Origin of the sequence: Microbispora hainanensis (assembly GCF_036186745.1) — a bacterium.
GTDB lineage: Bacteria > Actinomycetota > Actinomycetes > Streptosporangiales > Streptosporangiaceae > Microbispora.
In genome coordinates this window covers 3458725-3515612 of record NZ_CP108086.1, presented here as the reverse complement: position 1 = coordinate 3515612, position 56888 = coordinate 3458725, and the positions used below count along the sequence as shown (strand labels likewise).

At 70.4% G+C, this 56888-nt stretch carries 54 protein-coding genes and 1 pseudogene (1 of these 55 running past the window's edge); 25 read left to right on the top strand and 30 right to left on the bottom strand.

What is annotated here, in order from left to right:
* The 3 genes from OHB01_RS16680 to OHB01_RS16670 form a co-directional block, all read right to left on the bottom strand.
* A protein-coding gene (locus OHB01_RS16680; RefSeq protein WP_240971177.1) for a YihY/virulence factor BrkB family protein crosses the window boundary here: on the bottom strand, window positions 1-907 show its 5' portion. 62 nt of this gene lie to the left of the window's left edge; only the first 907 of its 969 coding nucleotides appear in the window; its start codon is at window positions 905-907; the stop codon falls past the left edge of the window.
* A gap of 214 nt (window positions 908-1121) precedes the next feature.
* Window positions 1122-2135, bottom strand: a complete 1014-nt coding sequence (trpS, locus tag OHB01_RS16675) for a tryptophan--tRNA ligase (RefSeq protein WP_147945084.1) — start codon at window positions 2133-2135, stop codon at window positions 1122-1124.
* A gap of 251 nt (window positions 2136-2386) precedes the next feature.
* The gene (locus OHB01_RS16670; RefSeq protein ID WP_328855615.1) at window positions 2387-3706 is read right to left on the bottom strand and encodes a hemolysin family protein; all 1320 of its coding nucleotides are present in this window, start codon (window positions 3704-3706) and stop codon (window positions 2387-2389) included.
* 158 nt (window positions 3707-3864) lie between these two features.
* Here OHB01_RS16670 and galE point away from each other — a divergent pair, with 158 nt between their 5' ends.
* Window positions 3865-4818: a UDP-glucose 4-epimerase GalE gene (gene galE, locus OHB01_RS16665; RefSeq protein WP_142646587.1), complete on the top strand. Its 954-nt coding sequence runs from the start codon at window positions 3865-3867 to the stop codon at window positions 4816-4818.
* Between the two features lie 28 nt (window positions 4819-4846).
* Here the strand turns inward: galE and OHB01_RS16660 are convergent, their stop codons facing one another.
* Complete coding sequence (locus tag OHB01_RS16660) at window positions 4847-5593, bottom strand: CARDB domain-containing protein (protein ID WP_142646589.1); 747 nt, start codon at window positions 5591-5593, stop codon at window positions 4847-4849.
* 222 nt (window positions 5594-5815) lie between these two features.
* Window positions 5816-7246 carry an MDR family MFS transporter gene (locus OHB01_RS16655; RefSeq protein WP_142646591.1) on the bottom strand — a complete coding sequence of 477 codons (1431 nt, stop codon included), beginning with the start codon at window positions 7244-7246 and terminating at the stop codon, window positions 5816-5818.
* Between the two features lie 55 nt (window positions 7247-7301).
* On the opposite strand from OHB01_RS16655, the gene OHB01_RS16650 reads away from it, so the two are divergent.
* The gene (locus OHB01_RS16650) at window positions 7302-7865 is read left to right on the top strand and encodes a PadR family transcriptional regulator (RefSeq protein WP_328855614.1); all 564 of its coding nucleotides are present in this window, start codon (window positions 7302-7304) and stop codon (window positions 7863-7865) included.
* 267 nt (window positions 7866-8132) lie between these two features.
* On the opposite strand, the gene OHB01_RS16645 is transcribed toward OHB01_RS16650, so the two are convergent.
* The 4 genes from OHB01_RS16645 to OHB01_RS16630 all read right to left on the bottom strand — a co-directional run bounded on the left by OHB01_RS16645 (window position 8133) and on the right by OHB01_RS16630 (window position 13819).
* Entirely contained in the window at window positions 8133-10688 is a 2556-nt protein-coding gene (locus OHB01_RS16645; RefSeq protein WP_328855613.1) for a protein kinase domain-containing protein, read from the bottom strand.
* Window positions 10689-11042: 354 nt separating this feature from the next.
* Complete coding sequence (locus tag OHB01_RS16640; RefSeq protein WP_142646597.1) at window positions 11043-12260, bottom strand: NADP-dependent isocitrate dehydrogenase; 1218 nt, start codon at window positions 12258-12260, stop codon at window positions 11043-11045.
* Window positions 12261-12367: 107 nt separating this feature from the next.
* Window positions 12368-12652 carry a DUF3017 domain-containing protein gene (locus OHB01_RS16635; RefSeq protein ID WP_142646599.1) on the bottom strand — a complete coding sequence of 95 codons (285 nt, stop codon included), beginning with the start codon at window positions 12650-12652 and terminating at the stop codon, window positions 12368-12370.
* A gap of 45 nt (window positions 12653-12697) precedes the next feature.
* Complete coding sequence (locus OHB01_RS16630) at window positions 12698-13819, bottom strand: citrate/2-methylcitrate synthase (protein WP_142646601.1); 1122 nt, start codon at window positions 13817-13819, stop codon at window positions 12698-12700.
* A gap of 181 nt (window positions 13820-14000) precedes the next feature.
* Here OHB01_RS16630 and OHB01_RS16625 point away from each other — a divergent pair, with 181 nt between their 5' ends.
* Window positions 14001-14657: an FHA domain-containing protein gene (locus OHB01_RS16625; protein ID WP_142616492.1), complete on the top strand. Its 657-nt coding sequence runs from the start codon at window positions 14001-14003 to the stop codon at window positions 14655-14657.
* An 86-nt stretch (window positions 14658-14743) separates the two neighbouring features.
* On the opposite strand, the gene OHB01_RS16620 is transcribed toward OHB01_RS16625, so the two are convergent.
* From OHB01_RS16620 to OHB01_RS16605, 4 genes are all read right to left on the bottom strand, one after another.
* Entirely contained in the window at window positions 14744-15205 is a 462-nt protein-coding gene (locus OHB01_RS16620; protein ID WP_142646603.1) for a hypothetical protein, read from the bottom strand.
* Window positions 15206-15345: 140 nt separating this feature from the next.
* On the bottom strand, window positions 15346-15915 hold the full coding sequence (locus OHB01_RS16615; protein WP_142646604.1) for a hypothetical protein: 570 nt from the start codon (window positions 15913-15915) through the stop codon (window positions 15346-15348).
* A gap of 146 nt (window positions 15916-16061) precedes the next feature.
* Entirely contained in the window at window positions 16062-16631 is a 570-nt protein-coding gene (locus OHB01_RS16610) for a hypothetical protein (RefSeq protein ID WP_142646606.1), read from the bottom strand.
* Window positions 16632-16637: 6 nt separating this feature from the next.
* Window positions 16638-17468 carry a hypothetical protein gene (locus tag OHB01_RS16605; RefSeq protein ID WP_328855612.1) on the bottom strand — a complete coding sequence of 277 codons (831 nt, stop codon included), beginning with the start codon at window positions 17466-17468 and terminating at the stop codon, window positions 16638-16640.
* A 155-nt stretch (window positions 17469-17623) separates the two neighbouring features.
* Here OHB01_RS16605 and OHB01_RS16600 point away from each other — a divergent pair, with 155 nt between their 5' ends.
* Window positions 17624-18406: a transposase family protein gene (locus OHB01_RS16600; RefSeq protein WP_142652781.1), complete on the top strand. Its 783-nt coding sequence runs from the start codon at window positions 17624-17626 to the stop codon at window positions 18404-18406.
* 10 nt (window positions 18407-18416) lie between these two features.
* On the opposite strand, the gene OHB01_RS16595 is transcribed toward OHB01_RS16600, so the two are convergent.
* Window positions 18417-19787, bottom strand: a complete 1371-nt coding sequence (locus OHB01_RS16595; RefSeq protein ID WP_328855611.1) for a hypothetical protein — start codon at window positions 19785-19787, stop codon at window positions 18417-18419.
* Window positions 19788-19842: 55 nt separating this feature from the next.
* On the opposite strand from OHB01_RS16595, the gene OHB01_RS16590 reads away from it, so the two are divergent.
* Window positions 19843-20097, top strand: a complete 255-nt coding sequence (locus OHB01_RS16590; protein WP_147945175.1) for a hypothetical protein — start codon at window positions 19843-19845, stop codon at window positions 20095-20097.
* A gap of 74 nt (window positions 20098-20171) precedes the next feature.
* The gene (locus OHB01_RS16585) at window positions 20172-20825 is read left to right on the top strand and encodes a hypothetical protein (RefSeq protein WP_328855610.1); all 654 of its coding nucleotides are present in this window, start codon (window positions 20172-20174) and stop codon (window positions 20823-20825) included.
* 40 nt (window positions 20826-20865) lie between these two features.
* Here the strand turns inward: OHB01_RS16585 and OHB01_RS16580 are convergent, their stop codons facing one another.
* From OHB01_RS16580 to purN, 5 genes are all read right to left on the bottom strand, one after another.
* Entirely contained in the window at window positions 20866-22674 is a 1809-nt protein-coding gene (locus OHB01_RS16580; protein ID WP_205830013.1) for a phosphatidylglycerol lysyltransferase domain-containing protein, read from the bottom strand.
* A gap of 279 nt (window positions 22675-22953) precedes the next feature.
* The gene (locus OHB01_RS16575; RefSeq protein ID WP_142646617.1) at window positions 22954-23799 is read right to left on the bottom strand and encodes a bifunctional methylenetetrahydrofolate dehydrogenase/methenyltetrahydrofolate cyclohydrolase; all 846 of its coding nucleotides are present in this window, start codon (window positions 23797-23799) and stop codon (window positions 22954-22956) included.
* 25 nt (window positions 23800-23824) lie between these two features.
* Window positions 23825-23992, bottom strand: coding sequence for a hypothetical protein (locus OHB01_RS16570; RefSeq protein WP_168065741.1), 168 nt, complete (start codon window positions 23990-23992; stop codon window positions 23825-23827).
* 127 nt (window positions 23993-24119) lie between these two features.
* Complete coding sequence (gene purH / locus OHB01_RS16565) at window positions 24120-25661, bottom strand: bifunctional phosphoribosylaminoimidazolecarboxamide formyltransferase/IMP cyclohydrolase (RefSeq protein ID WP_142646619.1); 1542 nt, start codon at window positions 25659-25661, stop codon at window positions 24120-24122.
* Window positions 25658-26314, bottom strand: a complete 657-nt coding sequence (gene purN, locus OHB01_RS16560; RefSeq protein WP_142646621.1) for a phosphoribosylglycinamide formyltransferase — start codon at window positions 26312-26314, stop codon at window positions 25658-25660. Before purN ends, purH begins: the two co-directional genes overlap by 4 nt.
* Window positions 26315-26481: 167 nt before the next feature.
* Here purN and OHB01_RS16555 point away from each other — a divergent pair, with 167 nt between their 5' ends.
* From OHB01_RS16555 to OHB01_RS16545, 3 genes are all read left to right on the top strand, one after another.
* Entirely contained in the window at window positions 26482-26886 is a 405-nt protein-coding gene (locus OHB01_RS16555) for a hypothetical protein (protein WP_142646623.1), read from the top strand.
* 236 nt (window positions 26887-27122) lie between these two features.
* The gene (locus tag OHB01_RS16550) at window positions 27123-28181 is read left to right on the top strand and encodes an NADP-dependent oxidoreductase (protein WP_328855609.1); all 1059 of its coding nucleotides are present in this window, start codon (window positions 27123-27125) and stop codon (window positions 28179-28181) included.
* Between the two features lie 18 nt (window positions 28182-28199).
* Window positions 28200-28655, top strand: a complete 456-nt coding sequence (locus OHB01_RS16545; RefSeq protein ID WP_328855608.1) for a MerR family transcriptional regulator — start codon at window positions 28200-28202, stop codon at window positions 28653-28655.
* On the opposite strand, the gene OHB01_RS16540 is transcribed toward OHB01_RS16545, so the two are convergent.
* The 4 genes from OHB01_RS16540 to OHB01_RS16525 all read right to left on the bottom strand — a co-directional run bounded on the left by OHB01_RS16540 (window position 28634) and on the right by OHB01_RS16525 (window position 33086).
* A complete protein-coding gene (locus tag OHB01_RS16540; protein ID WP_328708345.1) occupies window positions 28634-30295 on the bottom strand; it encodes a DUF6350 family protein in 1662 nt (553 codons plus the stop codon). The genes OHB01_RS16545 and OHB01_RS16540 overlap by 22 nt on opposite strands.
* Window positions 30296-30470: 175 nt before the next feature.
* Window positions 30471-31346: a succinate--CoA ligase subunit alpha gene (gene sucD / locus OHB01_RS16535; protein ID WP_142616477.1), complete on the bottom strand. Its 876-nt coding sequence runs from the start codon at window positions 31344-31346 to the stop codon at window positions 30471-30473.
* On the bottom strand, window positions 31346-32527 hold the full coding sequence (sucC, locus tag OHB01_RS16530) for an ADP-forming succinate--CoA ligase subunit beta (protein WP_328855607.1): 1182 nt from the start codon (window positions 32525-32527) through the stop codon (window positions 31346-31348). The genes sucD and sucC overlap by 1 nt, the downstream gene beginning before the upstream one ends.
* A 157-nt stretch (window positions 32528-32684) precedes the next feature.
* Window positions 32685-33086, bottom strand: coding sequence for a cobalamin B12-binding domain-containing protein (locus OHB01_RS16525; protein ID WP_142616475.1), 402 nt, complete (start codon window positions 33084-33086; stop codon window positions 32685-32687).
* Window positions 33087-33374: 288 nt separating this feature from the next.
* Between OHB01_RS16525 and OHB01_RS16520 the strand changes: the two genes are divergently transcribed.
* Entirely contained in the window at window positions 33375-34268 is an 894-nt protein-coding gene (locus tag OHB01_RS16520; protein WP_142646633.1) for a hypothetical protein, read from the top strand.
* 355 nt (window positions 34269-34623) lie between these two features.
* Here OHB01_RS16520 and pcrA read toward each other — a convergent pair whose 3' ends face one another.
* Window positions 34624-36933 carry a DNA helicase PcrA gene (pcrA, locus tag OHB01_RS16515; RefSeq protein WP_328855606.1) on the bottom strand — a complete coding sequence of 770 codons (2310 nt, stop codon included), beginning with the start codon at window positions 36931-36933 and terminating at the stop codon, window positions 34624-34626.
* A 65-nt stretch (window positions 36934-36998) separates the two neighbouring features.
* On the opposite strand from pcrA, the gene OHB01_RS16510 reads away from it, so the two are divergent.
* The 4 genes from OHB01_RS16510 to OHB01_RS16495 all read left to right on the top strand — a co-directional run bounded on the left by OHB01_RS16510 (window position 36999) and on the right by OHB01_RS16495 (window position 40514).
* Window positions 36999-37718, top strand: coding sequence for a PIG-L deacetylase family protein (locus OHB01_RS16510; protein ID WP_142646637.1), 720 nt, complete (start codon window positions 36999-37001; stop codon window positions 37716-37718).
* Window positions 37719-38073: 355 nt separating this feature from the next.
* Window positions 38074-38562 carry a hypothetical protein gene (locus OHB01_RS16505; protein WP_142646638.1) on the top strand — a complete coding sequence of 163 codons (489 nt, stop codon included), beginning with the start codon at window positions 38074-38076 and terminating at the stop codon, window positions 38560-38562.
* A 9-nt stretch (window positions 38563-38571) separates the two neighbouring features.
* Entirely contained in the window at window positions 38572-39732 is a 1161-nt protein-coding gene (locus OHB01_RS16500) for a sensor histidine kinase (protein ID WP_142646640.1), read from the top strand.
* Window positions 39729-40514: a response regulator transcription factor gene (locus tag OHB01_RS16495; protein WP_142646642.1), complete on the top strand. Its 786-nt coding sequence runs from the start codon at window positions 39729-39731 to the stop codon at window positions 40512-40514. Before OHB01_RS16500 ends, OHB01_RS16495 begins: the two co-directional genes overlap by 4 nt.
* Here the strand turns inward: OHB01_RS16495 and OHB01_RS16490 are convergent.
* Window positions 40478-41233: a CPBP family intramembrane glutamic endopeptidase gene (locus OHB01_RS16490; protein WP_142646644.1), complete on the bottom strand. Its 756-nt coding sequence runs from the start codon at window positions 41231-41233 to the stop codon at window positions 40478-40480. The two genes, OHB01_RS16495 and OHB01_RS16490, sit on opposite strands and share 37 nt — an antisense overlap.
* Window positions 41230-42123 carry a LysR family transcriptional regulator gene (locus OHB01_RS16485; protein ID WP_328855853.1) on the bottom strand — a complete coding sequence of 298 codons (894 nt, stop codon included), beginning with the start codon at window positions 42121-42123 and terminating at the stop codon, window positions 41230-41232. The genes OHB01_RS16490 and OHB01_RS16485 overlap by 4 nt, the downstream gene beginning before the upstream one ends.
* A gap of 80 nt (window positions 42124-42203) precedes the next feature.
* Here OHB01_RS16485 and OHB01_RS16480 point away from each other — a divergent pair, with 80 nt between their 5' ends.
* Window positions 42204-43130, top strand: a complete 927-nt coding sequence (locus OHB01_RS16480; protein ID WP_328855605.1) for an NAD-dependent epimerase/dehydratase family protein — start codon at window positions 42204-42206, stop codon at window positions 43128-43130.
* A pseudogene (locus OHB01_RS16475) lies at window positions 43115-43609 on the top strand (aldo/keto reductase); the annotation flags it as partial. The gene OHB01_RS16480 and the pseudogene OHB01_RS16475, both read left to right, overlap by 16 nt.
* A 66-nt stretch (window positions 43610-43675) precedes the next feature.
* On the opposite strand, the gene OHB01_RS16470 reads toward OHB01_RS16475, so the two are convergent.
* The 4 genes from OHB01_RS16470 to OHB01_RS16455 all read right to left on the bottom strand — a co-directional run bounded on the left by OHB01_RS16470 (window position 43676) and on the right by OHB01_RS16455 (window position 47793).
* Entirely contained in the window at window positions 43676-44350 is a 675-nt protein-coding gene (locus tag OHB01_RS16470; RefSeq protein ID WP_240971181.1) for a neutral zinc metallopeptidase, read from the bottom strand.
* Between the two features lie 73 nt (window positions 44351-44423).
* Complete coding sequence (locus OHB01_RS16465; RefSeq protein ID WP_142646653.1) at window positions 44424-45884, bottom strand: glutamate-cysteine ligase family protein; 1461 nt, start codon at window positions 45882-45884, stop codon at window positions 44424-44426.
* Between the two features lie 98 nt (window positions 45885-45982).
* Window positions 45983-46621, bottom strand: coding sequence for a response regulator (locus OHB01_RS16460; protein WP_142616464.1), 639 nt, complete (start codon window positions 46619-46621; stop codon window positions 45983-45985).
* Window positions 46618-47793 carry a PspC domain-containing protein gene (locus tag OHB01_RS16455; RefSeq protein WP_396689139.1) on the bottom strand — a complete coding sequence of 392 codons (1176 nt, stop codon included), beginning with the start codon at window positions 47791-47793 and terminating at the stop codon, window positions 46618-46620. Before OHB01_RS16455 ends, OHB01_RS16460 begins: the two co-directional genes overlap by 4 nt.
* A 260-nt stretch (window positions 47794-48053) precedes the next feature.
* On the opposite strand from OHB01_RS16455, the gene OHB01_RS16450 reads away from it, so the two are divergent.
* The 9 genes from OHB01_RS16450 (at window position 48054) to OHB01_RS16410 (ending at window position 56846) form a co-directional block, all read left to right on the top strand.
* Window positions 48054-49232, top strand: coding sequence for a DUF262 domain-containing protein (locus OHB01_RS16450; protein ID WP_142646657.1), 1179 nt, complete (start codon window positions 48054-48056; stop codon window positions 49230-49232).
* Window positions 49225-50340, top strand: a complete 1116-nt coding sequence (locus tag OHB01_RS16445; RefSeq protein WP_142646659.1) for a DUF3696 domain-containing protein — start codon at window positions 49225-49227, stop codon at window positions 50338-50340. Before OHB01_RS16450 ends, OHB01_RS16445 begins: the two co-directional genes overlap by 8 nt.
* A gap of 22 nt (window positions 50341-50362) precedes the next feature.
* Entirely contained in the window at window positions 50363-51286 is a 924-nt protein-coding gene (locus OHB01_RS16440) for a hypothetical protein (protein WP_142646660.1), read from the top strand.
* An 88-nt stretch (window positions 51287-51374) separates the two neighbouring features.
* The gene (locus OHB01_RS16435) at window positions 51375-53708 is read left to right on the top strand and encodes a PspC domain-containing protein (protein ID WP_328855604.1); all 2334 of its coding nucleotides are present in this window, start codon (window positions 51375-51377) and stop codon (window positions 53706-53708) included.
* A complete protein-coding gene (locus OHB01_RS16430; protein WP_142616461.1) occupies window positions 53698-53904 on the top strand; it encodes a hypothetical protein in 207 nt (68 codons plus the stop codon). Before OHB01_RS16435 ends, OHB01_RS16430 begins: the two co-directional genes overlap by 11 nt.
* Window positions 53905-53988: 84 nt before the next feature.
* Window positions 53989-54576, top strand: a complete 588-nt coding sequence (locus OHB01_RS16425; RefSeq protein ID WP_260617168.1) for a CGNR zinc finger domain-containing protein — start codon at window positions 53989-53991, stop codon at window positions 54574-54576.
* 342 nt (window positions 54577-54918) lie between these two features.
* Window positions 54919-55362: a VOC family protein gene (locus OHB01_RS16420; protein ID WP_142646662.1), complete on the top strand. Its 444-nt coding sequence runs from the start codon at window positions 54919-54921 to the stop codon at window positions 55360-55362.
* A 2-nt stretch (window positions 55363-55364) separates the two neighbouring features.
* Window positions 55365-56246 carry a pyridoxamine 5'-phosphate oxidase family protein gene (locus tag OHB01_RS16415; protein WP_142646663.1) on the top strand — a complete coding sequence of 294 codons (882 nt, stop codon included), beginning with the start codon at window positions 55365-55367 and terminating at the stop codon, window positions 56244-56246.
* Between the two features lie 63 nt (window positions 56247-56309).
* Window positions 56310-56846: a PadR family transcriptional regulator gene (locus OHB01_RS16410; RefSeq protein WP_147943722.1), complete on the top strand. Its 537-nt coding sequence runs from the start codon at window positions 56310-56312 to the stop codon at window positions 56844-56846.
* Window positions 56847-56888: the final 42 nt, after the last annotated feature.

The window sequence follows — 56888 nt, the reverse complement described above, 5'->3', positions numbered from 1 at the left end:
GCGGCGGGCCAAGAGTGGCCGTCGCCGTCCACGCGGCGGCGTAGAGGATCACCCGGGCCGACAGGTTGATCCACAGCAGCAGCCCCACGACCACGGCGAACGTGCCGTACACCGGGTTGCGCAGGGTGCCGGCCAGGATCAGCGCCGCGAGCTGCTTCAGCACGCCGAAGCCGACCGCCCCCAGCAGCGCGCCCTTGAGCACGACGAGGAACGGCTGCGGCGGCTTGGCCAGCCAGCCGAGGATGACCAGGAAGAGCAGCAGGTCGGCGACGAGGCTCGCGCCGATCCCGGCGAGCCAGATCCCGAAGCCGGCCAGTGGCGAGGAGCCCAGGCCGAGCCATCCCGCGACCGTGCTCGTGGCCCCGGTGGCGAACCCACTCGCGATCACCGAGACCAGCATGGCCAGGCCCATCAGCACGAGCGCGACGAGGTCGCGGAGCTTGCCGACGAAGTAGTTGAGCGGCGGCTCGCAGGTCATCCAGATGGTGCGCAGGGCCCCGCGCAGGGCGTCCATGGCGCCCAGCCCGGCGTACAGCAGACCGAGCAGACCGATGACCCCGGCCCGGGCGCGGGCCCCGGCCAGCTGGTCGATGTGGAGCTGGTCCGCGAGCCCGGGAAGCTGCTTGTTGATCGCCTCGGTGAGCGTGGCGAGCGCGTCCGGGCGGATCGTCACGATGTAGCCGAACAGGGCGAACGCCAACGCGATCAGCGGGAAGAACGACAGGAACGCGAAGTAGGTGATGGCGCCCGCAAGCCGGTCTCCCGACTGCACCTGGTAGCGCTGCACGGTCCGGATGAGGTGATCGAACCAGGGGAAGCGGATCCGGTCACGCTCGATCCGCATGCGGCCCCATGCCCTGACCTCATCGATCCGCCGCGTGACCCGGTCGACCAACGCCATTCCCATCGCCCTTGTGTACCCGGAGAAGGCGTCTCGATGCGTACGGCGACCGCGGCCCGGGGCGGGGCCGCGGTCTCAGACGCGGGTCGCTCGAAGGACGAAGCGAACGCGGCTCACTCGAAGAGCGGCCTGGGCGCGCTCACACGAAGTGCGGCGTGGGCACGGGCTCACTCGAAGCGCGGCGTGGGCGCGCCCACGAGAAGGGCGGAGCCGGCGCGGATCACTCGAAGGGCGGCGTGGGAAGCAGGCCGAGGCGCTCGCGGACCTGCTCCATCGTCTCGCGGGCCACCTTGCGGGCCCGGGCGGCGCCCGCGATCAGCAGCCGGTCGAGCTCGGCCTCGTCGGCCAGCAGCTTCTCCGTACGCTCCCGGATCGGCGAGAACGTCTCGACGACGGCCTCGGCGACCTCCTTCTTGAACGCGCCGTATCCCTGCCCGGCGAACCGCGTCTCCAGGTCGGGGATCGGCGTGCCGGTCAGCGCGGACAGGATGCGCAGCAGGTTGGTGACGCCCGGCTTGTTCTCCTCGTCGGCGACGACCTCGCTGCCGGTGTCGGTCACCGCGCGCATGACCTTCTTGCGCAGGACGTTCGGCTCCTCCAGCACGTCGAGGATGCCCTGCGGGCTCGACGACGACTTGGACATCTTGGCGGTCGGGTCCTGGAGGTCGGTGATCTTCTCGACCTCCTTGAGGATGTAGGGGCTCGGCACCTTGAACGTCTGGCCGTAGCGGCTGTTGAAGCGCTGCGCGAGGTCGCGGCTGAGCTCCAGGTGCTGCTTCTGGTCCACCCCGACCGGCACCTGGTCGGCCTGGTAGATCAGGATGTCGGCCGCCTGGAGGATCGGATAGGTGAACAGGCCCACGCTGGCCGAGCTCTCGCCATAGCGCGCGGACTTGTCCTTGAACTGCGTCATCCGGCCGGCCTCGCCCATGCCGGTCTGGCAGATCAGATACCAGGCGAGCTCACTGTGCTCACGCACGTGGCTCTGTGCGAAGACCGCGGCGCGCTCCGGGTCGAGCCCCGCGCCGAACAGCTGGGCGGCGGCGATCCTGGTGCGCCGGCGCAGCTCCTCGGGCTTGGGCGCGACGGTCAGCGCGTGCAGGTCGGCGATGAAGAAGAAGGCCTCATGAGTGTCCTGCAGCGCGACGTACTGACGGATGGCGCCGAGATAGTTGCCCAGGTGGAACGAGTCGGCGGTCGGCTGGATACCGGACAGGACGCGAGCAAGAGCCATACGGCAATTCTGTCAGCAGTCGCGGGCTGCCCGCGACAGACGCGGCCCGTGGCGGACGCTCCCGCCGCCGAGGTCCCTGAGCCGACAGGATCGCCACAGCTCGCGGTGGGGCCGCGCCTGTGGGGAGGACGCCTCCCTCGGGCGCCGGGCGTGGAACACTTCCCCGGCCCCGCGCCTGTGGGGAGGACGCCTCCCTCGGGCGCCGAGCGTGGAACACTTCCCCGGCCCCGCGCCGATGCCCCGCCCGCCGCTCAGCCGGTCGCCGCCGGCGCCGGGTCTTCCGGGGGCGTACGGGTGACGCGGACGCGGGAGACGCGGCGGCCGTCCATCTCCGTCACGGTCAGCTTCACGCCCGGCGCCTCGGCGACCTCGCCGCGCTGGGGCAGGTGGCCGAGGAAGCCCATGACGTAGCCGCCCAGGGTCTCGTACGGCCCGTGGGGCAACCGCACGCCCGTCTGCGTGTGGAACTCATCCAGGTTGACGAGCCCCTCGACCTCGACATCCCCGGCGATCACGCGTACGGCGTCGCCGCTCTCGTCGTACTCGTCGCGGATGTCGCCCACGAGCTCCTCGACCAGGTCCTCCAGCGTCACGATGCCGTCGGTGCCGCCGTACTCGTCCACCACGATGGCGAGGTGGTGGCCCTCGTCGCGCATCTCCGCGAGCGTGACGAGGACCCGCTTGCTCGCGGGCACGAACTTGACCGGGCGGATCGGCACCAGCTCGCTGATCGGCTCCAGCCGCCCGGTGCGCACCGGGTCGAGCAGGTCGCGCACGTGCACGAACCCGATCACGTCGTCGTAGGAGTCGCGATAGACGGGAAACCGCGAGTGCGGCATGGCCGCGGCGAGCACGGCCGCCTCGGCGAGCGGGGTGTCGGCCGCCATGAACTCGACCTCCGTGCGGGGCAGCATGACCTCCCTGAGCTGCCGTTTGCCCGCCGCGAACACCTCGGCGATCACGTCGCGCTCGTCCTGGGTGAGCTCCGTGTGGCCCACGACCATGTCGCGCAGTTCCTCGGTGGTCATGGCCGCCCTGTCGGCGGACGGGTTGCCCCCGAGCAGCCGTACGACGCCGTTGGTCGACTTGGACAGCAGCCAGATCACCGGCCTCGACAGCATGGCGATCCGGTCGAGCAGCGGGGCGGTGACGAGCGACAGGCTCTCCGCCCGCTGCCGGCCGAGCCGCTTGGGCGCCAGTTCGCCGAGCACCAGGGTGACGTACGAGATGGCCAGCGTGACGGCCACGAACGCGACGGGCGCGGCCACGCTCGGCCGCAGGCCCCACTGCTCCAGGACCGGGGCGAAGCGCGGGCCGAGCGCGTCGGCGCCGAGCGCGGCCGACAGCACGGTCGCCACGGTCACCCCGACCTGGATGGCGGACAGGAAGCGGTTGGGGTCGCGGGCGAGCTTCTGCACCCGCGCGCCGCGGCGTCCCTCCTCGCGGCTCAGGCGGCGGATCTGGCTCTCCCGCAGCGAGACCATCGCCATCTCGGCCGCGGCGAAGAACCCGCCGATCAGGATGAATATCAGGACCAGGGTGATGGTCACCGCGACGTTGCTCAACGTCATCAGTCCGTTCGGGTGTCAGGCAGGCCGGGCCGGTCGTCGCGATCCCCTGCGACTTGCTGGGATTGCGGTACTGGAGGCATTTAACCCGCTCCTCATGGGAACCGCGTAAGCTAGGCCCCGGACGTACATAATCCAACACTTCTGAACAGGAGCGAACAGTGAAGCTGCTGGTTACTGGTGGAGCCGGGTACATCGGCAGCGTCGTGGCGGCGCAACTCCTGGAGGAGGGGCACGAGGTCACGGTGCTCGACGACCTGTCGACGGGGCACGCCGACGCCGTTCCGGCGGGAGCCGCGTTCGTGCAGGCGTCGATCACCGAGGCGGGCGGCGTGCTGTCCGAAGGGTTCGACGCCGTGCTCCACTTCGCGGCCAAGTCCCTGGTGGGCGAGTCGGTGGAGAAGCCGGGGCTGTACTGGTCGAACAATCTCGGCGGCACGCTCGCGCTGCTCGACGCCATGCGGCAGGCCGGGGTGAACCGGATCGTGTTCTCCTCCACCGCCGCCACGTACGGCGAGCCCGAGCGCACGCCCATCCTGGAGACCGACCCGACCCGCCCTGGCAACCCCTACGGTGCGTCGAAGCTCGCCGTTGACACCGCGCTGACCGCCTTCGCCGGGATGTACGGCCTGGGCGCGGTCAGCCTGCGCTACTTCAACGTGGCCGGTGCGTACGGCGAGTTCCGCGAGCGGCACACGGTCGAGACCCACCTGATCCCCAACATCCTCAAGGTCGCCCTCGGCGAGCGCGAGTCGGTCAGCGTCTTCGGCACCGACTACCCCACTCCGGACGGCACCTGCATCCGCGACTACGTCCACGTCGCCGACCTCGCCCGCGCTCACCTGCTCGCCCTGGACGCCTGCACGCCCGGCGAGCACCGGATCTACAACCTCGGCAGCGGCACGGGCTTCTCGGTCAAGGAGGTCGTGGACGTCTGCCGCGAGGTGACCGGGCACCCCATCCCGACCACCGTCGCGGCGCGCCGTCCCGGCGATCCGGCCGTGCTGGTGGCGTCGTCGGAGAAGATCCAGCACGAGCTGGGCTGGAAGCCGGCCCACGCGTCGCTTCGCGACATGGTCACCGACGCCTGGACCGCCTCCACCAAGACCGCCTGAGCCCGGCGCCCGCATCGACGCCGCCGGGTCACGCTCGGCGCAGGGCCACCCGTACGCTCGCCTTGTTGTTGGCCGGGCGGCGGTCGCCGTACCGGCGCGAATAGACGGTGGCCATCGTCGCCACGGCGTGCGAGGCCCGGGACGGCACCCGGAACACGAGTTCGATCAGCCCCCGCGACCCCGACCTTATCGGCGGCAGCGAGCACCCCACGAACTGGCGGTTCCCCCGGCAGCGCCCGCCGCGCGCGGACAGCAGCCGGGCCCGGCGCGGCTGGAAGAACACGTAGGCGTCCCGCACGACGCGCGGCCCCCGGTTGCGCACCTCGGCCCGTACGGAGAACCAGTGACCCGGGCGGACGAACCTGGCCGAGGAGCGGAACCGCATCGACAGGTCGGCCCCCTCGTCGACCCGGGTCACCACCTCGGCCCTGTTGTCGGTCTCGTCCTTGTCGAGCACCTCGGAGGTCAGATCGGCCCGCGCCCGCAGCGGTCCGTGCGCGCCCGGCGCGATCACTCCGGTGATCGTCATGTCGCCCGAGCCGCCGGGCAGGACGTCGTCGGACGAATGGCAGACGACCCGGTTGCGCGCCTTGCCGGGCTCGCACTCGGCGACGCCCACGTTGACGATCTGGAAGTCCTTCGGCAGGGCGACCCGCAGCGTCGGCAGCACGGCGTCACCCGGGCCCTTGTTGTGCACGGTGACGTGATAGGTCAACGGCTGCCCCGGCTGCGCCACCTTCGGCGTGGCGGTGATGCCGACCGTGAGGTCGGCCATGCCCCACTGATCCTTCACCGGTGCCGGCCGGGGTGGCTCCCCGGTGACGGCGAGCGCCGGATGAGGCGCTCCGGCGGCGAACACACAGACCAAACCCGTGAAACCCGTGACGACCCTACGACCCACTGCCGCTCCCCCGAACGCTTGCGATCAATTCAACCGTGTCGGACGGGCCCCGCGCACCGTCCGACACGCCGCTCGAAGCGCCGCTGACGTGCCTTCTCACGCCGCGACGAGGTCCTCCTGCCGCGGCGCGCGCCTGTCGAGCGGCACGCCGCCCCGAGGCAGCAGGGCGAGCGCGAGGAGGGCGACGACCGCGCCCACGACCCCCAGCCAGGGGATGACGGTCGCGGTCGCGGCGGCGTGGGCCGCGGGCAGGCCGTGCATCGGCGCCTCCCGCGTCACCACGGACGTGTACGCCGTGCCCGCGACGGCCAGCGCCACCGAGCCGCCGATCTGCCGGAAGAACGTCAGGTTCGCGCTGGCCGTGCCGATGTAGCGGGCCGGCACGGAGGTCTGGATCGCCACGGTGAGGCCCGACAGCATGGGCCCCATGCCGAGCCCGATCAGCGCCATCCACACGACGAGCAGCGGAGTCGAGGTGCCGACTTCGAGGTTCGCGCACAGCGCCGTGCCCGCGACGAGGAAGACCGGCGCGATCACCAGCCAGGGCTTGTAGCGGCGGGTACGCGCGATCAGGGCGCCGGTGCCGGCGCTGCCCACGACCATCGCCAGCATCAGCGGATAGATGTGCAGCCCCGAGGAGGTCGCGCTCAGGCCGTGCGCCTCCTGGAAGTAGCGCGGCAGGAAGACCACCCCGGCGTACAGGCAGAACGCCGTGAAGAAAGACGCCACGTTGACCAGCGAGTATGTGCCGTTCGCGAACAGGTGGAGCGGCACGATCGGCTCCGCGACCCGCCGTTCGACGAGGACGAACACCACGAGCAGCGCGAGCGCCGCGCCGATCGGCCCGGCCACCGGCCCGCTCGTCCAGGTGTGGCCGTCGATCCCCTTCTCGGTAAGGCCGACGAGCAGGGCGCTGATCGCGGCGCTGAACACGGCGATGCCGAGATAGTCGGGCCGCGCCCCACCGTGCCCGGGACGGTGCGGCAGCCGCCACACGATGATGGCCACGAGGACGGCCCCGATCGGGACGTTGACGTAGAAGGCCCAGCGCCAGCTCGCGTGGTCGGTGAACAGGCCGCCGAGGAACGGCCCGGCGATGTAGCTCAGCGCCATGACGGCGCCCACGGCGCCCTGCACCCGCCCGCTGCGCTCCGGCGGGAACGAGTCCAGCGCCAGCGCCAGCGACAGCGGCAGGAGCGCGCCCGCGCCGAGCCCCTGCACGCCCCGGAAGGCGATGAGCTGCCCCATGGTCTGCGCCGCCCCGGACAGGATCGAGCCGAGCAGGAACAACACCACCCCGATCAGCAGGAGCGGCTTTCGCCCGTACGCGTCGGAGAGCCGGCCGTACAGCGGGACCGTGACGGTCGAGGTGAGAAGATAGGCGGTCACCACCCAGGTGTAGAGGTCGGTGCCGCCCAGCTCGGTGGTGATCCTCGGCAGCGCGGTGCCGACGATCGTCTGGTCGAGCATCGCCAGGAACATGCCGCCGAGCACGGCGAAAAGGAGGAGTCCGTTTCTGGATCGCATATGTCGAAGGTGACATGTAAGAGCTTACATGTCAATCCTTAGGTATAGTGGGGGCATGTCCCTGCGCATCGCCCTTCTCGGTCTGCTGACGGCGTACGGCTCGGCCAGCGGCTACGACCTGACCAAGGGGTTCGAGAGGTCGGTGGCCCACGTCTGGCAGGCGGGGCACAGCCAGATCTATCCCGAGCTGGCGAAGATGACCGCCGACGGGCTGGTCACGGTGGAGGCGGAGGGCGCACGGGGGCGGAAGATCTACTCGATTACGCCGGAAGGCCGCGCGGAGCTGCGCGCCTGGCTGATCGGGCACGACCCCACCGGTCCGACGCGCAGCGAGGTCGCGCTGCAGGCGTTCCTGCTCCCGCTACTCGAACCACGCGAGGCGCTCGACGTGCTGGAACGGCTGAAGAGCCACATGGAGCACAAGCTGGCCGAGCTGGAGGCCCTGCGGGCGTCCAAGCAGGCCGCCTCCACCCCGGAGAGGACGTCCGGGGTCAGGTTCGGCGACCTCGCCCTGGACCTCGGCCTCCGGCAGGTCCGCACCTCCCTGCAGTGGGCCGACGACGCCATCGCCCAAATCGGCCGCCAGACCTCCACGGAGGAGGGCGCGAACCCCTCCTGAGCCCGGACGCCTCCTGAGCCCCGACGGGCGACCGGGCCTCGGGCCTGGACCCCGCCCGCCCGGCCGGCCGGCCGGAGTACGGACATGAGGCGCCGCACACCCGGCGGACCGGAGTGCGGGCCCAGCGGAGCCAGGGCGCGGGCTCGGGCAGCCGTGGCGCGGGGCTCAGCCGATCAGAGTGCCGGCTCGGCGAGCCGGAGTGTGAGCGCTCGGCCGGCAGCGGCGCGCTCATGACGCACCACACGCCCGGCCGACCGGAGTGCGGGGTCAGCGGCAGGCGAGCTTGGGCGGGACGTCCTGCTCAGGAGCGAAGTCGACGTTGCCGAAGTGCTTGCGCAGCAGGTCACGCATCGTGCCGTCGCCGTACATGCCGCTGATCGCGTCCTCCACGGCGCGGCAGGTGCGCAGGTCCCTCTTCGGCAGGCCGACGGCGTAGCGCTGGTCGGTCAGCCGCACGCCGAGCACCGACAGCTTCAGGCTCGCCACGCGGTTGGCGAAACCGGCGATGATGAGGTCGTCCCCCGGGACGGCGTCGACCTCGCCTCGCGTCAGCAGGTTCATGCACTCGGCGTAGTCGTTCACCGGGACCTGCTCGACGCCCACCTTGTCGGCGACGAGCCGGGCGCTGACGCTGCCGACGGGCGCGCACATCCGACGCCCGGCCAGGTCCGCCAGCTTCTTGATGCGCGAGCCGGAGAGCACCAGCAGGTCGGTGTGGGCCGTGTAGTACGGCCCGGCGAACGTGACCGCGTCGTTGCGGTTGTCGTCGTAGGAGTAGGTCGCCACGACCATGTCCACCGTGCCGTCGGTCAGCGCGCGCACCCGGTCGCCGACGCCGAGCCTGCGGAAGGTGATCCCGTTCGCGGGGACGTTCAGGCGCCTGGCGATGGCCGTCGCGACGTCCACGTCGAACCCGCTGAACCCGCTCGCCTGCTCCAGACCGACCCCGGGCACGTCCCACCGCACACCGATCGTCAGCCGCTTGGTCTGCCGCGCCTTGTCATAAACCGAGCCGTACGCCGGCTTCGGCCGCGGCGTGACCACGGCGCCGGTGGCGCCGTCCTCGCTCGCGTCACCGAACGCGAAGCCGGTCTTGGCGGCCAAGATCGCGGTCCCGGCGGCCACGACGGCGAGCACGGCCGCGAGCGCGCCGAAGAGGCCCCTCCGGCGACGTCGTGCCCCACCACCCGGCCCTGTGCCGCTGGGCCCTGTGCCGCTGGGCCCCGTGTCGCCGGGCCCTGTGCCACCCGGTCCGGTCCCGCCCGGCTCCATCCCGTACGTCCCGGTCGCGTCCGGCACGCCGTATGCCCCGGCATCGCCCGGCCCCGTCTCAGCCGGCCCGGTGCCAGCAGATCCCGTTCCGCCTGGCAGGGGCCTGGCCGGTACGGGCCCCGCCGCGTCGAAAGCCGCCACAACAGGCCATACGGTGGCGTGACCACCGAGGCCCCCCGTGCCCTCGCGTGGGACAGCGCCGAACCTGGGGTTGGTGGGGCCGGACAACGAGGCGGACTGAGACGCCCCGGTCGACGCGTCGTTCCCGGCCTGACCGGCGTTCGCGGCGTGACCGCCCTGGCTGATGTTCCCCGTGTGACCGGTTTGGCCGACCTGACGGGCGTTCGCGGCGTGACCGCCCTGGCCGACGTTCCCGGCGTGACCGGCCTGACCGGCGTTTCCGCCGTGACCACCCTGGCTGACGCTCCCAGCATGACCCGCGTTCCGAGCCCGACCGGCGTTCGCGGCGTGACCGGCCTGACCGGCGTTCCCAGCATGACCGGCGTGGTCGCCTGTGCCGGTCCATACGCCGCTCCCGGCTCCTGGGCCGCTCCCGACCGCCGGGCCGCTCCCGGCCCCCGCACCGGTTCCGGTCCGTGCGCCACCCGTGGGCAGCCGACCGGCGCCGCCCGTCGCCGGGGCGCGGACCGGCCCCGTACGCGCGAGAGCGTCGGGGTCGGCGGCGTGCGCGGCGCCCTCGGACAGCACGACAGCCGACGCGTCGCCCGACACCGCGCGGCCCAGCAGGCGCAGCAGGATCTGGTCGGCCGCCGGGCGCTCGTCCGGCGACTTGCGCAGGCACGCGCGGACCACTCCGCCGAGCGGCTCGGGCAGCATCCCGGTGTCGATGTCGTGGTTGAGAATGCGGTTGAGCACGACCGCGATCGAGTTGCCTCCGAACACGACGTCGCCGGTCGCGGCGAACGCGATCGTGGAGGCCCAGGAGAACACGTCGGCAGGGGGCCCGACCGTGCCGCCGGAGATCTGCTCGGGCGCCATGTAGGCGGGCGTGCCGATCGCCCGGCTGGTGATCGTGGCGGTCGAGTCGAGGATGCGGGCGATGCCGAAGTCCACCACCCGCGGGCCGTCCACGGCCAGCAGCACGTTGTCGGGCTTGAAGTCGCGGTGGACGATGCCCGCCTGGTGGATCGCGGTGAGCGCGGTGGCCGTGCCGACCGCCAGCCGTTCCAGACTCGAACCGGTCAGCGGCCCGTCCTCCTCGACGGTCTCGCGCAGCGAACGCCCGTCGATGAACTCGCTCGCGATGTAGGGCGTGTCGCCCTCCAGGTCGGCCGCCAGGACCCGGGCGGTGCAGAAGCTCGCCACGCGCTGGGCGGCGCGCAGCTCCCGCGCGAAGCGGGACCTGGCCGTCGCGTCACCGGAGAACTTGACGTGCAGCAGCTTGACCGCGGCCCGCTCTCCGGCCTCGTCCTGGCCGAAGTAGACCACGCCCTGCCCGCCCTCGCCGAGACGGCCGGACAGCACGAAGGGACCGAGATTGGTCGGATCCCCCGGTTGCAACGGCGCGATCTGCGGCATTCCGTTCCCCACGATTCGGCAAACTACCGGCACCAGAACTTTACGGCCCCGGTGCGACGGTTCCGCGGCTCGATACCGCGCCGTGACGTCAGGAAACCGTGACAATGCGGCGAGCGGCCCCTACCTCCGAGTGACGGAAACGGGCCGCCCGGAAAGTTTCGGACGGCCCGGGGTGTGACCGCCCGGCCGTACGGCGCCCGCGCCGCCTTCCGCGCCGTCCAGGCGGCCGCTCGGCCGGCAGCCGGTCCGTAAAGCGAACGGGCCTCTGCCCGGCGGTGGAGAACCGCAGGCAGAGGCCCGTTTCCAGGCCCGTTACAGGGCACGTTTCAGGGCGTGTTCCGAGGCACGCCGCCAAGCGCGCACTCGTTACTGCGCCATCTTCTTCTTGAGGTTCTCGTCGAGAGCCGCGAGGAAGTCCTGCGTGGTCAGCCACTCGGCGTCGCCGCCGACCAGGAGCGCGAGGTCCTTGGTCATCTGGCCGCCCTCGACGGTCTCGATGCAGACCTGCTCCAGCTTCTCGGCGAAGTCGATGACCTCAGGCTGGTTGTCGAGCTTGCCGCGGTGCTGCAGGCCGCGGGTCCACGCGAAGATCGAGGCGATCGGGTTGGTGGAGGTCGGCTTGCCCTGCTGGTGCTGGCGGTAGTGACGGGTCACCGTGCCGTGCGCCGCCTCGGCCTCGACGGTGCGGCCGTCGGGGGTCATGAGCACGCTGGTCATGAGGCCGAGCGAGCCGAAGCCCTGCGCCACCGTGTCCGACTGGACGTCGCCGTCGTAGTTCTTGCAGGCCCAGACGTACCCGCCCTCCCACTTGAGGGAGGCGGCCACCATGTCGTCGATCAGGCGGTGCTCGTAGGTGATCCCGGCGGCCTCGAAGTCGGCCTTGAACTCGGTCTCGTAGACCTCGGCGAAGATGTCCTTGAACCGGCCGTCGTACGCCTTGAGGATGGTGTTCTTGGTCGACAGGTAGACCGGGTAGCCGCGGTCGAGGCCGTACCGCATGGAGGCGCGGGCGAAGTCGCGGATCGACTCGTCCAGGTTGTACATCGCCAGGGCGACGCCGGCGCCGGGGAAGTCGAAGACGTTGAGCTCGATCGGCTCGCTGCCGTCCTTGGGCGTGAACGTCAGCGTCAGCGTGCCCTCGCCGGGAATCTTCAGGTCGGTGGCGCGGTACTGGTCGCCGAAGGCGTGACGGCCGACGACGATCGGCTTGGTCCAGCCGGGGACGAGCCGCGGGATGTTCGACATGATGATCGGCTCGCGGAAGATGACACCGCCGAGGATGTTGCGGATCGTCCCGTTCGGGGACTTCCACATCTTCTTCAGGCCGAACTCCTCGACGCGGGCCTCGTCCGGCGTGATCGTCGCGCACTTCACGCCCACGCCGTACTGCTTGATGGCGTTGGCGGCGTCGATCGTGACCTGGTCGTCGGTGGCGTCGCGGTTCTCAATGCCGAGGTCGTAGTACTTCAGGTCGACGTCGAGGTAGGGAAGGATCAGCTGGTCCTTGATGAACTTCCAGATGATCCGGGTCATCTCGTCGCCGTCGAGCTCGACGACTGGACCCGCTACCTTGATCTTGGGCATGCGTGGGGTTCCCCTTCTGAATTAACTGGCCAGCACGTCCTTTTTGAGGCTCACTGGCCGTTGAGGCTATCGGACGGGTGTGGTAAGCCCGCGACGAGGTCGTGTTCCTACGAGTCGTGCAGCCGCAACAGCATGAGCAGCGAGCCGATGACGAGCGCCGCGCCGAACGCCGCCAACGTGAGCGCGTCCACCCGTTTGCCGCGGATCGCGAGCGCGCCCGCCCGCCGTTCGGAGACCGCCACCCGGACCAGGGATCCGGCGAGGAAGCCACATCCCATGATCGCACCACCCGTGGGCACCGGCGCACCCACGCCGATCGCGCACAGCCCGGCGGCCGCGCCCGTCGCCACCAGCAGGTACGGCCCCCAGGCCGTACGCTCGCTCGTTCTCACGTCTCTCCCATGCCTGCAACTGCGGTCCTCGGCGCTTCCTCGCTGTCACCGCTCGTCGATGGGCACCCACTTCTGGTCGCGCTCTCCGATGTACTCGCTGTCCGGCCGGATCAGCCGGTTGTCGGCGTGCTGCTCGATCACGTGGGCGGTCCACCCGGACATCCGGCTGACCGAGAACACGGGCGTGAACAGGTCCGTGGGGATGCCGAGGTAGTGGTAGACGGTCGCCGCGTAGAAGTCCACGTTCGGATAGAGGTGCTTCTCCGCGAAGACGACCTCTTCCATCTCCCGCGACATCCGATAGTAGGTGTCGTCGCCCGAGGCCTCGGCCAGCTCCTGCGACATCCGCCGCAGGTGCGTCGCCCGGGGGTCCTCGGTCTTGTAGACGCGGTGCCCGAAACCCATGATCTTCTCGCCCGCCGCCAGCTTGTCCCGTACGGCCTGCGCGACGCCGCGCGGGTCCAGCGCTTCCAGCGTACGCATGACCTGCTCGTTCGCCCCACCGTGGAGGGGGCCTTTGAGCGTGCCGATGGCGGCGACGATCGCCGAGTGCATGTCGGACAGGGTCGCGGCGCACACGCGGGCGGCGAACGTGGAGGCGTTCATCGTGTGGTCGGCGTGCAGCACCAGGCAGGTGTCGAAGATTTCGACCTCGCGCTGCCCGGGACGGCGGCCGGTGATCTGCAGGAGGAAGTTGGCGGCGGTGCTCAGCTCGGGATCGGGCGCCGGGATGTCGGCTCCCGTCCTGGCCGCGTGATAGCGGGCGACGAGGATCGGCTGCTGCGCCGTGAGCCTGGCGGCCTTGCGGAGGTTGGCGTCGGGGGCGTTGGAGTCCTTGTCCGGGTCGTCGGCCCCGGCCAGCGAGACGAGGGTGCGCAGCGCCTCCATGGGCGCCTGTTTCCCGGCGATTTCGGCGATGTTGCTCTCGACGAGCGAGCCCAGGGTGTGGCCCTCCGCCAGCTCCGCGCCGTAGTCCGCGAGCTGCTTGCGGGTCGGCAGCGTGCCGCGCTGGAGCAGGTGGGCCACCTCTTCGAAGGTGGCGTGGCCGGCCAGGTCGTGGATGTCGTAGCCACGGTAGAAGAGACGGCCGGCCGTGCCGTCGATGTCGCTGAGCGCTGTGGACGCGGCGACGACATCGGCGAGGCCTTTGGTGGGCTTGTCCGCCATAAGTGTTTCCTCCGCTTATCTCCGCCCGAAGTCTACCCGTGAGCAGGTAAAGCGCCCCTCAAAGGTCCAGACCAATTTCAGGATTGATTCTGCTCCTGGCAAAGGCGATTCCCCCTCGCCACGGGTGGGTAAGCCGCAGCTATAGGGAAAGTAACGGCGGGCTACCTGGGGAGGAACTGCCGTGGAGGGGCCGTTCATACGGATCGAGGACAGCGGCGAGGTGGTGCCGCTGCGCCCCGACGTCACCACGATCGGCCGCGGCCGAGGCGTGGACATCCGGCTGACGGATCCGAGCGTGTCACGGCTGCACGCCGAATTCGTCCGTCGCGGGCCCTACCTGTACGTCGTGGACCTGGGCCTGTCCCGCAACGGCACCCGGGTGAACGGCAGGCCGATCGCCAGGAGGGTGCTTGACGACGGCGACGTCGTCTCCTTCGGAGCCGCCCGGGCCCGGGTCGGCGGGATCCCGAGGGAGGACCTCGCCCCCGAGGTCGAGCTGCGCCGCGCCGCCGCGCCGGAGCTCACCCGCCGGGAGGTCGACGTCCTCACCTCGCTGTGCCGTCCGGCGCTGTCCGACGAGGCGTTCGTGGCGCCCGCCACGGCCCGGGAGATCGCCGACGACCTGGTGGTGACCGAGGCGGCGGTCAAGCAGCATCTGCTGCGGCTTTACCAGAAGTTCCGCATCCCGGAGGGCACCAACCGGCGCACCCGGCTCGCCAACGAGGTCGTCGCCCTCGGCCTGGTGCGGCCCACACCGGTCGTGCCGCCGCAGCGGGCCACCGGACCGGCCGAGCCGGAGCCGCAGCCCCGCCCCAGCGCGGGCCGCCGGGCGTCCTGAACCAGCCGCACACCGGCCGCCGGGAGCGGAAGCCATCCACCCCCGGCGGCCAATGGAGCGTTCCCACGGCCCACTAGCGCTCGCCGTCACGCCTTGGCGATCACCTGGGTCAGCGCGGCGAGAAACGCCTGCGGGTTCATCACCGCCACCACGTAGCGCTCGCCACCTCGCCCGCCGAGCTCGACGGCATGCATGCCCACCGGGACGTCGTACCCGCCGCCCAGCAGACGAGCTGCACGGCTCGTGGCCGGCGGGTGGAGCGTGATGTCGGCGACGGGAAGCGTGTGACGGCCCACGCGTAGCGTCCGGGGCGTCAGGGTGATGGCGTTGTAGCGGCGCTTGCTCAGCGAGACCAGCCCGGGGATCGAGGCGATGCCGAAGAACAGCGGAGTCAGGACGAGCATGGCATCGATCGGGAGCTCGTGATCCTGCACCCAGGCTTCCCCGAAGGACCAGATCAGCAGCACGGCGCACAGTGTCCAGGGCACTCCGAGCCACAACTTCGGCTTTCCGGGCCGCTCCTGGTAGACGATCTCGGTGTCGGACAAGTGACTCCCTTCAGATGATCAGCGACCGATTCGGCCGGCAGCCGGCAGGCGACCTCCAGCCGACGCGGGGCATGCCAGGCCCGGCGATGAGGTCGCGTATCCGCAGATGAGCAACGCACGATTCCCGCCGTACACGGGCGTCATATGTGACGACGCGAACCGTTCAGGAGCGACATGGCGCCGGAGAGGATCACTCCGCCGACGGTCAGCACATTCGTGTCGGCGCCTTGCATGACAAGGGCCAGCGCGAGATCGGTGGCATCGGCGTCCGGCAGGACCACCATGGTTCTTGCCGCGCCGGAACGAAGGGCCCCCCTGCACACCACTGGACCGCGTTCGCTGTCGCGCAGTTCCTCCCGCCCTGTTGGACCGCACAGGTAGGTGTAGTGGCGATCCCCCAGCACGACGCTGATGCCCCTGTCCTCCGCACGCAGAGCACGCCGATTCCGGGAGAGACGAGCGGTGATCCCGCCCACGGTCAACTGCGTGTGCTCATCGATGGTGATGTATCCAGAAGCGCCGAGCGGATTAGAGATCGTCGCATCCGGCAGCCCATCCCCGACCAGCGTGGCCTCTCGGGGGTAGTTGGGAATTTGGAGAGAGACCTCCCCGTATGGACCCGCCGTGCCGACCAGGTGCAGAAAGGTGACCTTCCGTTCACGACGGCGTTCAGGCACTCGCTCGACAAGATCAAAAGAGAAACCGGACACCGTACCTCACCGTCCAACAGAAGCGGGCAGTTGATCGAGGCCTGGGAGGAGCTCGGTGATCAGCTCCCAGACGCGCGGCGTCTCGACGGCCGGCAAGCGCTGGGGCTTTTCCGGCATCTGCTGAGAGCGCCATCTTCGCAGCGGCGCTAGATGTTGCCTTGCCCATTGTTGAAGACCGACATGATGCCGGACACGATCATCCCTGGCACGGTCAGCTGGGTGGTGTCGGCAGCCAGCAAAAGCAGGGCAAGGGCCAGGTCGGTGCCATCGGCTGGTGGCAGGACGACCATAACGGTCCTCGATCCGCGGAAGGGGCCGCGCCGCCGCGTGACCGCACCTCGTTCGCTGTCCCGTAGCTCCTCCTCTCCAGAGTCCAGGCGGAGGTAGGTGTATCGGCGATCACCCAGGCTGATGCCAAGACCACGTCCTTCCTTACGCAAGGCGCGCCGGTTTTGAGTGACAGTGGCGGTCACTCCGCCGACAGCCAGTCGCGTCCGGGCATCGACAGCGATGAGCCCTTCTGCGGGATTAGCAGGATGAGAGATGGAGCCGTCTGGCAGCCCCTCCGCAAGGAGCGTGGCTTCTTCGGGATAGGTGGTGATTTTCAAAGACACCTCCCCATACGGCCCCGCCGTGCCGGTCAGAAGCAGGAAGGTGGTCCTCCGCTCGGATCGAGAAGGCTTCTGCGGCACAAGCTCGAAGGTGAAATCCGACATCGCACATCACCGTCCCACCGGGGCAGCAAGTTGATCGAGGCTGGGGAGGAGCTCGGTGATCAGCTCCCAGACGCGCGGCGTCTGTGTGAAAACCAGCCTTAGCTCGCTGTCGGGCGTCACCGTCCCCGGCATGACCGGCTCGGCGGGACGTTCCCGTAGCCAGTAGCCCAGGGGACCGCAGTCGAGCACGGTGATCCCTCGGATGTCGGTGCCCCTGCCCTCGCGGTTGTTCCACGCTGCGGTCATCCGCCAGTTGCCGTTGAGCTGAAGCAGCAGGTGGGTGAAGACCGTCAGTTCGGGATCGGTGAGCCCGCCCTCGGCGGCGAGCGCCGCGCGCAACCGCGCGACGGTCTCCTCCACGTCGTCGGTGTCCGCTTCGGCGAGCGCCACGAAGCCGGCGTCCATGACACCGATCGTCGTGGTGATGATCGGGGCTGCCGGTGGCTTGGCGTCCCTCTCACGCAGACCCACCGCTCGCGCGAGTGACCATACGAGGGTGCTGAGTTCGGTGGGGACATACTCCGGCTCCGGCTCGCCGGGCCAGCCCTCGTACACGTAACAGGCCTCGTTGCCGACGACCGCGCCGTGGTTCGTCATGCCCTGGCCCCCGGTCATCTCGATCTGGACGAGCACGATCGGTTCGGCGAGGGCATCCGTCAGGTCAGCGAGCTCGGGGACGACGGCGTCATCGTCATTGATCAAACCGACGGCCCTCAACTCGTTCCGGGCAGTCACCAGGTCAGCCGTGACCGCCCTCCCCTCGTAAAGACAGCCCAGGACCCCCAAATGGGCCGGGCCAAGCCGGAACCGGCCACGTGCGCTGTCGAAGGACGGCATTACTCAATCTCCCTGCACTGAACGTTTTTCATCCGCCGGGCGGCTAAGCCGGTCACAGCATGATCGCGATGCTCGGGTTTTCCTCATGATGTGGCGAAGCTCCTGGTAGACGGGTTGATCACCACAACCATCACCGTCATCGCCAGGAGCTTCGGGTGCTGTTCTATCGTGCTGCCGTCGATTTGTCGCGTTCAACGCTGAACTACGTGGCCGGACTGATCCGCAGGCGGCGCAAGGCCATCGGATCGACGTGGCGGCGGCTCAACCCCGGGCAGCAGGCGCTCCTGGTGCTGGTCTATCTGCGCAAGGGCGAGACATTCGCCGAGGTCGGAGCGGGTTTCGGAGTGTCGGCGGCCACCGCGTGGCGGTATGTGGAGGAAACCGTCGCCCTGCTGTCGGCTCGATCACCGAAACTGGCGACGGCGCTGCGGAAGGCCACGAAGGACGGCCTGCACTACCTGGTCTTGGACGGCACGCTCATCCGCACCGACCGAGTGAAGGCCGACCGGCCCTACTACTCGGGCAAGCATCGCGTGCATGGGATGAACGTGCAGGTCATCGCGGGACCGGACGGGACCATCGTGTGGACCTCCGGTGCGCTGCCAGGCAAGACCCACGACCTGACCGCCGCCCGGATCTGGGGCATCCTGCGCGCGCTCGACCAAGCCGGGATCATCACCCTGGCCGACAAGGCCTATCAGGGCGCCGGGGCCGAGGTGCTGATCACGCCGTACAAGGGCAGGAACAAGCCCGAGTCTCAAAAGCAGGCCAACCGGTCACACGCCAAGCTCCGCGGGCCTGGTGAGCGCGCGAACGCCCAGCTCAAGAGTTGGCGCATCCTGCGCAAGCTGCGATGTAGCCCGAGCAAGACCGGCCACCTGGTCAAAGCCATCGCGGTCCTTCAGAACCATCGGGTAGCACACGCCTCCCGAGGATGAAATTGGCTCACTAGTCGAACGGGTTGAGGCTGCTGAAGACCTTTCTCGCCCCCTCGCCGATCGCCTCGCCCACCTTCTTCGCACCGGCCTCGATGTCATCCCAGTGTTCGATGACCTTCGCGCCGACGTAAACGGCACCCGTAATGACGGTAGCTCCGAGGGCGACGGGACTGGGGCAGATCATCGCGGCGGTTAGGGAGGCGTTGAAAGTAACCTCGGCGATATCCGCGACATATCCGGCGCCATTGCGCTTGAACGCGTCGATCGGGTTGCCCTGTGAGATAACGTTCGCCGCACTGTAGCCGGTGTTGGCGACCGCGCCCACAATGCCTAGCGACCGGAAGGCCCCAGCCGTACGGGCCACCACTCCTAGCCGGGTAAGGGCGGTGGGCTCGACCTTTAGGATCGCGGCGGCAGCCTCCATCTTTTTCGGGTCCGCGGTGGCCGACCAGACCTTGAGCAGGTTCGCCTCTCCGGCAGCTCGCACATCTACCCCGGCATGTGTCTTGCCACCCAGCAGCTCGGCGAGCCGGTTGTCGCCGAAGACGCGATTGAGAAAGTTGTTCACCCGGGCCCCAGCGAGCGCTCTGCCCGTTGTAACCGCCTTGGCGGCGCCGTCCATCTCCAGCTGATGAGGCAGCAGGGACACGTAGTCGCGGTAGAGCTTGCTCTTCATGAAAAGCTGCCGAGTGAGACCGGCGAGACCGGTGCCTGGAGCAGCGACAGATCTGGTGCGCGGTATCAGCTTTTTCGCCAGGGCGTTCGCCTTACCCTGCACGGCTGTGTCGATCAGTTTTGTGAGCGCCGGCTTCAGGATCTGATTGTTGAACAGCACGCGGCTGAGGGATACGGCCTGGGTGGTGACGATCGGGGCGGTGGCGGTGACCCCTTTGACATCGCTCACGATCTTGAGGATGTTGGCGACCGTCGCCTCGTGCGGTTCGAGGGCCGGGATGGCGTGCGCGACGGCGGCGGCCCTCAACCGCGTGAGGTAGTCGTCCAGCGACTCGCCGGGCTTGCGATGGAAATCCGTATTTCCCATCTTGTTCGCCCAGTCCGCGACCGAGTTGACGGAGATGAGAGTCGCCGGGTCGATCTTGTCGCCATTCGCGACGATTTCCAGCGGCGGAAAACCCGCCCACACGAGCCCGGCGAACGGGTCGCCGGTCTGCAGCCGGCCGATTGCGGCCCGCTGCCTCAGGTCCTTGGCCGTGTCGCTTCCCCAGGCAGGCAATTCCCGCAGTGGTGCGACGATTTGGGATGCCTGTAATGGCCAGGCGCGTTTAAAAACCTCATCCGCTGACCTGTTCAGGTCGTCCATAAGGCCGGCCAAGCGTTCGAGGTCTTCAGGCCTGAAGCTCCGCGTCACGCCTTCCCCCATGCGGCGGGAGCCTACCTGTAACTTATCCTCGAATAAAGCGCTGAGAGGAGAAAACGTGCCATCTCCACCCGAAGTGCAGGAACTCGAGAACAGGGCCGCCGAACTTCGGGAATTAGCCAACGACGTGGAGAAGCTGGTCGATGGAGTGAACGGCATGGCGGCCACCATGGAGTGGTCGGGCCCGTTGACCGACCGGATACGCGGCCAGATCGGCACCTGGAGGACGCGCTGCCGCACCGTGGCGGCCCAGCTTCTCGACGAGGCCGATCGACTGCAGCGCGAGGCCCGCGACCTGGTGAACAGGAACTGACGGAGACGTGCTGAACAAAAGCGGCGAGTGTTCCGTCGAAACGGGATGTCCGCCGATCGGCAAGGGAGCGTGCGATGCGCAGGGTTATGACGGCAGCCATGGTGACCGTGACGGCTACGGCGCTGGGCACGGGTCAGGCCGCGACGGCACAGGCGGCGCAGGTGACGGCCGGGGTGGCGAGCGCGGTTCAGGCCACGGCGAAGCTGCCCAGGGGATTCCTGCTGAACGAGGCCAAGTTGAACGGCCCGCGCAGGCCGTGGGAGCACTTGAAGCTCAGCAACAGCCTGAAGAAGCCCCTTGAGGTGAACCCGTGCGGCCGCAGGACCGCCCGCGACGGCCGCAGCGCGAGCCGTACGTTCACCTATCTGGCGGAGACCGTCTATCGCAGCGAGCAGGTCGTGCTCTACCCGTCCGCGCGGGCCGCGAAGGCGGCGATGCGGTCCGTACGCGCCGACCTGGCCGAATGCGGCTCGGGGGGCCGCGGCCACGAACGCTACTCATACCGCTGGAAGAGCACCGGGGTCGGCGACGAGGCCCTCCGGATCGGCGGCTTCTTCTTCGAGAACCGTTCCCGCTCGGTCGTCGTCCGCCAAGGCAGCGCGATCGCGGTCTACGTCAGGACCGGCCTGGTCACCAAGAGCCTTCCGATCTCCCAGTTCCGCCCGCTGATCAAGGACGCGCGCACGATGGCCGCCAAGCTCTGCGGCCTCCCCGGCGTCTGCGGGTAGACCCGGCTGCCGTACACCGACCGGCTTCCCGTGCGGACGGTCAGGCCGTTCTGCGGGTCTCCGGGCCGCTGTCGCCGCCGACGACGGCACCGGGGAGGAGACGGGGAACGGGAGCCGGTCGCCGGCGGCGGAGCAGGCCCCAGCGGAGACGCAGGGGCGTGAGGAACGCCTCTGCCCGCAGCGCGGCGATGCCGATACGTGGCAGATCGCGGGCGGCGGGATAGAGCAGGAACCGCGGCTCCCACGAGGGCCGGAACTTGGCGTTGAAGCGATACAGCGACTCGATCTGGAACCAGCGGGACAGGAAGACGAGGACACCGCGCCAGGCCCGCAGCACCGGCCCCGCCCCCAGCCGCTCACCCCGGGCCAGCGCGGAGCGGAACATCGCGAAGTTCAGCGAGACCCTGGTCACGCCGAAGTCCGGCGTGGCCTGCAGGGCCCACACGATCAGCAGCTCGTTGAGCCCGGGGTCGGCCTCGCGGTCGCGCCGCATGAGGTCGAGAGAGATGCCGTCGGCCCCCCAGGGCACGAAGTGCAGGACGGCCTGGATGTCCCCGCCCGGTGCCTCCTCGCCCTCGGACGTGGCCCGGTGGGCCGTGACCACCAGGCAGCCGGCGTCGGCCGGGTCGCCGAACCGGCCGAGCGCCATCGAGAAGCCCCGCTCGGTCTCGGTGCCGCGCCACCGGTCGGCCAGGTCGGCGATGCGCCGGCGCTCCGCCTCGCTCAGGTCTCCCGTACGCCGCACCCGGCAGGTGTAGCCGAGGCGCTCCACCCGCCTGACCATCTGACGTACGTTGCGCAGGGCCCGGCCTTCCAGGGTGAAGCCGGCCACGTCGACGACGGCCTCGTCGCCGATCTCCAGTGCGTCGAGGCCGCCCTCCCTGGCCCACACCTCGCCGCTGGTCTCGCCGCAGCCGATGACGGCCGGGACCCACGCGTGCCGCCTGGCCTCCTCAAGGAACCGCCTGATCGCCCCGGGCCACGCCTCCGGGTCGCCGATGGGGTCGCCGCTGGCCAGCATCACCCCTGCGACGACGCGGTAGGCCACGGCGGCCTTGCCGCTGGGCGAGAAGATCACGCTCTTGTCCCGGCGGAGCGCGAAGTATCCGAGCGAGTCCTGCCGGCCATAACGGTCGAGCAGGGCCCGCAGCCGCCGCTCGTCGTCCTCGTCCAGCGCCGCGACCGGCCGTTCCGGCCGGAGGGCGAGGTAGATCGTGGTGACGGCGGTGAGCGCGCCGAGCCCGGCGAGCGAGAAGTAGACCAGGTCGCCGGTGCGCTCGGACGTGAACACGACCGGCCCCTCCAGGCCCACCAGGCCGAGCACGACGTGCCACACCTGGTCGCCGAAGCCGGGGTCACCCGCGACCGTACGGTGATGTGCGGCGACGAGGATCCACCCGATCACGATGTCGAACGCGCCGAGCACCAGCAGGTTCCACAGCGCCCGCCAGCGCGAACGTGGGTCCGACAGGGCGTAGAACTCCCCTCTACCGGCCAGCAGCACCACCCACAGGAGCAGCGAGACCGACGCGGCGACCGGATGCCGGTGCAGACCTTCGAGCACGGCGTCCACCGGGAGCAGCACCACGACCGCGCGCCAAGCCCGCGCCTTACGCCGTCTGAGGGCGTGGGCGAGCATGATCAGCAGGATGCCGACCAGGAGCGACGCCGTCTCGGCGAGCGTCGTGACGGCACCCGGCAGGACGCTCGCGATCTCGCCGATCCGGCTCGCGCGCAGGCTCGGCACCAGGCCCCTGACGATGTCCAGGATGCCGATCAGCAGCGCGGCCCCGGCCGCCAGCCCCGGGACCCGAGACCGCAGGTCATACGCTAGCGTCCGACTGCTCACACACAGTGACGATAAGTCATGATTTGTCGGGTCGGCGGCCTCGAGCCCGATTCTTGGACCGGGCTTGACAAGGACCAACGGCCACCGCCCCCGCAGGTACGCCAAGAGGGCGAGCGGCCGCGGAAGGATCGGGGCCGGGCGAACACAGTGAAGCACGCGCGCCGGAAATATCCGGTGACGTCACGCACCGCCCGAGAAAACCGGCAGACCAATCCGGCGCACCAGCCCGGCGGAGCAGCCCGGTGAAGGCGCACCAGCCCGGCGGAGCAGCCCGGTTGATCAGGCGCGCTCGGCGGCTTCGACGACGTTGGCCAGCAGCATGGCCCGGGTCATCGGCCCCACCCCGCCGGGGTTGGGGGCGACGAAGCCCGCGACCTCGCGTACGTCGGGAGCCACGTCACCGGTGAGCTTGCCGTCGACCCGGGAGACGCCCACGTCGAGCACAGCAGCGCCGGGCTTGACCATGTCGGCGGTGATGAGGTGGGGCACTCCGGCCGCGGCGACCACGATGTCCGCCCTGCGCACGTGGGACGCCAGGTCCTGGGTGCCGGTGTGGCAGAGCGTGACGGTGGCGTTCTCCGCGCGGCGGGTGAGCAGCAGGCCCAGCGGACGGCCCACGGTGATGCCCCGGCCGACCACGACGACCTCGGCGCCCTTGAGCGGCACGCCGTACTCCTGGAGGAGGACCACGATGCCGCGCGGCGTGCACGGCAGCGGGGCGTCGACCATGTGGACGAGCCTGCCCAGGTTGACCGGGTGGAGGCCGTCGGCGTCCTTGGCCGGGTCCATGCGCTCGATGAGCGCCTGGGTGTCCAGGTGGCGCGGCAGCGGCAGCTGGATGATGTAGCCCGTGCAGGCCGGGTCGGCGTTCAAATCGTCGACCGCCGCCTCCACGTCGGCCTGGGTGGCGCTTTCCGGCAGGTCCTTGCGGATGGAGGTGATGCCGACCTCGGCGCAGTCGCGGTGCTTGCCCGCGACGTAGATCTGGCTGCCCGGATCGTCTCCGACGAGGATCGTGCCCAGGCCGGGGGTGACGCCCCGGTTCGCCAGGGCCTTCACCCGTTCCGCCAGCTCACCCTTGATCTTGGCGGCGGTCGCCTTGCCGTCCAGAAGCCGCGCGGTCATGGCACTTCCCGTCCTTCCAGGTGTGTTACCTTCCCCCCTCGCGCCGCTCGATGATCCGGCGGGTGAAGGGGATGAACTCCACGATCCGCCAGCCGAAGTAGGCGGCCATCGCGGCGACGGGCAGCAGCGCGATCGGGCTGTTCCACACGCCGCTCAACGTCGCGAAGGAGCTCATGATCGTATCAAGGGGCATGGAGAGACTCCGTGGAGAGGATGGGGTAGGCGCTTCAGATTAACCGCCCAAATGGGGTGATCATGCCGCTTTCACCCCATCCGCCCCAACAATCACCTCTCCATGCCGATAGGTCCGGCCTTCTCGATCAGTGGAAGAAGTGCCGCGTCCCGGTGAAGTAGAGCGTGATGCCCGCCTCCTTGGCCGCCTCGATGACCAGCTCGTCGCGGATCGAGCCGCCCGGCTCGACGATCGCCTTCACCCCGGCCTCCGCCAGCACCTGCAGGCCGTCGGGGAAGGGGAAGTACGCGTCGGAGGCCCCGACCGACCCGGCCGCGCGCTCGCCGGCCCGGGAGACCGCCAGCCGGGCCGAGTCGACCCGGTTGACCTGGCCCATGCCGACGCCGACGGTCGCACCGCCGGACGCGAGCAGGATCGCGTTGGACTTCACCGAACGGCAGGCCCGCCAGGCGAAGGCGAGATCGGCCAGCACCTCGGGCGAGGCCGCCTCTCCGGTCTTCAGCTCCCACGTGGACGGGTCGTCGCCGGGCGCGTCCACCCGGTCGACCGTCTGCACGAGCAGGCCGCCGTCGATGCGGCGGAACTCCGCGGCGTTCGACGGGCCCTCGGGGCAGGCGAGCAGGCGGATGTTCTTCTTCTCCCTGAGCACGTCGAGCGCGTCCGCCGCGAACGACGGCGCGACCACGACCTCGGTGAAGATCGGCGCGATCTGCTCGGCCAGCTCGCGGGTCACCTCGCGGTTGACCGCGATCACCCCGCCGTACGCGGAGACCGGGTCGCACTCGTGCGCCTTGCGGTGCGCCTCGACGACGTCGGCGCCCACCGCGATGCCGCAGGGGTTGGCGTGCTTGATGATGGCCACGCACGGCTCGGCGAAGTCCCAGGCGGCCCGCCAGGCGGCGTCGGCGTCCACGTAGTTGTTGTAGGACATCTCCTTGCCGTGGAGCTGCTCGGCGTTGGCCAGGCCGCCCTTCTCGCCGGTGTAGAGGGCCGCTGCCTGGTGCGGGTTCTCGCCGTACCGCAGGGCGGTCTTGCGCTTCCACGCCGCGCCCATGAACGACGGCCAGTCGCCCTCGGGCGCGTACACGTTGGCGAACCAGGACGCGACCGCGACGTCGTAGGCGGCGGTGTGCGCGTACGCCGTGGCGGCCAGCCTCTTGCGCTCGGTCAGCGTGAAGCCGCCCTCGGCGACCGCGGCCAGCACCTGGCCGTACACCGCGGGGTCGACGACCACGGCCACCGTGCCGTGGTTCTTGGCGGCGGCGCGGATCATCGCGGGGCCGCCGATGTCGATCTGCTCGACGCACTCGGCGTCGGACGCGCCGGAGGCGACCGTGGCGGCGAACGGATAGAGGTTCACCACCGCGAGCTGGAACGGCTCGATCTCCAGCTCCTCCAGCTGCTTGACGTGGGAGGGGTTGGCGCCGTCGGCGAGCAGCCCGGCGTGCACCCGCGGGTGGAGGGTCTTGACCCGCCCGTCCAGGCACTCGGGGAATCCGGTGAGCGACTCCACCTTGGTGACCGGCACGCCGTAGGAGGCGATCGCGGCGGCGGTGCCGCCGGTCGACACGATCTCCACGCCCGCGGCCTCAAGCCCCCGCGCCAGGTCCTCGAGACCCGTCTTGTCGTAAACGGTGATCAGCGCACGGCGGATGGCAATGCGGGTCACTTCGTGATCCTTCCTGGTGTCGGGCCGTCTGCGGCCTGTCCTGCGACTCGTCCCGTCCCGAGGCGCACGGTCCGCTCGGTCAGGGTCCAGCCTTCGCGGGCCATGCGGCCCACGGTCTCGACGAGAAGACGCCGCTCGACGGTCTTGATGCGCTCGTGCAGCGACTCCTCGTCGTCCCCCTCCCGTACGGGCACCGCCTCCTGGGCGATCACCGGGCCCGTGTCCACGCCCGCGTCCACGAGGTGGACGGTGCAGCCGGTGACGCGGACGCCGTACGCGAGGGCGTCGCGCACGGCATGCGCGCCGGGAAAGGCGGGCAGCAACGCCGGATGGGTGTTGACCACGGGAAACGCGCCCAGCACACGAGGACCGAGGATCTTCATGAAACCGGCGGAGACCACCAGGTCGGGCTTGTGCTCGGCGATGCGCCCGGCAAGCCCCTCGTCCCATTCATCCCGGGTCGGGTGGTCGCCCACCCTCTCGACGAACGTGGGGACGCCGGCGCGCTCGGCCCGGGCCAGGCCCTCGATACCGGTACGGTCGGCCCCAACGGCGACGACCGCCGCGCCGAACGCGTCGTCGGCCGCCGCGTCCAGCAGCGCTTGCAGGTTGGTCCCCGAACCCGAGACGAGGACGACAAGCCGGACGGACAGAGCGGAACTCCTTCGTGAGCTGCCTTCGTTTTGCAGGTGGTTGCCGGGAGATGGTTCCTTAGAGAGTGGTCGAGCGTGGAGGACCGTCCCTCGACGCAGCTAAAGCGTATCGGGCGCCGGCCATCACGACTGACGACGGGTTATGCGGAACGCGAGGCGAGGAGACCGTGACAACACCCCTGCAGACGCCGACCCCTGCGACCGGAGGTCGCCGGGCGCTCGCGCTCGCCATCATGGCCCTGGTCTTCACGCTGATGCTGCCTGCGGCCGGGCTGGCGCTGTCGATATTCGCGATCGTCATCGCGATCCGTGACCTCCGCCTGCTCAGCCGCGAACGACGCGGGATCGGACTCGCGACCGGGGCCGTCGTGCTGTCGTCGCTCGCGTTCGTCCTGGGGATCGTGACCACGGGATTCCAGCTCTACTTCTCCGACGAGCTCAACGCCTACAACGAGTGCCGCAAGGGCGCGGGCACGGTGGCGGCCCAGCAGGACTGCTCCGAGCAGCTGATGCGGTCGTTCGAACGGAAGATGGGCATGGCCTGGCCCTCCGGGGTCCCGGCTCCCGCCTGACGGCCACGGGCAAGCCGTACACGCCGTAGCCCCGGCCCTCGCCTGACGGCCACGGGCAAGCCGTACACGCCGTAGTCCCCTCCCCCCGCCTGACGACACGACGGCGGGTGAGCCGCGCGGCGTCGCGTACGGCTCGCCGGGCTTGCCCTTGACGCGCGGGTCAGGGGTTAGCGTCGCGGGGCTTGTGCGGCCGTGGCCGTACGAGCGGTCCCTTTCCCGACACCGTGGGAGTCGCCATGCCCCCGACCCTGCCCCGCGCCACGACTTTGGCCACCACCGCGAGCCTGCCCCGCACCGCGCGGGAGATCCGCCTCGCCGAGGTTCCGTCCGGTGGTCTTCCCGGCCCCGAGCATCTGACCATCGCCGAGGTCCCGCTGCCCGTGCCGGGGCACGGTGAGGTGCTGGTGCGCAACCGCTGGTTCCAGGTCTTCCCCTCGCTGCGCACGCTGATCGCCGGAGGGGTGCCCGGCACGCCCTTCCCCGCGCTCCACCCCGGAGACACGCTGTTCGGCCCGGCCGTCGGCGAGGTCGTCGCGGCCCCGGCGGACGGCGACCTGCGGCCGGGCGACCTGATCGCGCATTTCCAGGGCTGGCGTGAGTTCGCCGCGGTGCCCGCCACCGCGCCGCTGGGCGACTCCCTGCCCGACCCCGCCGCGCATCTCGCGTCCGGCGGCGCGACCGCGTACGCGGCCCTGGCCCGGATCGCCCGGCTGCGCGCGGGCGAGACGGTGCTCGTCACCGGGGGCGCCGGAGGCGTCGGGTCGCTCGCCGGGCAGATCGCCCGGCAACTGGGCGCAGGGCACGTGATCGGCACCACCGGCTCCCCGGCCAAGGCCGGGCGCATGACCGCCGAGCTCGGCTACGACGCGGTGGTGCTCCGCGACGGCGGCCCGATCGGCGGACGGCTGGCCGAGGCCGCGCCCGACGGGGTCGACGTGGTCGTCGACACCGTGGGCGGCGAACAGCTTCAGGCCGCGGTGGCCGCGGCGCGGCCCGGCGCCCGCCTCGTCGTGGTCGGCACCCTGGCCACCCAGCTCTCGCCCGCGTCCGGCGGCACGACGGCCCCGGTGGAGCTGGACGCCTTCCAGCTCATCGCCAGGAACATCACCATCCGCGGCCTCGTCGGCGTCGACGGCGAGGTCCACGCGGAGTGGACGGAGCGCTTCGGCGCCTGGCTGCGATCGGGCGCCGTCACCTTCCCGCACACGCGGATCGCGGGCATCGAACGCGCGCCGCTGGCGTTGCGTGAGTTGTTCGAAGGACGACACGTGGGGACGGTCGTCATCGAGATGTGACCACAGCCGGGAGGTCTCATGCGGATCGGCGACGCCGCGGCGGCGGCCGGGACCACGCCACGCGCCCTACGCCTGTACGAGCAGCGCGGGTTGCTCCCGCCGCCCGCGCGGACCTCGTCCGGCCAGCGGGAGTACGGCCCGAGGGACATCGCCCGCATCCGCCTGGTGCGGCAGTTGCTCGCCCTCGGCCTGACCATCGAGGACGTCGCCCGCTGCGCCGACCGCCTGCACCTGCTGGAGGGCGACACGCTTCCGCCGTACGGCAGCCCCGGCTGCTCCGGCAACGGCGACGGCAACGGCGACGGGAGTGGCGGCGGCAGGAGGGTCGTGCAGCGCCGGATCGCCGCCCTGGACGCCGAGATCGCCCGCCTGACGGACCTGCGGAACCGGCTCGCCTCGGCCATCGCCGGGCCGGAGCGCACAGACCACACAGACCGTACGGAACGGGCGGATCAGTCGCGGTCCCAGGCGTAGGGATCGACGTAGATGACGTGACCCCCACGGTCGTCGGTCTCGTCCACGATGTCCTTGCGCGGCGCCGGCGGGGGGCTCGGGTCACGGCGCTTCGGCGCCGGTTTGCGCGGCTTCCCGGGGGTCTGGGATGCGGACCCGGCCCGCCGTGCGTCCATGGCGTCGAAGGTCTCCGCCGCCGCCGCGGCGTGCTCGTCGGTCCAGTCGTCCCTGATGACCGGGATCGGCTGGGTGTCGGCCTCGGTGGCGTCCAGCCAGTGGCCCGGCAGGTGGGCGCCGCGTGTGGGCCGCACCCGCCCGGCCGCCTTGGCGATCACGGCTCCGGCCTTCCGCACCGGCTCGGGCGGGGTGGCAGGACGCCGGGAGATCAGCCACCAGTTGGCGATGCCGGCCGAGATCCCGGCGGCCACGCCGACCTCCAGTGTGACCGACAGCGCCACCTCCCAGGGGGACGGCCCCACGGCGGCCAGGCCCGCCCCGCCGAGCGGGCCGCCCGACAGCGCGGCGAGCGTTCCCGCGACGAGCCCGGAGGTGATCCCGCAGACGAACCCCCACAGCGGCGCGGCCTCGATCGAAGGGGTCGGCGCGACGCGGGCCGTCACCACGCCGGCGACCGCACCGGCCGCGAACGGCACCGCGATCACACTCATGACCCACGGGGGCGCGGCTCCGGACGACGGCAGGGCGCCCAGCAGCGGCAGCATGGGCACCGCGCTCAGCTTGACCCCGGTGGGCGCGACCAGCGTCCCGGCGCCCACCGCGAACCCCGGCCCGGAGATGTAGGCCATGCCCCAGATGACGGCGTTGAAGAAGTAGAGGACCTCCAGGAGCAGGAGCAGCAGGCCGCCGACCACTCCGGGGCTGAGCACCTCCGACATCTGCTGGATCCGGGCGAAGTTGACCACCACGGCCGCGAGGACCAGCACGGCCCCGGCCACGAGCATCAGCGCGGTCGCGACGGCCGTGCCCGCCACGAGCGAGCGCGGCCGCTCGGGCAGCAGGCGCAGCATCGAGCGCCACGGCCCGATCGTGCGGGCGGTGGCCACCGATCCGGTGACGAACGCCAGCAGCAGGTGGCTGACCAGCGCCTCTCCGAGGAACGGCTCCATGATCTCGTTGCCGGAGACGAGGGCGATCACCCCGGCGAGCAGCGCGTACGGCGCGGCCAGCGAGATGCCGGCCTGGGCGATGAGGGCGAGCTGAGCGCGGCGCCGGGCGTTCTCGACGTCGCGCGGCGTGCCCTTGGGCAGCCGGGCGGGCATCCGCACCCGCAGGTCGGCGTCGCGCGCCATCCACAGGCCCGCCCGATAGAGCAGCACCCCCGGCAGGATCATCAGGCCGATGGGCAGCAGGCCCACCCGGCCGCCGGGGATCGCGAAACCGGCGTGGTGGGCGGCGAGCCAGAGCTGGCAGGCCGTACGGAAGACGCCGGGCAGGCCCTCGCCGAACGGCCCGCGGGGCGCGGCCATCCAGCCGATGAGGGTGAGCGTGGTGAGCACGGCCAGGCCGACGCCGAGCGTCCCGACCGCGGCCAGCATGCCCGAGACGGGGAGCGGCCGGCGGGTCTCCTCGTCGTCCCCGGCTCCCATGCGGCCGAGCACGGCGCGGGGAGCGGTCCTGAACTGGTCGAGAAGGCCCGTCACGTTACCGCATCATCCCAGCCCGGCGGCGTTGCTCCACGTCGCCACGCCGGGGAGTACGCAATCCGGACGCATCGGCACGCGCACCGGCCGGGCCCCGGAAACGACCGCGACCTTGCGCTCACACCACCACGGCGGTGGGAGCACAAGGTCGCGGACGACAGCCGGATGTATGAGATCAGCGGCTGGACATGATCTCGCGCATCAGGCGGGCGGTCTCGCTGGGCGTACGGCCGACGCGGACGCCGACCTTCTCCAGGGCCTCCTTCTTGGCCTGGGCGGTGCCGGCGGAGCCGGACACGATCGCGCCCGCGTGGCCCATGGTCTTGCCCTCGGGCGCGGTGAACCCGGCGACGTAGGCGACGACCGGCTTGGTCACGTGCTCGTTGATGTAGGCAGCCGCGCGCTCCTCGGCGTCGCCGCCGATCTCGCCGATCATCACGATCGCGTCGGTCTCCGGGTCGTCCTGGAACGCCTGGAGGGCGTCGATGTGCGTCGTGCCGATGACCGGGTCGCCGCCGATGCCGACGCAGGTGGAGAAGCCGATGTCACGCAGCTCGTACATGAGCTGGTAGGTCAGCGTGCCGGACTTCGACACCAGGCCGACGCGGCCCTTGGTGGTGATGTCGGCCGGGATGATGCCGGCGTTCGACGCGCCGGGCGAGGCGATGCCGGGGCAGTTCGGGCCGATGATGCGGGTCTTGTTGCCCTTGGAGACGGCGTACGCCCAGAACTCGGTGGTGTCGTGGACCGGCACGCCCTCGGTGATGACCACGCACAGCGGGATCTCGGCGTCGATGGCCTCGCGGACGGCGGCCTTGGTGTGGGCCGGGGGCACAAAGACGACCGACACGTCGGCGCCCGTCTGCTCCATGGCCTCCTTGACCGTGCCGAAGACCGGCAGGCCCTCGTGCGTGACGCCGGCCTTGCGGGCGTTCACGCCGCCCACGACCTTGACGCCGGCGGCGAGCATGCGGCGGGTGTGCTTGGTGCCCTCACCACCGGTCATGCCCTGAACGATGATCTTGCTGTTCTCGGTGAGCCAGATAGCCATTACGCACCTACCGCGGCGAGCTCGGCGGCGCGCTTGGCCGCTTCGTCCATCGTGTCGACCAGCTCGACGCGCGGAAGCGCGGCGTCGGCCAGGATCTGCCGCCCCAGGGCGGCGTTGTTGCCGTCCAGGCGGACGACCAGCGGGTGGGTCACTTCCTCGCCCCGGCTCCGCAGGAGCTGGAAGGCCGAGACGATGCCGTTGGCGACGGCGTCGCAGGCGGTGATGCCGCCGAAGACGTTCACGAAGACCGACTTCACCGACGGGTCGGACAGGATGATCTCCAGGCCGTTCGCCATGACCTCGGCCGAGGCGCCGCCGCCGATGTCGAGGAAGTTGGCCGGCTTGGGCTGGCCGGGGAGCTCCTCACCCGCGTACGCCACGACGTCGAGCGTGGACATGACCAGGCCCGCGCCGTTGCCGATGATGCCGACGTTGCCGTCGAGCTTGACGTAGTTGAGGTGCTTCTCCTTGGCCCGGGCCTCCAGCGGGTCCTCCGCGGCCTTGTCGACGTACGCCGCGTGCTCCGGCTGGCGGAAGTTCGCGTTGTCGTCGAGGGTGACCTTGCCGTCGAGGGCCTTCACCTGGCCGTCGGCCGACAGGATCATCGGGTTGACCTCGACGAGCGTGGCGTCCTCGTCGACGAAGACCGCCCAGAGCTTCTCGATCAGCTCGGCGGCGCCGTCCAGCGCCTGCTGCGGCAGGCCGCCCGCCACCGCGATCTCGCGGGCCTTGGCGCGGTCGACGCCCGTCAGCGGGCTGACCGGCACCTTCGCCACCTTCTCCGGCGCGGTGTGCGCGACCTCCTCGATGTCCATGCCGCCCGAGGCGGAGCAGATGGCGAGGAAGGTGCGGTTGGCGCGGTCGAGCAGGAAGGAGAAGTAGTACTCCTCCGCGATCTGGCTGGCCTCCTCGATCAGGACCTTGTGGACCGTGTGGCCCTTGATGTCCATGCCGAGGATCTGCGTCGCCTTCGCGTGGGCGTCGGCGGCGTCGTCGGCCACCTTCACGCCGCCGGCCTTGCCGCGCCCGCCGGTCTTGACCTGGGCCTTGACGACAACGCGTCCGGTGAGCTGCTCTGCAGCCGCCCGCGCCTCCTCCGGCGTGTGCGCGACGATTCCGCGCGGCACCGGGATGCCGTACTCCGCGAAGAGCTCCTTCGCCTGATGTTCGAACAGGTCCACGAGGGTCCGTCCCTTTTGATGTCCGAGGCCGGGCGCCGTCGTCCCGCCCGGCGTTTCCGCGCATGAAGCCTAGTCCCCGTACGAGCGTGGCCGCGTCGTCGGGTCCCGCCGGAGCCTTGCCAACAACCCTGGAGTACGGCAAGGTTGGGCAAAATGCCTAAACGGTGGCTGGAACCGCCGAACGGACCCATTCCACGATCTCCTGGGTCGTGGAGCCGGGCGTGAAAATCCGGGCGACTCCCATCTTCGTGAGTTCGGGGATGTCCGCTTCGGGGATGATGCCGCCGCCGAACACCACGATGTCCTCGGCGCCCTCCTCCCGCAGGACCTCGAAGAGCCGGGCGAACAGCGTCATGTGGGCACCGGACAGGATCGACAGCCCGATCGCCGCCGCGTCCTCCTGGATCGCCGTACGGACGATCTGCTCCGGCGTCTGGTGCAGCCCTGTGTAGATGACTTCCATGCCCGCGTCGCGCAGCGCCCGCGCCACCACTTTGACGCCGCGATCGTGCCCGTCGAGCCCCGGCTTCGCGATGACGACCCGAATCCTGCCTGCCATGAAGACCTCCCGCAGATGGTGCTCGCTGCCCGAAGCGTAACCGCCGCCCGAGGCATGGCCCCGGAACGCCCCCGCAGGTCGGCCGTTCCCTCTCCATGGGGTGATCCGTCCGCCCGCTCGGCGGCAACGCGCCCGGCCTTTTCGCAGTGGAATGCAACCTTCCGAATTCGGATCACAAATTGAAAACTCACAGGAAATGCTGATTTTCGTGACGCTCTCGTGATCATGAGCCGCAATGATTTCCCAGCTGCCCTCCTGATCTTGAGGGCACCTACGGGAGGAATCACTTTGAAGCGAGCATTCATGGCGCTGGCGTGCGCCGCGACGGCCGCGCTCGTGGCGCCCGCCGTCGCCGCCCCCGCGCAGGCTCACACCTCGACTCAGGCGCAGGCGCCCGCCGCCGACCCGGTGTCGGCGCTGCGCAAGCAGTTCGTCTCCGGCCACGGCGTACGCTTCGTCTCCACGGGCAAGCTGAGCCTCGCAGGCGTCACGGCCATCAAATACACCTCGAACGGCGGCTACGCTTTCGGCCGGTCCGGCGTCGTCGCCTCGGACAGCACGCAGAAGTCCAAATACAGCGAGCTGCTGAAGGACGAGGATGAGGACCTGAAGGACGCGGAGAAGCCTCTCCGCATGATCGTCATCGGCTCGACCGCCTACTTCTCCGGCGGGGTCTACACGAGCCTGCTCCCCGAGGGCAAGACCTGGCTGCGGCTCCCCGGGGTGCGGCCGAACGCCTCGGCGAGCCCGCTGAACCCCCTCGACTGGCACAACCTCAAGGCGGTCCTCGCGACCACCAAGGCCAAGGGTCCCGGCGGCAGGGTCAACGGCGCGAAGACCACGCTCTATCGCGGCACCATCACGCTGGGCCAGCTCATGAAGGCCAACCCGGATGTCAAGAACAGCCTCGCCGCCATTGGGTCCAACCCCGCCAAGAACGTGGTGTCCTGGAAGCTGTGGATCGGCCCCGACCAGCTCGTCCGCCGCGCCTCGGCCAGCGTCGACCTGAAGATGAAGTCCGAGGGCGAGACCTTCACCTTCAACCTGTCCACCGACAGCACGTACGCCGGCTGGGGCAGGAAGGTCACGGTCAAGGCGCCGCCGAAGAGCAAGGTCGCCAAGCTGTCCGACCTCGACGGTGACGTGCCGGAGACGTCTGGCACCGTAATCCTGCCCGACTGAACCGCGCGGCCGATCAGGCACTGAACCGCGCGGCCGAGCCCCCCCGCACGGCGCTCGACGAAGGCGGCCGGTCTCCGGGTGATCGTCACCCGGGGCCGGCCGCTTCGTTCGTTCCAGCCGGGCGCGCACCGCTCCGGCCGGCCGCTCCGTTCGTGCCGGCCTCCCGCACATGGCGCGGAGACCCGCACATGGCGCGGAGACCTGCAAGGCTCAGAGGGCCACGCACCGCTCCGGCTGGGCTCGCATGGCCCACCGCCCGGGACATCCGGCGCAGACCATCCGACTCCCGACACCCGCGCTCGGCGCGCTCGTCCGCACAACACACCCGGGCCCGAGCTCCGGCTCCGGGCTCAGGTCAGAGCTTGTCGATGGGGGCGTAGGCGAGCAGCAGGGTCTTCTCGCCCTCGCTGCCGAAGTCGATCTTCACTCTCGTCTTCTCGGCCTGGCCGTCCACCGCCACCACGGTGCCGAGCCCGAACGTGTCGTGGGTGACCCGGTCGCCGGGCGACAGGCTCGGGATCTGCCGGCCGCCGGTCTTCGGCGCGGGAGCCGTACGGGCGGCCGGGCGCGAGGTCGCGGCCGACCAGGCGGTCTTGCCCGGGTCGCCGCGCCACTCGATCAGGTCGCCCGGCACCTCGGACAGGAAGCGCGAGGCGGGGTTGAACGACGGCGCGCCCCACGCCGAGCGGACCGCCGCCCGGGACAGGTAGAGCCGTTCCTTGGCCCGGGTGATGCCGACGTACGCCAGCCTGCGCTCCTCCTCCAGCTCCTTCGGGTCGCTCAGCGAGCGCATGTGGGGGAAGACGCCGTCTTCCATGCCGGTGAGGAACACCACGGGGAACTCCAGGCCCTTCGCGGTGTGCAGGGTCATCAGCGTGACCACCCCGCCGTGGTCGTCGGGGGCGCGCTCCCCCGGGGGTACGACCCCTCCGGGCCCTCCCGGGATCTGGTCGGCGTCGGCGACCAGCGAGACCTGCTCCAGGAAGTCGACGAGCGTGCCATCCGAGTTGGCCTCCTCGAACTCGGCGGCCACCGCGATCAGCTCGTTGAGGTTCTCCAGCCGGCTCTCGTCCTGCGGGTCGCCCGAGGTCTCCAGCTCCGTCCGGTAGCCGGTGACGCGCAGCACCTCCTCCGCCAGGTCGGACAGCGGAAGCTCCTTGCCGCGCAGCTCGTCGAGCATCGCGACGAAGTCGCGGATCGCGTTCAGCGAGCGGGTGGCCACGCCCGGCGCCTCGTCGGCCCGGCGCAGCGCCTCCCAGAAGCCGATGCGCTCCCGGTTGGCGAACGCCTCGACCATCGCCTCGGCACGGTCGCCGATGCCGCGCTTGGGCACGTTGAGGATGCGCCGCAGCGACACCATGTCGTCGGGGTTGGCCAGGACCCGCAGGTAGGCGAGCAGGTCCTTGACCTCCTTGCGCTCGTAGAACCGCACCCCGCCCACGACCTTGTACGGCAGGCCGGTGCGGATGAAGATCTCCTCGAACACACGGGAGGCGGCGTTCGTGCGGTAGAAGATCGCCACGTCGCCGGGGGAGACACCGTGGTCGTCGCAGAGCCGGTCGACCTCCTGCGCGACGAACATGGCCTCGTCGTGCTCGTTGTCGGCCGCATAACCGATGATCTTGGGGCCCGCCCCCTGGTCGGACCACAGGTTCTTCGGCTTGCGGCCCTCGTTGCGGGAGATGACCGCGTTGGCGGCGTTGAGGATCGTCTGCGTGGAGCGGTAGTTCTGCTCCAGCAGGATCGTCCGCGCGTCCGGATAGTCGCGCTCGAACTCCAGGATGTTGCGGATCGTCGCGCCGCGGAAGGCGTAGATCGACTGGTCGGCGTCGCCGACCACCACGAGCTCGGAGGGCTCGACACCCTCCCGCACCACGTCGCCGTCGGCGGTGCGCACCTCGGGCCGCCCGACCAGCTCGCGGATCAGCATGTATTGCGCGTGGTTGGTGTCCTGATACTCGTCGACCATCACGTGCCGGAACCGCCGCCGGTAGTGCTCGGCCACGTCGGGGAAGAGCTGGAGCAGCGTGACCGTCAGCATGATCAGGTCGTCGAAGTCCATCGCGCCGGCCTCGGTGAGCCGCCGCTGGTAGGTGCGGTAGGCCTCGGCGAGCGTCCGCTCCAGATGGGTCGATGCCCGGTCGGCCGCCGTCTCGTAGTCGATCAGCTCGTTCTTGAAGTTGCTGACCTGGGCGGAGAAGGACCGCGGCGGATAACGCTTGGGGTCGAGGTCGAGCTCGCGGCACACCATCGCCATGAGCCGCTGCGCATCGGCCTGGTCGTAGATCGAGAAGCTGGACGAGAAGCCCAGCCGCTTCGCCTCGCGCCGCAGGATCCGTACGCAGGCGCTGTGGAACGTCATGACCCACATGGCCCTCGACCGCGGCCCGATGAGCTTGTCGACCCGCTCCTTCATCTCGCGGGCGGCCTTGTTGGTGAAGGTGATCGCGAGGATCTCCCCCGGCTGGACGTCACGCTCCGCCAGCAGATAGGCGATGCGGTGCGTCAGCACCCTGGTCTTTCCGGAGCCGGCCCCGGCGACGATCAGCAGCGGACTGCCCTGGTGGGTGACGGCGTCCCGCTGCTGCGGGTTGAGGCCGTCGAGCAATGGATGAGTGGCGGCTCGGGTGGACACTCTCCTTAGGTTATGACCGCGCACCGACATCCGGGGCCCACTCGCCCGGCATGTCACGTTTAAGGTGATGTGCCGGACCTTGAGGAGGACTGCTCGTGCTGGACGAGGCGGATATCAAGAAAGTGCTGATGGTCGTCGCTCACCCCGACGACATCGACTTCGGCGCGGCGGGCACGGTCGCCCGGTTCACCGAGGCGGGGGCCGAGGTGACGTACTGCCTGGTCACGGATGGCGACGCGGGCGGTTTCGACCGTGCGGTGGACAACGGCGGCATGGCGGCGCTGCGCCGTGCCGAGCAGACCGCCGCGGCCAAGTGCGTGGGTGTGAGCGACCTGCGCTTCCTCGGCTATCGGGACGGCGCGGTCGAGCAGACGCTCGGCCTGCGGCGGGACATCGCCCGGGTGATCCGCCAGGTGCGGCCCGACCTGGTCATCACCTCGACCCCCGAACGCAACTACGCGCGGATCAGCCCGAGCCACCCTGACCACCGCGCGGTCGGCGGTGCCACCCTCGACGCCGTCTATCCCGACGCCCGCAACCCCTATGCCTTTCCCGAGCTGCTCGCCGACGAGGGCCTCGACGCCTGGACCGTACGCGAAGTGTGGCTCACCGGCGGCATGACCCCCAACCACTACATCGACGTCACCCTGACCGTGGATCGCAAGATCGCCGCGCTGCGCGCGCACGAGAGCCAGACCTCGCACATCCCCGACCTGGACGGCATGGTCAAGGGCATGCTCTCCAGCCACGCCGCCGCCGCGGGCCTCCCCGAGGGCTCGTACGTCGAGGCGTTCCAGCGGGTGGTCACCGCCTGAGATCATCCTGCGCGAGGCCGAACCGGGCCGGGCGGAGCCGGGCGCGCCGGACCAAGCCGGCGGGCTGGCTGGCCGGACTGGGCTGAGCAGGCCGAACCGGGCCGGACTGAGCGAGCTGAGCCGAGGTGGGCGGTACAGGCCGGGCTGAGGGGGGCTGAGCCGAGGTGCGCGGCACAGGCCGGGCTGAGGGGGCTGAGCGCGCCGGGCCCAGCAGGCCGGACCGGGCCGGGGTGAGCCGGGCGGACGGGTTCTCCACCCCCGGGTGGAGAACGGCCGGGCTCCGCCCGGTTTTCCACCCCAGCTTTCCACCCGCGCGCCGATCCGGTGCGCGCCCGGCATCCCTACTTTCGTGGGCATGGAAACCACGCAGATCGTCCTCATCGCCCTCGTCGTCGTCGCCATCATGATCTACCGGCAGATGAGGCCGAGGCCCGTCGCCAGGCCGCAGGGGGTGATCATCCCCGTCGTGCTGGTCCTGATCGGTGTCAGCGGCGGCGGGCTCGTCGACGCTCATCACATGTCGCTGAGCGTCGCCGTGCTCGTCGTGGAACTCCTCGTGGCCGCCGGTCTCGGCGTGCTGCGGGCCATGACGACGCGCGTGTGGCGCGACCGGCAGGGCGTGGCGTGGTCGCAGGGCGGCGTCCCGACCCTCATCGCCTGGGTGGGCTCCATCGCCGTCCGGGTCGCGATGATGGTCCTGACCTCCTTCCTGGGCATCGCCTCGTCGCAGAACTCCATCCTCCTGTTCGTCGGAGTGACCCTCGGTGTCCAGTTCCTCGTCGTCGCCCGGCGGGCGAACGCCCTCCCCGGCGCGGCCGTACCCGGCGCTCAGACGGCCCGCTAACGTCGGGACGTGCCCACTCGTGACGGATATGTCCAGGCCGCCTGGGAGTCCAGCCGCGGGAACGCGATCGCCGGCGCGTTCCTGCGGCTGGCCGTGATCGCCCTGCTCGTCGGCGGGCAGGCGACCAGCCCGCCGGGATTCGGCCTGACGGGCGACCGGCTCGCCATCACCACGCTGACCGCCGCGATCGCCGTCACGCTGACGCTCATGGTCGTCATCCGGCTGCGGCCGATCCTGCCGATGCGCTGGAACGCCGGTCCGGCGGAAGCCGTCCTCATCGGGCTCACCCTCGCGGCGAGCATCGCCCTCGACAGGGTCTCCGACAGCAGCCCGGCCGTCGCCGTGCTCATGTTCTGCGTCGGGGCCGCCGCCGTACGGCACCCGCTGAAGTGGTCGCTGCCCATCCTGCTGCTGGCCCTGGCGGGCCTGGGATCGAGCGTCCTGGGGCTGCTGCCGCCACCGATCGCCCCGCAGGGGCAGGACCGCGACCTCGGCCTGTGCGTCTCGGTCTTCGTGGTCTTCGCGGTCGCCTACGCCATCAAACAGCGCAGGGCCGCGACCGCCGCGCAGGCGGGCGAGGCCGTGCTGGCCGAACGCGCCCGGATCGCCAGGGAGATCCACGACATCCTCGCGCACTCCCTGTCGGCGCAGATCGTGCATCTGGAGGGCGCCCGGCTGCTGCTGCGCGCCGACCGGTCGCAGGAGGCCCTCGACCGGGTGGAACGCGCTCGTGAGCTGGCCAAGAAGGGCCTCGAAGAGGCGCGAAGCGCCGTGGCCGCGCTCCGCGACGACGCCCAGCCGCTGCCCGCCGCGCTGGAGACGCTCGCCGAGGAGTTCCGCGACGCGACCGGCAGGCCGTGTGACGTCGTCGTCCATGGGCACGAACGCCGCCTGCCGCCCGAGACCGAGCTCGCGATGATCCGCACCGCCCAGGAGGCCGTCACCAACGTGCGGCGGCACGCCCCGGGCTCCCCCGCCACCGTACGGCTGAGCTTCGGCGACCGTACGTGCGAGCTGGAGGTGGTCAACCCCCCGAGCGAGAAACCGGGGACACCCGGAGGAGGATACGGACTCGTGGGTATGCGCGAACGCGCCGAGCTCCTGGGCGGCACCCTGGAGGCCGGCGAGACCGAGGACGGTTTCCGGGTCAGGCTGCGGGTGCCGGCGTGACCGCCCGCGTGCTCGTGGTCGACGACCAGGCCGTGGTGCGCGACGGGCTCGTCCTGCTGCTCGGTCTGCTGCCGGACATCGAGGTCGTGGGGTCGGCGTCCGACGGCGAGGCCGCGCTCCGCCTGGTCGCGGACGAACGGCCCGACGTGGTGCTGATGGACCTGCGCATGCCCCGCATGGACGGGGTCGAGGCGACCCGGAGGATCCGCACCGGCTTCCCGGAGACGCAGGTCGTCGTGCTCACGACCTACACCGACGACGAGTCGGTCTTCGCCGCGCTGCGCGCCGGGGCGCGCGGCTTCCTCACCAAGAGCGCCGACGCCGAGGAGATCGCCCGCGCCGTGACCACGGTGATGAACGGCGACGCGCAGCTCGACCCCGGCGTGCAGCGCCGCCTATTGAACACCGTCACCGGCGGCGGCACCGGCACCGCGCCGACCACCGAGGGACCCGTCGAGACGACCGGCCCCGCCGCCGCACCGCCGCACCGGTCGCGGTTCGCATCGCGCCACACGCGCGAGGCCCGGCACGCGGACCGGACGCCCGGCACACCCACGGATGCCGGCACACCGCCCGACGGGCTGACTCCGCGCGAGGCGGAGGTCCTGCGGCTCATCGCGCGCGGCCTGTCGAACGCCGAGATCGCCGCCACCCTGTTCATCGGCGAGACCACGGTCAAGACGCACATCAACAACCTCTTCGCCAAGGTCCGGGTGCGCGACCGGGCCCAGGCGGTCGCGTACGCCTACCGGACCGGCCTGGCCGATCCCCGCGAGGGCTGATCGAGGCGGCGGGCCACCCGGGCGGCGGCGTACCCGAGGGAGTTCGTCGCCACGTGGAGCAGCGCGGGCGCGAGCAGCCCGGCGCGGTGCCGCAGGCCGTGGAACACGAGCCCGGCGACCGCGGTGGAGGCCACCGTCCCCGCCACCAGCCGTCCCGTCTCCGCGAGCCGTCCCGCCTTGGTCTGGGGAGCGGCCTCGTCCGGGGTCTCCCCGGCGGCCGGCCTGCCGAGGGCGGGGTTGGCCGCGGCCATGTCGACGGCGGGCAACACGTGCCACAGCCCGAACAGCGCGGCCGAGACGGCGACGGCCGCACCGGGCGGCAGCGAACGGCCGAGCAGGGCGGGCAGCGCGCCGCGGAAGCCCACCTCCTCCAGCAGCACGGTCCCAAGGGGCACCTGCACCAGGGCCTCCTCCAGCACCCGGCGGCGCGACAGCGCGAGCGCGCGCTCGTCGCGGAAGAGCGCGCGGGTGCGGGGGCAGGCGACGCCCGCCGCGTAGACGGCCGCGACGCCGGCCGCGAGCGCGCCCCCGGTCACCGCCCCGGCACGGGCGTGGCGGAAGCCCAGCTCCCGCCAGGTGACGCCCTCCCTGCGGGCGATCAGCACCAGTGCACCGGTCGCGACCGCCGAAGTCAGCGGCGCCCACCGCCGGGCGACCCGGTTGTTGAGCACGTTCGCCGCGGCGAGCACCCCGAGAACCGCCGCCGTCGCGGGCTTCACCCGTCACCGTCCGGCGAGAGGAGCTCGCACAGCGCGTCGACGTACGGCTGGGCGGGCCCACGGTCACGCAGGGAGGTCGCGATGCCGATGAACCGGGACGGGCTGGGCGCCTCAAGGGGGATCGCGACCACGTCCGGGCCCGGCGTGAGCGAGATCTCCGGGATGAGCGCGACGCCCACCCCCGCGGTGACCAGGGACTGCGCGAAGAAATAGTCGGTGGCGCTGCACGAGATCCGCAGCTCGAATCCGGCCAGCTCGGCATAGCGGCGCAGGAGGTCCATGGTCTTCAGGCAGCCGAGGATCCAGCGTTCGGCGGCGAGCTCGGCCAGTTGGAGGCGGGCGCGCCCGGCCAGCGGATGCGTACGCGGAAGGACGACCCGGAGCGGGTCGGTCATCAGCGGGGTCCACGTCATGCCGGAGCGGTCGCCCGGACGGATCGGCGGCAGCCCGTCGAAGTGGTAGGCGAGGGCCAGATCGGCACGGCCCTCCCGCACCAGGGGCAGGCTGTCCTCCGGTTCGCGTTCGAGGATCGTCAGCTCGGCCTCGGGGTGCTCGGCGACGAAGCGGCTGAGCGCCGGCGGCAGGAGACGGCGGCCCCCGCTGGCGAACGTCGCGATGGTGAACCTGGCCCGCGCGGTCGAGAGCCGGTCGATGCGCTCCTGAGCGTCGGTCAGCTCGGCGGCGATCGTCTCGGCGGTGTCGACGAGCATGCGCCCCGGCTCGGTGAGGACCACTCCGCGCGTGCTGCGCCGCACCACGGGGACGCCGAGGCCGCGTTCGAGTGCGGCGATCTGCTGCGAGACGGCCGAAGGGGTGAGCCGCAGCGCGGCGGCCGCACGGTTGAAGCTGCCGTGGCGGGCGACCTCCCGCAGCACGCCGAGCCGATGCACGTCGATCAACAGATTTCCTAACGACCGGCTAAGAAGATCGCCACTACCGCTGACGACTATACGCGACCACCCTGATCGTCATGAGCGAGATCTGCGTCATCGGCGGAAGCCGATACTTCGGCAGGCGGCTGATCGAGAACCTGCGCGACGCGGGGACGGCCGTCACGGTCGTCAACCGGGGATCGGCTCCGGCACCAGAGGGCGTGACGCATCTGCGGGCCGACCGCGACGACGAGGACGCCCTGCGCCGCGTCCTGGGCGGCCGCCACTTCGACGTGGTGATCGACCAGGTCTGCTACACGCCGGTGCAGGCGGCCGTGGCGCTGCGGGCGTTCGCGGGCAGGACCACGCGCTACGTCATGACCTCGACCGTCGAGGTGTACGCCCACCTCGACGGCCCGCCGCACACGGAAGACGTGGTCGATCCCGCGACCTGGCCGGTGGCGACGGACCTGCCGTGGGACGACCCGGCGTTCCTCGACGCCAGCTACGGCGAGGGCAAGCGCCAGGCGGAGGCGGTCTTCACACGTGACGCGGCGTTCGGCTTCGTCAGCGTCCGCACCGCGCACGTGCTCGGCGGCGCGGACTTCACCGGACGGCTCGCGCACTACGTCCAGAGGATCCGGGCCGGACTTCCGGTGATCGTGCATGAGAACCCCCGGCCGGCGTCGTTCGTCCACGAGCCGGAGATCGCGCGGTTCCTCGCCTGGGCCGCGCGGGCCGACTTCACCGGCCCGGTCAACGCCGCCTCCCACGGGACCCTCGACGTACGGGACCTGTGCGCGGCCATCGGCGAGCCCGTGTACGCCGTCGGAGAGGACACCTCGCCGTTCTCCTTCGACCGCGGCTATGCCATGGACAACGGCCGGGCCACGGCGCTCGGCTTCCGCTTCTCGCACGTCGCCGACTGGCTGCCGTCGGCCGTCCAGTCGGCCGTCCAGTCGGTCGTCCGATCGGTCGTCCAGACGACGCCGGCCGGGGAGGAGCGGACGTGCGCACCCGCCTGATCGGAGACGTCCCGGTGAGCGCCGTCGGCCTCGGCGCCATGCCGCTCTCCGTCGAGGGCAGGCCCGACGAGGCCAGGGCGATCGCCACGATCCACGCCGCCCTCGACGCGGGCGTCACCCTGATCGACACCGCGGACTCCTACCACTGGCACGCCGGCGAGATCGGCCACGACGAACGGCTGATCGCCCGCGCTCTCGCCTCCTACGGCGGCGACGTGAGCGGGGTCCTCCTCGCCGCGAAGGGCGGCCGCGGCCGCCCCGGAGACGGCTCGTGGACGGTGAACGGCGACCCGCGCCACATCAGGCGGGCGTGCGAGGCGTCGCTCAAGCGGCTCGGCACCGACGCGATCGGGCTCTACCAGGTCCACAAGACGGACCCGGACGTCCCCTTCGCCGAGTCGGTCGGCGCGCTCCGCGACCTGCTCGACGAAGGCAAGATCCGGACGGCCGGGATCTCGAACGTCGGCGTGCGGCAGATCCGCGAGGCCGACCGGGAGCTAGGCGGCCGTGACTCGACCGGCCGTGACTCGATCGGCCGTGAGAAGTCAGCAGGTCACCAAACCCTGGTTGTAGCCCTGGGCGAACGACCGCTGGCGCTGTTCCGGAGTGCCGTGGGCGTCCGGAGTCCACCAGACGTCGGTGGGGTCGCCCGCCGCCTGGAGGTTGATGAGCAGCTCCTCCTCGTCGCCCTGCTCCGCTCTCAGCACTCCCGCCTGGATGAGGCCGCCCAGCGCGGCGCCCGCGTAGCAGTCGGCCTGGAGCTCCCGCTGCACGTTGAAGCTGAAGTTGTCCAAGACCTGGGCCTGTACGGCATGCCCCAGCTCATGCGGAATCACGACGTAGACCGCCCCGTCGCCCAACTGGTCGTACATCGCCTTGAGCCAGACCGCGTCGTAGGCGATGAAATGGCCGATCGGGCAATAGAAGGCGTTTTCCGGCACGGCCGCCTGCCCACCACAGTCGGGACCATCCGTGCCCTGATAAGCCACGAAGCGGGTGATCGGGCGATATACCGTGTCGTTCTCCTGGAAGCGTTGCGCCCAGAACCACTCGGTCAGGCACCGGGCGAGCATGACGTCGCCGGGAAAGTCGTCACCGTTGCTCTCGCACGGCGCCCCCTGGGACGCCACGTCTCCCGGCTCAGCCCGGTCGGGCGGAGAACCGGTGAGCGTGCCGCAGGAGACGACAAGGGTCGCCAGGAGCACAAGCGCGGCGAGCATTCGGCGAGTCATTGCCATACGAATACCCATCAATGCCCGCAAAAAGTGGGCACCGTAGCCGAATTGAAAAGTTTCACATGCCCCAGGTGTGGACGGGCTCGTTGGTGTGCATGTGCTCCAGATAGCGCAGGGTCATCCGGCGCAGCGCCTCATAGTCACCGCCGAACGCGCGGGCCGTCCTGACCTGCCAGTCCGCCCCCGTACGGCCGGTCACGCAGCGCCGTTCGATGATGCCGAGCAGCCGGTCGCGCTGGACCGGGTCGACCCCCCACAGGTCGAGCCCGTGATAGGCCATGGGCAGCAGCCTGCGCAGGATCAGCTCGGCGGCCGGCACCTCCCCCATGCCGGGCCAGTAGAGGCGGGCGTCGAGGCCATACCGCGCGGCGTTGCGGAGGTTGTCCTCGGCCGCGGCGAAGGACATGCGCGTCCACACCGTCCGCTCGGCCGCCGGGAGCACCCGCATGAGCCCGTAATAGAACGCGGCGTTGGCGGCGATGTCGGCCACCGTCGGCCCGGCGGGCAGCACGCGGTTCTCCACGCGCAGGTGGGGGACGCCGTCGGAGACGTCGTACACGGGCCGGTTCCAGCGATAGACGGTGCCGTTGTGCAGGCGCAGCTCGTGCAGCTCGGGCACCCCGCCGTCATCGAGCACCCGCCTCGGGTCCTCCTCGTCGCACAGCGGCAGCAGCGCGGGGAAGTATCGGACGTTCTCCTCGAACAGGTCGAAGACCGACGTGATCCACCGCTCCCCGAACCAGACGCGCGGCCGCACGCCCTGGACCTTCAGCTCCTCGGGCCGGGTGTCGGTGGCCTGCTCGAACAGGCTGATCCTGGTCTCGCGCCACAGCTCCTTGCCGAACAGGAACGGCGAGTTGGCCGCGACCGCGACCTGCGGACCGGCGATGGCCTGTGCCGCATTCCAGTGGTCGGCGAACCTCTCCGGGCTGACCTGCAGGTGGAGCTGCACGCTCGTGCACGCCGCCTCGGGGGTGATGCTGTCGGCATAGGTGTCGAGCCGGTCCACCCCCTCGATCACGAGGTGCAGGTCCTCACCCCGGGCGGCGAAGATCTGCTCGTTCAGCAGCGCGTAGCGGGGGTTGGCCGACAGCGTCCCCTCGTGGACGTCGCTCTCGCGCAGCGTCGGCAGGATGCCGACCAGCATGAGTTGCCCGCCGACCCGCGCCGCCCGCTCCTGCGCCCGGTTGAGGCGCAGCCGTACGGACTCCTCCAGCAGGCGGCCGCCCTCGCCGGCCAGCACCTGGGGCGGGATGTTGATCTCGACGTTGAACTGGCCCAGCTCCGTCGCCCAGTCGGGCTCCGCGATGGCGGCCAGCACCTCGGCGTTCTTCATCGCCGGCTCGCCCCGGGAGTCGACGAGATTCAGCTCGATCTCCAGGCCCGCCTGGGGCCGGTCGAACGCGAACCGCGACTCCCGCAGCATCTCGGCCAGCACGTCGAGCGACAGCTTCACCTTGTCCCGGTAGCGACGGCGGTCCTCCCGGCTGAAGGAGACGGAGGGTACGTCACGGCCCATGCACTGAGCGTCGCACGCCGGTAGGCGATCGCACCAGACGGGTCGGCGCGGACGGGTTCGCGCATACGGCTTCGCGCGTACGGGTCGCGCGTACGGGGTCAGACCAGACGTCGTGCGGTGGCCCAGCGCGACAGCTCGTGCCGGTTGGACAGCTGCAGCTTGCGCAGCACGCTCGACACGTGCGTCTCGACGGTCTTCACCGAGATGAACAGCTCCTTGGCGATCTCCTTGTAGGCGTAACCCCGGGCGATCAGCCGCAGCACCTCGCGCTCCCGCTGGGTGAGCGAGTCGAGCTCCGGGTCGATGGGCGGGGCCTCCGTCGAAGCGAACGCGTCGAGCACGAACCCGGCCAGCCGCGGCGAGAACACCGCGTCGCCCTCGGACACCCGGATGATCGCGTCGGTCAGCTCGGCGCCGCTGATCGTCTTGGTCACGTAGCCCCTGGCGCCGCCGCGGATGACGCCGATCACGTCCTCGGCCGCGTCCGAGACCGACAGCGCGAGGAAGCGCACCTGGGAGCCGGAGCCGAGCACGCGCCGCAGCACCTCCTGGCCGCCGCCGCCCGGCATGTGCACGTCGAGCAGCACCACATCGGGCTCCAGCTCGCCGATCGCCGTCACCGCCGACTCCACGTCCTCGGCCTCGCCGATCACCTGGATCGACGGACCCAGCTCGGCCCGTACGCCGGACCGGAACAGCCGGTGGTCGTCAACGATCAGCACGCGTACGGTCTTCATTTTTCCCTCTTCATGGTCAGCATGACCTCGGTTCCGTCGCCCGGCTCGGTCCTGACCCGGGCGCTTCCCCCGTTGCGTTCCATCCTGCCGATGATCGACTGGCGGATGCCCATCCTGTCACCGGGGACGTCGTCGAGCACGAAGCCCTTGCCCCGGTCACGGACGAACACCGTCACCTCGTCGGGCTCGACCTCGGCGTAGACGGAGACGACCGGAGCCCCACTGTATTTGCACGCGTTGACCATCGCCTGCCGGGCCGCGTGCAGCAGTGCCACCAGGCCCTCGTCGAGCTCGCAGTCGCCCACGCAGACCACCTCGATCTGCACGCCGTGGGCGTCCTCCTCCTCGGCCGCGACCCGCCGTACGGCCGCCGCGAGGGTGGCGTCGGCGTCCTGCTTGGGCTGGTAGAGCCAGTTGCGCAGCTCGCGCTCCTGCGACCGGGCGAGCCTGGCGACCTCCCGCGCGTCGTGGGCGTTGCGCTGGATCAGGGTAAGCGTGTGCAGCACCGAGTCATGGACGTGAGCGGCCACCTCGGCCCGCTCCTCCTGCCTGATGCGCTCGGTGCGCTCCCGCTGCAGCTCCTTCATGAGCGTGGCCAGCCAGGGCGCGGCGATCATCAGCATGCCGCCGACGACGACCGCCGTGAACACGAGCCCGGTCCTGGCCTTGGCCAGCTCGCCGCTCGCGGCCAGGAAGCCGATCGCGCCCACGACCACCAGCAGCGCGCCGATACCGGTGCGCACCCAGGTCGTGCTGACCTGCTTGACCGCGCCCGACATCCACCGCTGCCGCCGTCCCGGGTCGGCCTGCTGCCACAGGATCAGCGCGCCGATGCCGCCGACCGCGATCGGCCACGTGCCGAACCCCCCGCTGGAGGCGCCCGTCATCCACGCGAAGCCCGCCAGCGCCAGCCACAGCACGCCGTACGCGGCGAGCTGGCCCCATTCACGGGCCGGCGCGCGGCCCTTCACCTCCTCCTTGGGGGTGAACACCCACAGCGCGGCGTACGCCACGACGCCCAGCCCGTCGATGACGGTGAGCAGCACGAACGCGAGGCGCAGCACGACCGGGTCGAGCCGCAGCTGGGCGGCGGCGCCCTGGGCGACGCCCGCGACCACCCGGCCCGAGGCGGGCCGGACCATCCGGGGATACGCCGCGGGGGCGTTAGGCATCTCAGACATCTCGGAAGCATCGTCACACGTCACTGGCCATGAGCGCATCAGGGCATGCCCTGACGCCACCCCTGAGGGCTCGGGGACGAGTCAGGGGTGAGCGCGTCCGTCGTCTTGCGGCATTTCGTGTGCTCTACCTGGAGGTTTGCCCCGGCAGAACCACTCGCGTTCGCATGGTTACGGATACTGTTGGATCACGCCATCGGCTGTGGAGCGGCCAATGCGTGTATGGCGTATCACTGCTGGAGGAGCGGCGGGGCATGTCCGAAGAGCCACTGGATCGCGAGAACGAACCGGAAATTGCGGTCGAGTTGGATTCGACCGGGCACAGCATCGGCGTCGAGCGGGAGATGGAGGACGAGGAGGGCCCCTCGGAGCCGTTCGACCCAGAGAAGATCGACGTCACGACACGGACCCCCACGGTGGATTTACTCCTTTCCCGGATCCGGCGTAACGTCCTTGATCTACAGCCGGATTTTCAACGGTTCGCGGGTATTTGGACCCAACAAGCACAGAGCCGACTGATCGAGTCCATGCTGCTGCGCATTCCGCTACCGACCTTCTACGCTGCCGAGACGGACGACGAGCGCTGGGTCATGATTGACGGGGTGCAGCGGCTCACCACGATCGCCCGCTTCGTCGATCCGGACAGCATCGGTATGCCGCCTCTGACCTTGAAGAAGCTGGAGTATCTGGGAAAGGACTACGAGGAGAAACGATTTTCCGACCTTCCCGGCCGGCTCCAGACCCGGCTGCTTGAGACCGAAGTAGTGGTCCACCTCATCCGGCAGGGCACACCAGAATCGGTCATGTTCAATATCTTCGCCCGGATCAACACGGGAGGACGGCCCCTGAGTCGCCAAGAACTGCGGCATGCGCTGATCCCCGGTCGCGTACGGGGCCTACTACGGGAGCTGACAGAGTCCGAGGCATACCAGAAGGCCACGCTTGGCTCGGTTCGCCCAGAACGCATGGATGATCGCGAAATGGTGCTTCGCTTCATCGCATTCCGGCTCACCGGGCCGGAGCACTACCTGCGGCAGGACTTCGACGACTTCCTCCGCGATGCGATGCACAAAGTCAACGGGCTCGGGGAGGGGGACGTATCACGGCTGCGAAACGAGTTCGCCCGGAGCATGCATGCCGCGCATGAAATCTTCGGAGACTACGCCTTCCGCAAATTCAATCTGAGAGAATCCCGACGGCGGCCAATCAACAAGGCCCTCTTCGAAGCGGTCTCCGTCGGTCTCGCCCGGCGAACGGACCACGAACTCGGCATTCTACGCAAACGACGGGAGCAGGTGTTGTGGCAGCTTTCCGCGCTCCTCGAGGAGCCCGCCTTCGAACGGTCCGTATCCCTGGCCACCGGCGACATCGGGAAGGTGAAGCTACGGTTCGGCGCGGTTGAATCTATACTGAAGGGGCTGGCCCGTGATTGACCGGCTCACCATCACGAACTTCAAGGCGTTTGCCAACGCGCAGATCCCTCTCAGTCCTTACACCTTGCTCTCCGGATTGAACTCCAGCGGCAAAAGCACGGTGCTTCAAACCCTGGCCCTCTTGAGACAGTCCCATGACGCGCTTCACGAGGAGGACGGAGGCTTCCTGCTGAACGGCGATCTGGTCGAGCTTGGGGTGGGGCAAGACGTTCTCCACGAGGACTATGTCGCATCGGACGGCGCGGAACCACGAATCCAGCTCGCCTTGCGCTGTGAAGGCATCGACTACTCCTGGTCCGCCCGGTATGAACGTGAGGCGGATCTCCTCCGGCTGGATGAGCCGCGTGATCGTCCTGCCCCCGTCCTCCCCCCAGCACTGTCCGGAGCAGGCTTCCAATACCTTCGCGCCGACCGCATCGCTCCCGCGGTGAGTTACCCCCGATCCCACGAAATCGCCGTCAGGCGCGGATTCCTTGGGTCGCGCGGCGAGCATGCGGTCAATTTCCTGCGCCACTTCCAGGACGAGCCGGTTCTGCATGAGCGCCTCCATCATCCTCAAGGAAAGTCCCGCCGCCTGCTCGATCAGGCTGAGGCATGGATGCAGGAGATATGTCCCGGTGTCAACCTTCAGGCAGACGCGATCGAGGGCACCGACTCGGTTCGCTTGAGCTTCCGTTTCGGCACTGCCGGCCTCTCCGCCAGTAACCGATACCGACCGACCAACGTCGGTTTCGGACTCACGTACGTCCTGCCAGTGGTGGTGGCCTGCCTCACCGCGAAGCCCGGTGGTCTCCTGCTCATCGAAAACCCCGAGGCCCACCTGCATCCTCGCGGGCAAACCGGGATGGCCATGCTCACCTGCGCGGCCGCGGCCGCCGGAGCTCAGGTGGTGGTCGAAACCCACAGTGACCACGTGCTCAACGGCGTCCGGCTCGCCATCAAGGAGCGGCATTTCCCCGCTGAGCACGTCCTTCTGCACTACTTTCGCAGAAGCACTCGCGGGATAGAGATATTGAATCCCACCGTGGGATCCGACGGGATGCTGTCTGATTGGCCCGAAGGCTTCTTCGACGAGTGGGAGCGTTCACTGGACCGTCTCCTGGATTGACCCGCGCCGGAAGGAACCCCCCGTGACCGTCCTGCTCTTCTTCAACGAGCTTTCCACTGCCGTGGAAGGGCCCCACCACCGGACCGACGAGGTCATGGCAGAGTTCGTAGACCTTCTCAGGGCCATTCATAGCTGGCGTAGAGACCTCGCCCTCGTCACTCCTACGCCGTTCAAGTCCATCGAGCTCACGCCGGGCTACTCGGTTCAGCGGTGGATCGCGTCCAGCGGCGCCAACCAAGATCGTTGGCGACTGATCCAGGCGATCCGAAATCGTGCCCCCTTTCAAGCCGTCCTGCCCGAGGGCGCGGACGCGGACGTCGAATATCGACACGGCGGTCGGCTTGCTGGAGGACTCGGAGCGGCACACCTTTCAGACGGTCTGGCGGTCAGCCTCTCCTATGACACGGTCTGGAACAGCGCCTGGGTCGGCCTGCACCAGAAGATGGTCGCGGAGGACGACCACGGTGAGGTGAAACTACACGAGGACACCGTCAAGGTTCGCCACGCCACCACCCACCAGCATGCTCTGGAACACAAAGACTGGGTCCAGGAGATCGGGCGGGACGGCATCACATCAGGGTCCGCAATCTGGGAAATCAGAGAAGATCGCTTTCCTCACCTCACATTTCTTCCTCGCATCGAGGGTGATCTACACAACCTGCGGCAGGACTGGATACAACCTGTTTTCACCGCATTGCTTAAATTGGAACGATCCATCGCAGACTGGGGCACCAACGCATCCGCCTTACCCTTTTGGCACACGAAGGTCAGCCAGGAGTTCGAAGGCCGGGAGCAACTGTGCCACTTCGAGGATCTCGACGGATCGACGAGGATCTTCGAATGGCATGCCCGATTCACTCCGGGAGCGGGTCGTCTCCACTTCCGTCTGGTGACTGAGGATCGTACGGCCAGGGTCGCCTACATAGGCCGCAAGCTCGGCATCTGAGAGCCCTGACGCCACCCCTGAGGGCTCGGGGACGAGTCAGGGGTTCCCCCGATGGCACGGGCATGGCGCGCGAGGCCAGGATGGGACCATGACCGAGGCACCACCGACACCCGCTCCCGACTCCCCCGGCACGCCCGAGCCCGAGAAGGTGCTCAGCCGCTCCAGGGACGGGCGCATGATCACGGGCGTCTGCGCGGGCCTCGGCAGGTTCACCGGCATGGACCCCGTGCTCTTCCGGGTCGGCTTCGGCGTGCTCGTCCTCGCCTCCGGCATCGGCGTCCTGCTGTACATCGCGGCGTTCCTGCTGATGCGCCAGCCGAGCGGTGGCCCCGGCCATCTGGAGCAGTGGACCCGGCGGATGTTCGACGCCGAGACCGTGCTGGCGCTGCTGGCCGCCGTCTTCGCGTTCGGCCTGATCATCAACGTCGCGTCCGGAGGGATCAACCGCGGCACGATCGTGGTCGGCACGCTGCTGGCCATCGTGCTGATGGCCGCCCACGCACGCGGCGTCGACCTGCTGACGATGGCCAAGTCGATGCCCGAGCGGGCGACCGGACGGCGTGGCATGACCCGGGCCACCACGAACTTCGCGCCGTTCACGCCCTTCGCCGAGCCGCCCACGCGGGAGCCGTACGCGGGGGGAAGGCCGGCGACGGAGACGCCGCTGCGGGAGACCCCGGCGCCGCAGGCCCAGCGGCCCGCAGCCGGCACGACGGACAACGCGGACACGGCGGATACGGCGAACACGATGGGCGCGGCGGGCACCGCCGGCACCGCCGGGACGGCGGACCCCGCAGCCCCTCGCCCGGCCGCGGAGAACGCGGCGGGCACGGCCGACCTCGGCCTTGGCACGGACAACGCGGCGAGCACGGCGGACTCCAGGGCTCCGCGCCCGGCCTCGGACGGTGCGACGGACCTCGGTCCGGCTGCCGACAGCGCGGAGACCACGGCACACCCCGGCCTGGCTGAGGACGGATCCGCAGACAGTGCCACGGACACGACCACGGACACGACGGCGGACACGACGGCGGACACGACCGTGGACAAGGTCGCCGACGAGACCGCCATCCACGACAGGACGGTCCCGGCCGCGTCCGAGGGCGACACGGCGGTCCACGACACGATCGTGCAGTACCCGGTGGCGGCGCCCTCGAAGTCCGTGGACGACACGCTCATCCAGGAGACCGTCTCCAGGGACGCGACGGCACCGGTGGGACGGGCCGACGGCGACCCGCCGACCCGGCCCTTCGAACCCCTCGCCCGGCTGGCGGCCGAGCCCGCCCCCGGCACGTTCACCCCGCACCCGAACACCCCCGACCCGACGAACACCCCCGACCCGACGAACACCCCCGACCCGACGAACACCCCCGACCCGACGAACACCCCCGACCCGACGAACACCCCGGACCCGAATCTCCCCGGTCCGGACGCCCCGCGCCTCGGCGGCCCGGCCGGCTGGGCTCCGGGCGCGCCGGGGCCCTCCGCCTCCGCCCCTCCGGCCGGCGCCGGCTATCGGCGGCTGTCCGACCTGGCCCGCGAGGCGCGGGCGGGCGCGTACGGCGACGGCGGCGCCCGCGGCCACGGCCACGGCCTGCGAGGGCAGGACACCCGGGCGCAGGGGGCAGGCGGGCACGGAGCAGTCGGGCATGGCGCAGGCGGGCACGGCTTCGGGGCCGGTGAGCCCTTCGCCCCGCACGGCCCCTATTCGCGGCGGGAGCCTCACCAGCCCTACGGGACGCCCTATCCTCCTCCGCCCAGCCTCTACGGCCCGCCCGTGCCGCCGCCCCCGCGGCCGCCGAAGGCCAAGCGGCCCAGGTCGTTCGTCGGCGGCCTCACCATCTGCCTCGCCCTGATCGTTGGAGGGATCATGGTCACCATGCAGCGGACCGGCTCAGGCTCGGTCGGCCTGCCGGTCGTCGGCGGGGCGGTCCTCGTCACGATCGGGGTGGGCCTGCTGGTCGCGGCCTGGGTCGGCCGGGGCGCCGGGCTGATCGCCACGGGGACGATCGTGGCCCTCGTACTGGTGGGAAGCTCGACGGTGAACGGCATCCCCCGCAAGATCGGCAGCTTCGTCTGGCATCCCGTCGGCGTCGTCCAGACACCCGGCGCGTACGAACTGGGCATCGGTGAGGGCAAGCTCGACCTGAGCGACGTGACGCTCAAGCCGGGCGGCCGGGTCAGGTTCGATGCCTCGGTGTCGATGGGGCAGCTCACGGTGGTCGTGCCGTCGACCGCCCGCGTGGAGGTGCACGGCTTCGCCAAGCTGGGCGAGGTGAGGATCGACCACAAGGTCGAGGACGGCACCGACGTGCAGTTCGACCGCGTCCTCGAACCGGAGACGCCCGTCGAGGGCGACCTGCCGACGATCGAGCTGTACGTCAAGGCCGGGCTCGGCGACGTGGAGGTGCGCCGTGGCGCCTGAGTCCCGACCCGAGCGTCCGCGCCGGGTGCACCGTACGAACTGGATGTCCCTGCTGTGCGGCCTGCTGTTCATCGGCATGGGGATCCGCTATCTCACCGCGCCAGAGCCCGACGCCGTCGTCATGGCGCCCGTCCTCGTCGGCGGGCTGGGGTTCGCGGCCTTCGTCGCCATCCTCGCCAAGGCCATCCGCCGCTGACGCCTCCGGCACATCCGCCGCCGACGCCTCCGACCGGCCTCCAGTCTCACGGATTCACTCGGCCGGTCACGTTAGACTGAACCGGTGTCCTCTCTGCTGGTCCTGGAATTCGTGAGCACCGTCCGGGCGAACCGGTCAGGACTCGTGGACGCGCTGGAGGACGTCGGCGGCCTTGCCGCCTGGGTCGGCGACCACGCGTCCGAGCTCGGCATCGACCCCGCCACGTTCGTCGCCACGGCCGAGATGCGCGACGAGGTCGTGGCGCTGCGGCAGGCGATCCGCGCGCTGTTCGCCCGGGCCGTGGCCCCCGGGCCGGCGAGCGGCGCGGACGCGGCCCGGCTGCCGGCCTTCGAGCCCTCCCTCGATCTCGTGAACGCCACCGCGGCGGCGGTGCCCGTCGCCCCCCGGCTCGAATGGCCGCCGGGCGAGGCGCCCCGCGCCCGGACCCTGCCCGCGCGGACCGCCGCCGACTCCGTACGCCTTCGGGCGGCCCTCGCGTCCGCCGCCGTCGAGCTGCTGGGCGGGCCGCAGCGGGAGCACCTGCGCGCCTGCCCGGCGCCCCGGTGCGTGCTGTATTTCGTCAGGGAGCACCCGCGCCAGGAGTGGTGCTCCGTGGCCTGCGGAAACCGCGCCCGCGCGGCCCGTCACTACCGGCAGCACAAGAACGCCTGAACCCCCGGGCCTCCGCCCTCCCAACTCGGACCGCCACCCGCTCTCACCGGGCCCACTCACCGGACCCGCTCTCACCGGACCCGCTCTCACCGGACCCGCTCTCACCGGACCCGCTCTCACCGGACCCGCTCTCACCGGACCCGCTCTCACCGGACCCGCTCTCACCGGGCCCGTTCTCCCTGCCCGTTCTCCCTGCCCGTTCTCCATCGCCGCGCCCGCGCCCTGCCAATCCGCGCTCCGGAAGCAACCCTTCTCCTAATGGACTTTGACGTCGATTTCCGTTAGTCTGCCGTCATCTTCTAACGGAATAGCCCGTTAGAATTTGTGGACGAAGGAGCGGTCATGAGCTTCACCACGGGACACGTCGGGCTGAACGTCTCCGACCTCGACAGGTCGGTCGGCTTCTATCGGAAGGTCTTCGGCTTCGACCTCGCCGCGGAGTCGGCCGACGAGGCGCACCGCTACGCCTTCCTCGCCCAGGACGGCACGCTGGTGCTGACGCTGTGGCAGCAGAGCGAGGGCGCGTTCGCCGCCGGCCTGCCGGGGCTGCACCACCTGTCGTTCCAGGTGCCGGACATCGAGGCCGTACGCAGGGCGGAGGCCGTCGTCCGGGAGACCGGGGCGACGATCCACCACGGCGGCATCGTCCCCCACCGCGAGGGCGGCCCCTCGGGTGGCCTGTTCTTCGAGGACCCGGACGGGATCCGGCTGGAGATCTACGCGCCGAGCGGCGCCGACGACCGCCCCGCTCCCCGGTCCGACGTTCCGACCTGCGGTTTCTTCTAGAGATGCGGCACCCGGGAGAGATCGCGGTCCAGCGCCGTACGGGCGTCCGGCTGGAGGGGCACGGATCGGCCCGCGTACGCGCCGAGATACCGGAGGCCGCCGCGCGGTTCCTGGAGTCGCAGCGCATGATCGTGATCGGCGCGGAGGACCACGAGCGCCGGGTGTGGGCCGCGCCGCTCGCCGGCCGGGCGGGCTTCGCCGCCGCGGCCGGCGACCGCACGATCGTCGTGGACGCGGTGCCCGGCGCGCCGCTCGCGGGCGTGTTCGACGAGGAGCACGACATCGGCATGCTGGGCATCGAGCCCTGGTCCCGGCGCCGGATGCGGGTCAACGGCCGGGCCCGGCGGGACGGCGAGCGCCTGGTCGTACGGACCGAGCAGGTGTATTCGAACTGCCCCAAATATCTGCAGAAGCGGACGATCATCGATGACCTGGAGCCCGGCGAGCGGACGTCGTGGTCCGGAGACCGCCTGACGGAGGCCCAGCAGAAGTGGATCGGCGCCGCCGACACCTTCTTCGTCGCGACGCACGCGCCCGGGCTCGGCTCGGACGTCTCGCACCGGGGCGGCAACCCCGGGTTCGTCGAGGTGGTGGACGCCCGGCGGCTCGTCTGGCCCGACTACGCGGGCAACCTCATGTACATGACCCTCGGCAACCTGGAGCTGAACCCCGCCGCCGGACTGCTCTTCCTCGACTGGGCCACCGGCGACGCGCTGCACCTGACCGGCAAGGCGCGGGTCGACTGGGACCCGCACGAGGTGCCGGGCGCCCAGCGGCTCGTGGAGTTCGACGTCGAACGGGTGCTCCAGGTCAGCGGCGCGAGCCCGCTGCGCTGGGCGTTCGAGGAGTTTTCCCGGTTCAACCCGCCCGTCAGGGGTGCGTGAGGGACGCGCCCCCGAGGGGCTCGGAGTAGCCAAGGGCATACTCAGTATGCATACTGAGTATCCATGTCAGTACGACACGGCCTGCTCGCCCTGCTGAGCCGGGGACCGCGCTACGGCTACCAGCTCAGGGCCGAGTTCGAGGCGTCCACGGCGACGACCTGGCCCCTGAACATCGGGCAGGTCTACACGACGCTGTCCCGCCTCGAACGCGACGGCCTGGTGTCCCGCGACGACCAGGGCGGCCAGGACGAGCAGGGCCGGGTCCGCTACGCCATCACCCCCGAAGGCCGTGACGAGCTCGACCGGTGGTTCGCCAAACCCGTCTCCCGGGCCGACCGGCCCCGTGACGAGCTCGTCATCAAGCTCGCGATGGCGGTCACCACCCCCGGCGTGGACGTCGCGGCGGTCATCCGGGCGCAGCGCTCAGCGACCATGCGGAGCCTGCAGGAGCTCACCCGCGCCCTGCGGACCCTCGACGCGTCCACCGAGGCCGCCCAGCGTCTGGTCATCGACTCGATGATCTTCCATGCCGAGGCCGAGCAGCGCTGGCTCGACCACTGCGAGGCCGTCCTCGCCCGTCCCTCCGAGGAGAACCCGTGACCGAAACCCGACCTCCGGACCGGTTGCCCGCGCCGGACGGCG

Coding starts and splice junctions, on each gene's coding strand:
- trpS (WP_147945084.1), bottom strand. CDS start 2,135: ATGGCTCTTGCTCGCGTCCTGTCCGGTATCCAGCCGACCGCCGACTCG.
- OHB01_RS16670 (WP_328855615.1), bottom strand. CDS start 3,706: ATGACGTTGAGCAACGTCGCGGTGACCATCACCCTGGTCCTGATATTC.
- OHB01_RS16660 (WP_142646589.1), bottom strand. CDS start 5,593: ATGGCCGACCTCACGGTCGGCATCACCGCCACGCCGAAGGTGGCGCAG.
- OHB01_RS16655 (WP_142646591.1), bottom strand. CDS start 7,246: ATGCGATCCAGAAACGGACTCCTCCTTTTCGCCGTGCTCGGCGGCATG.
- OHB01_RS16650 (WP_328855614.1), top strand. CDS start 7,302: ATGTCCCTGCGCATCGCCCTTCTCGGTCTGCTGACGGCGTACGGCTCG.
- OHB01_RS16640 (WP_142646597.1), bottom strand. CDS start 12,260: ATGCCCAAGATCAAGGTAGCGGGTCCAGTCGTCGAGCTCGACGGCGAC.
- OHB01_RS16630 (WP_142646601.1), bottom strand. CDS start 13,819: ATGGCGGACAAGCCCACCAAAGGCCTCGCCGATGTCGTCGCCGCGTCC.
- OHB01_RS16610 (WP_142646606.1), bottom strand. CDS start 16,631: ATGTCGGATTTCACCTTCGAGCTTGTGCCGCAGAAGCCTTCTCGATCC.
- OHB01_RS16605 (WP_328855612.1), bottom strand. CDS start 17,468: ATGCCGTCCTTCGACAGCGCACGTGGCCGGTTCCGGCTTGGCCCGGCC.
- OHB01_RS16595 (WP_328855611.1), bottom strand. CDS start 19,787: ATGGGGGAAGGCGTGACGCGGAGCTTCAGGCCTGAAGACCTCGAACGC.
- OHB01_RS16585 (WP_328855610.1), top strand. CDS start 20,172: ATGCGCAGGGTTATGACGGCAGCCATGGTGACCGTGACGGCTACGGCG.
- OHB01_RS16575 (WP_142646617.1), bottom strand. CDS start 23,799: ATGACCGCGCGGCTTCTGGACGGCAAGGCGACCGCCGCCAAGATCAAG.
- OHB01_RS16570 (WP_168065741.1), bottom strand. CDS start 23,992: ATGCCCCTTGATACGATCATGAGCTCCTTCGCGACGTTGAGCGGCGTG.
- OHB01_RS16550 (WP_328855609.1), top strand. CDS start 27,123: ATGCCCCCGACCCTGCCCCGCGCCACGACTTTGGCCACCACCGCGAGC.
- OHB01_RS16545 (WP_328855608.1), top strand. CDS start 28,200: ATGCGGATCGGCGACGCCGCGGCGGCGGCCGGGACCACGCCACGCGCC.
- sucD (WP_142616477.1), bottom strand. CDS start 31,346: ATGGCTATCTGGCTCACCGAGAACAGCAAGATCATCGTTCAGGGCATG.
- OHB01_RS16525 (WP_142616475.1), bottom strand. CDS start 33,086: ATGGCAGGCAGGATTCGGGTCGTCATCGCGAAGCCGGGGCTCGACGGG.
- pcrA (WP_328855606.1), bottom strand. CDS start 36,933: ATGTCGGTGCGCGGTCATAACCTAAGGAGAGTGTCCACCCGAGCCGCC.
- OHB01_RS16505 (WP_142646638.1), top strand. CDS start 38,074: ATGGAAACCACGCAGATCGTCCTCATCGCCCTCGTCGTCGTCGCCATC.
- OHB01_RS16480 (WP_328855605.1), top strand. CDS start 42,204: ATGAGCGAGATCTGCGTCATCGGCGGAAGCCGATACTTCGGCAGGCGG.
- OHB01_RS16470 (WP_240971181.1), bottom strand. CDS start 44,350: ATGCTCGCCGCGCTTGTGCTCCTGGCGACCCTTGTCGTCTCCTGCGGC.
- OHB01_RS16465 (WP_142646653.1), bottom strand. CDS start 45,884: ATGGGCCGTGACGTACCCTCCGTCTCCTTCAGCCGGGAGGACCGCCGT.
- OHB01_RS16460 (WP_142616464.1), bottom strand. CDS start 46,621: ATGAAGACCGTACGCGTGCTGATCGTTGACGACCACCGGCTGTTCCGG.
- OHB01_RS16455 (WP_396689139.1), bottom strand. CDS start 47,793: ATGCCTAACGCCCCCGCGGCGTATCCCCGGATGGTCCGGCCCGCCTCG.
- OHB01_RS16450 (WP_142646657.1), top strand. CDS start 48,054: ATGTCCGAAGAGCCACTGGATCGCGAGAACGAACCGGAAATTGCGGTC.
- OHB01_RS16435 (WP_328855604.1), top strand. CDS start 51,375: ATGACCGAGGCACCACCGACACCCGCTCCCGACTCCCCCGGCACGCCC.
- OHB01_RS16420 (WP_142646662.1), top strand. CDS start 54,919: ATGAGCTTCACCACGGGACACGTCGGGCTGAACGTCTCCGACCTCGAC.
- OHB01_RS16415 (WP_142646663.1), top strand. CDS start 55,365: ATGCGGCACCCGGGAGAGATCGCGGTCCAGCGCCGTACGGGCGTCCGG.
- OHB01_RS16410 (WP_147943722.1), top strand. CDS start 56,310: ATGTCAGTACGACACGGCCTGCTCGCCCTGCTGAGCCGGGGACCGCGC.